Consider the following 56,671-nt stretch of genomic DNA (forward strand, 5'->3'; position numbering starts at 1 on the left):
AAGACGACATACGAGATTATTTCTCCGGAGACCATCGGCCTCAAGGAAAGCAAGCTCGTGCTCGGCAAGCACTCGGGCCGCCATGCGTTCCGCGAGAAACTGATCGATCTGGGCTACACGCTCAGCGAAGAGCAGGTCAATGCCGCCTTCGCCAAGTTTAAGGATGTCGCGGACAAGAAGAAAGAAGTGTCGGATGAAGACATTCGCGCCATGATCGAGGAGAAGCTGATCGACACGCCGGAAATGTTCAAGCTGGAGACCGTCTATGTGGAGTACGGCAACCAATCCGTACCCTCGGCGAAGGTTCGCCTCGTTACGATCGACGGGAAGGTGCTGGAAGAGGAAGCGAGCGGCAACGGCTCCGTCGACGCCATCTATATGGCGATTGACAAGGCGTCACGGGAAGACGTTGAACTTACCGATTACTCCATCAAATCGGTTACGCACGGCAAGGACGCTCTCGGCGAAGTCCATGTCGTCCTGACGCAGGACGACATGCCCGCACTGGGACGCGGCGTCAGCACCGATATTCTCGAGGCAAGCGCCCGCGCTTACGTGGATGCGCTCAACCGCCTCATCGATAAGCGCAAGCTGGGCGGCAGCAGCCGCCACGACAAGATTGGGCTGATCTAATATTTTTTCATGGTTGGTTTCGGCCCATCCGGCCCAAACGGCTTTGCCGATGACCTCTTAATAGGGGTCATCTTTTTTTGAAAATAAACCGAAAAAGTTGGAGAAACAGAGCGAATATACAACTAGCAACCCCAAAAATGAGCACTAACTGAATACCAGACATAAAATGATGGATTGGTTTGATGATAACAAATATCATCCCTAGCAAGACCCCAACAAAAAAATACTGTGCGATTTGTTTAAATTTGTTAGTATTCTGGATATTTTTATCTATATAGAAAGAAATGGGGGTTCCGATAAAAAAATAAATGCAAAACAATAATAATGAACCGTTGAGAAATTTAGTGGAGAATGAATAATATAATACCCCTTCACTATTATTATGATTAATTATTGTGAAAATAAAAGAAAGTACGAGAGCCGACACAAGTGAAGCCATGATTCGAATCAATGTTATTCCTCCCTGTAATTGAATGTTTTTCAATCATTCTTAGAGGTTCAACCATTGAACATCCCAATAGCAATTTCTAGAGGAAACTGTGTTGAGAATAGAGATTGGTTTGCTATTCCTGCTCTGTTAATAAGTCTTGTGATCGTATTTCTGGTTATCCGCTCCGTTCCTCCCTTCGTCGACTCCTCTCCCATATTACGCTGTGTCTAACCCCTTATATTCCTTGGGTTCAACCTCTCGAGGTGTAGACGCTGTCTTTGCTCCTTTACTGGGATGTTGCCCTTGATCATACGGCTCCTTTAAGTGTGATTTCACACCGTAACCGTAACATTTTCTCACATAGGAAATTCGGCTAGTGGAAATCAGGAGTATCCACTAGGTCGATCCCCGAGTTGAAGTCCATTTTTTCACTGCTGCCGCTGAATCTCCTTCGTCACAAGTTTCGTTAGCCGTAATGAGTAATAACGAACACAAATTATAATCGCAATCCGCTTTCGCAATAATTGACGGAGCGGGGACATGGATTTTTGTTCATGAAGGGGGTTACTCCTGTAATTTGTTGAAAACCTATACTTATTGTAAGGCGCTTTTTATTATACAAGGAATATAGAAGTACTTTAGTCCAGTTTATAACAAACGCCTGTAGACATCAAAAGGTGTCAACAGGCGTTTGTTCTTTAATTTGTTACTTTAAAAGATCTTGCTAAAGTACTTGGTGCTCCCAAATACTCGAATCCCTCATGAGGATGATTGAATATCGTAACAGTTCTATCATTACTAAGTCGAACATATAGTTCATGAGAGGGAGCTCGGTCATGAACTCCTTCAAAACTGTAGGAACCTCCTTTTTGTGTAATAACTCTCATTTGATAATCTATTTCCGCCCCTTGAACAGCGTATGGATTTCCGGATTTGTGGAAAACGGTAATATCAACTTTACTTGTAGATGTACTGTTTATAATCCGATTAATATATGCACCCGAGTCTCTCTTTGAGCCTACCAATTTTTTATTTTCATCATAAGCATAAGTTGTGGAAACATCTTTAAAGAAAGCTTCAGAAGCTACTGTTGAGTCGGTATAGAAAATGCTGTCTCCTACAGTTTTAGTTCTGTATGCTTCTGAGGTAGAACTGAATCCTCTATTATCTCCTTTAAAATATTTTATGTTTTCACCCCATGTTTTGAAATTATACCAAGGATCTTCAGCCCATTCCATTGGGATAAATGTTTTATAAGTCCATTTAAACGAATTATTGATTGCGGCAAGTTGTAATTCAGGAATAACAATAGAGGCGTCAACAACTTTAACAATACTGTAAGGTTTTTTTGCAAGGGTATTTAACTCATTTTCGCTAAGTTTTTTTCCATTGCTTTCATAAAAAGCTTGTAACTCTTGCTTCTCGTTATTGGTTAAAGGGACTTCAAATTGAATTTCATAAATGTTGTAGGTATTAATCATTTTTGAATCATCTATGAAAATGGTTGATTGGACTTCACCTATAAATTGGTTGTCTTTATATACTTGGTACTTGTTAACCCCAGGTACATCTTTCCATGTAAGTACAACTTTGTCTCCTGTTACAATGGCATCAGCAGATAAGCTTATGTTTTCACCAAAACTCATAGTTTCAAAACCACTATTTTCTGTTTCTGTTGAAAAATAATAAACAGTCTCTTCGGATCCCGAATTATTCAATAAGTTAACTTTGTAACGATATAATGTATTAGATTCCAGATTATCTAGTACGATTTTTTGATCGAAACCTTCATATACTACTTTACGGTCTTGGTCTAAGTCCTCTACAACGGTCTTGCCCTCATGGTTAAGTGTATTTATCTCGATCGCATTTTTAAAACTTTTAATCTGGAGGACTGCTTCATTCTTTGCAGAGACAAATGATGGGCTAGAACAAACCATAACAAGGAATAGAACTAGAAAAAATAAATTCCTTTTCATTACTAATCACCTCCCTTTGTGGATAATTTTTCTTTATAATCAGAATATAATTATATTTTCAAAAAAAGTCAATATAATGTAATTTCCCTGGGCTGTTGGTATACAGCAAAAGCAGCGGTCGTAACATTATCTAAAATGAATCCCGATTCATTAGCAGATGTATATTCTTGCATGTTATGAAATTCTCCTTCCACAGTGGAAAACAAAGGAGAATGTCTTCCAAATAGTAGACATATTTCTGTGAAAGAGATAGTTTGCACTGTATATAGAGTTTTTTTGCGCGATATCAGCACTATATATAGAAAGTTGCCTCGCTAGAAGAAGAACCCCTTCATGTCCACCTTTATATGGAGAATTGTGTTTTTTTCCACTCTGGAAGTACAAAAACATTGCGTTTCCCCTTGGTCATCCAAGTGGCGGGATAGCCCAATTCGTCCCGATGGTGTATATTGGAATACAATATGTTTTTCCAATACTGGGTGAAAGGTATACGCAATGAAATATATGTTTGAGACGAAGCCAAGCGGCTATGAAGATTTTGCCAGCGGAAGGGTGCTGTATAATGCGCGGGGGACGACGGCTTTTCCGGTAAGGCTCGCCAGCGAGATTATGCAGAGATGCTTCCTGCATCTGGAGGGCAAAGGGCATGATGAGCCGTATTCTGTCTATGATCCGTGCTGCGGCGGCGCGTATATGCTTACGGTCGTCGGGCTGCTGCACGGCCATCGAATGAAGCGGATCGTCGCCTCCGATGTGAACTCGGAGGTGCTCGGCATCGCCGAGAAGAATCTGTCCCTGCTGTCCGCGGACGGGATGAGCAGGCGCAAGGAGGAGCTGGCGCAGCTGCTGGAGCAATACAATAAGCCCTCTCATCGCGAGGCGCTGGACAGTGTCGAGAAGCTGGCCTCGCTCATACCGCAATCCTACATAGAAGAAACTTGCTCATTTCATCATGATATTACGGCAAATGGAGACGCGGATATGGCGCCACAAGCAGGCGGAATCGATATTGTTCTTACCGATCTCCCCTATGGGGAGCTTGTTCATTGGCACACCGAGTGCGGCAATCCGTTGAACCGTTTTTTTGAAAATATGTATGAACGGCTGGAGCCGGGGCGTTCCGTCATGGCCGTCATTGCGGACAAGCGCCAGAAGCTGCGGCATAATCAGGGAAGCGGCAGGTCGCCATTTTTGAACCGATAGGAGAATAATACAGAGTATAGGGCAGCTTAGTCTGTCCTTTTTTGGTTTCGTCCGCCTGAGAACATGCCTCCTCAAGAACATGATCATATTTCCGGTCTCGCCATCTTGGGACCCGCAGGTGCGCGTCGCGAAGGACAAAGCCGGATACAGCAGGATGAAGCAATTGTAAGCGCCTGCATTTATTTTCGCAGGACAATTTTCTCGGCGGATGCCTCTGAATAGGATAAAGCAATATGAGATTTTGGAGGTATCGCTATGACAGAGCGGTCAGTTCCTTTCATTGGGGAACGCTTTCCTGAAGTGACGGTTCAGACTACGTTCGGAGAGTTATCGCTGCCAGGTGCTTTTCAGGGACGATGGTTTATTCTGTTCAGCCATCCCGGGGACTTCACGCCGGTGTGCACGACGGAATTTATTGCTTTTGAACAGTTGCATCCGGAGTTCCGAAAATAAAAATACCGAGCTGATCGGTTTGTCGGTGGAGCAGGTATTTTCTCATATCAAATGGATCGAATGGATTCGTCAGTGCTTCGGCGTGACATTACGTTCCCGATTATCGCGGATGGACTGGGCAACTTAGCGAAGAAATTAGGAATGATTCATCCTGCCTTAGGCACACATACAGTACGCAGTGTATTTATTGTCGACCCGAGGGGCATCATCCGGCTGATGCTGACTTACCCTGACGGTAGGGCGCAATGTTTATGAAATCTTACGGGCCGTGCAAGCCTTGCAAGCCGTGGATGCCAATCAAGCAGCCACACCTGTGAATTGGCCGAATAATGAGATTATCGGCAGTCAGTTGATCCTGCCTGCGGCACGAACCGTGCAGGAAGCCGCCGAGCGAACGAAAATGTCACAAGCCGGCCAATTGAAATGTTATGATTGGTGGTTCTGTATGAAGCAGGGATAGCCGCATTCGGCTTCGAACGGACCGATTAGCTGGATTCTAACCCAAACGGTCTCCAGGGGGCGGGGATTGATTTTCGGGAGGAAAGTCTAATTGGCTATTTGGGCTGAGAAAGTTCCAGATTAACTTCAACTGAGGTGTCAGGGGAACCGGAGCCCGGGGCGATCTCGCTTCCGGGTTTTGTTGCGCCCGTTTGCTGGAGCATGAGAGAGGAATCCTGCAATAATGCAGTATTTTCGCACTAGCCTTTCATAGAACCTGACATGAAAAAAACTTCATGCCCCTGATATGGGACGAGCGGTCAGTATTTATAAATATTTACATCTGCTTTTTTTGAAAGAGCAAAAAGTCGATCTCCCACTAAACCATAGGGACATGTTACCAGCAAATGTATATATGCCATTTTTATCTACTTCACTACCACTTTAACAGTCTTATACTGCTTTGGATGTTTTCGCGACCGACCACCCTTTCGTTTCTTTCGCCTACCCTTCGAGTGCTTGGTCGGTTTGCGGTGCAGCGCCAACAGAAATTGGTCCCACGCCTTGTTCATGTAGGCCCGAAGCAGCTTTAGAAATGACCATAGCGTTTGAGTGGTGTCGGCCTCCTTACGGACCAACATGACTAAACCATACGCGATCATGGCTAAAAAAATCTGATTCCATACTGCCTCTGGATGTGAACTGTACAAATGGACTAAGCTGATATGCTGCTTCATCCACTTAAAGAACAATTCAATCTTCCAACGGCACCGGTAGATCTCGCAGATTTGATCCGCGGACTTATCCCAGACATTCGTAAGCCGGGATCAGGTTGAGCCAATCCGGCAGCGGAGCCGGGACATGCCCCCTCTGCTGGCCCGTGTCATTACGAAGGATTGGCCATGAACGCCCGCAAGCGCCCTGCTGAATCCGTTCCGGATCGCGCTCTATGCGGAGCATCTCAAATGGGCGCTGAAGGAGAGGCTGCAAGGTCACCGCCTTCCGGATCAGGCGGCGGACCAAGAATCGATGTCCCGGGGCGGGAGCTAGAGTGCAGCGGATACTTATGAAGCGATAACAGGAAGAGCCGGGGTGGACGCCCGGGCTCTTCCCCTATCAGCATATCAGCCCGATTCCGGCAGTGAATGCGGACGTACTGTGGAGACCGCACCTGACTTGAGCGACTTCCAGTTTATTATTCGTAGGCGGCTGAAGCCGGGAGGCCAGGGCATCCCTGTTCGGGGCGAATGAATTTCATCAGACGGTATTTATTCGACTCGTACATGCGCACGTTTTTGGAGCTGTAATACAGCTGGGATTCCCGCAGCGGATGCGAAGACAGCAATATAATATTAGCTTCGCTCATGCTGGAGTTCGGAATCGGCACCTTCACCTCCTGCCGGTTGCCGTTACGGCGGCGACCGTTACGAGAACGGACTGAATCTGGTAGGCGAAGATTTGATTGAAAATATCGGGAAAATCATCCGCGCTGTCGGTAATGAACGATATTCCGCCCGTCTGCTTGGCGATCCGCTCCAGCTCTTCCTTGTTGACTGAGCGGTCATGGTTCAGGCCGATCGTGTAGATGGGATAGCCTTGCGATTGGACTTGCTTCACGTCCCGGTTGGAATCCTCCACCGTTCTTCCCCGGGAAGCATAGCCGAAATCAGTGCCGCCATCGGACAGCAGGATGAGGAACGGAACGCCGCTTTTCTGAGGTTATGAACCCAGATTCCTAAGCCGACCTAGGTTTTTGAGCCGGTAAAGTATTGCACGGCTGGCACTAACATTTCGTTGTCGCACGGATTGCCTTTATATAATTCGTATTCGGTGACGAACCCGCTTTCCGTTTCATCGATCCGGGCGTATCCGAATTCGGCCGTCTTGGAAAGAGCTTTCCCTTCTTCATTGGTCTTGCTTCCGGATTAAAGAAACTGATGATTCGGTCGGGAATGATTCGATTACCTGCTACCACTTGCTTCGCCTGATTCACCAGTTTTTTGGTTAAGTCAATGGCATCGCCAAGCTAAATTTGCGCGGCGGGACAAGGGTTATGTGCTGATAATTCGAATCTCCCGTATATTACGCATGTTTCCATATTCAAATAAGCCCATAAATTGTTAAATAAGAACAAATAAACTTCATAATTCCTTTATACTTTCGCGCAAACCTTTTTAAAATTCGTTTTGCACAATGAAAATAGAGGGATGGAGGTTTTATTTGTGGGGGATGTTGTAATTTTTACGGACAGAGAGAGAAAAATTCCTTATACGGAAATTAATCGTTTCTATTCGGTTGTTTATTACGAAGAGCCGCATGCGGATATCCGGTTTAAGGCCGTACTTTGCTGCATCATCGATTATAAGGACCCCAAACGGGCTATTTATGCCTCCAATATCATCCGCGCTTCGATGCCGGAGGTTGCGCTGCTCATCATCACAGAAATAGGAGCCGCGTTAAACGATAATGATCTCATCCGTATTCGCGGAGTTGGAAGAATAAGTATGATCCAATGGAAGGAGAATTACCGGAGCAAGCTGCTGCTGGAAATTCAGCGACTCTTTCATCCGGAGTTCCTCTCGGAAGGTCCGCATACCGCTTTTATCCTCTCTGTTTACAATGAAGAAGAGCGTTTTAAGCATGTGCGCCGCTTTTGCGAACGCCTGCAGGCCTTTATTCGTACCCATATTATTGAGGGCTCCATTTATTTGATCGACGACGGCAGCGAGGATCGGACTTTGGAAATGCTTGAAGGGATAGAACGGGAGACGAACCTGACGGTAGGCAGGATAAACGAAGATGTCATTCCGCTTGTGAACGCCAGAAAATTGGGGAGGAATACCCGTAAAGCCGGCACTTATCTTGAAGGGATGCGCACCATTGAAGCCGATTATTTTGTGTTTGTGGACGCCGACGACTCTTTTTCTATCGAGGATATTGCTCGGATGATCAATATTGTCAAAATGGGATACTATGACATCATCATCGGCACGAAAGACAACTCCGCGAAGAACCGGTCGTGGTTGAGGTTTTGGATCAGCCTGTGCAAGCGCATCGTGTCCAAGCCCTTTTTGCCCGAAGGGGTCATAGACTCGCAGACCGGTCTGAAGGTGATGAGTGCCGTTGCTGTGAGACGGATGTTCCCCCATTTAAAAGAAGAATTCGGACTGGCCGTTGATCTGGAAATGATGTTCATCGCCAAGAAGCTGAAGCTTAGGGTGCTACAACTGCCTGTCGAGTGCATTGACCGCGACGGTTCGCACATCGTCGTGTGGCGGGATTCCGTTCGGTTTGTGCGTTCGCTGGTGGATATATGGCGTCTTGATCGGCGGATCAAGTAACTATGATGTGGCAGTGGCGATCGCTCGTTTTTCCGTTGTTTAATGTACTGCTGAATGCGTTCAATTTCTTCTTTCACATTGCCGCAAGCTGGTATTTGACGGAGGAACAGTATGGGCAGGCCAACGCTTTGCTGGCCTTGTTTGCGCTGCTGTCCGTACTCGGCTTATCCGTACAACTGGTGGCAGCCAAGCTTGTCTCGCAAAACTCCCATAACACGCAAAACGGGGATGGCCGCGAGTTTCCGGGCGGGGCGCTTGTTCCGGCTCTGACTGCCGCCGCTGTTTTTGTTGTGCTGGCAGCCGCCCACCCGCTGTTCGCCCGCTTTCTCCAAGTGGACGGCGGAGCGTTAGTCCTGCTGTACGTTGTTGTGTCCATACATATTATGGTTAGTTTGTTCAGAGGGATCATGCAGGGGCGAGAGCAGATGCTGGCGCTTAACGTCAATTTTTACATCGAGGTTGCGGGCAAGCTTACCGTCTTCTTCGTTTGTGTCCGGTTAGGTCTGCAATTATGGCATGTGATGCTGGCGCTTGCTATAGGCATGCTTCTGGCTTTTGCGCATGGCTTGATTGTGGGTGGAGCAAAACCCGGCCTCCTGCGCGGTTCGCTTCGCGGAAAGCTGTTCAAGAGTTTGGGCCGTGAATGGTTGGACACGCTGATCATGAATGTGTTCGTTCTGTTCTTCACTTCGATTGATATGCTCGCGGTGCAGCACTATTTGGCGGCGGATGCCGGCATCTACGCGATTGCGCTCAAGTACAGTCAACTCGTATATTTTGTGGCATTCAGCGTGATTACGGCATTTGTGCCCAAACTTGGAGCAAAGGGGGGAGATAGGGCCGCACTGAGGAAGCTGATTCTGATATTCGGGGGATTTATGCTGGGCTGCGCGGGTTTTGTTTATGCTGGATCCGCCTGGTTGTTTCCGAAGTCCATCCCTCTATTGTTCGGTCCGGATTATCAGGTGGCAGAGCATTATCTTCCGCTCGGAGGCATGGTGTACTGGCTGCTTTCGGTCGTGCTGTTTTTTGCGCACCTGCATGTGCTGACAGGGCGCAGACGCTTTATGCTGTGGCTTGCGGCCGGGGCGTCGGTGCTGCTCCTATGGTTCGGTATCCGGCATCGTACGCCGGAAGATTTTCAGCTTGCGCAGCTTGCCGTATACGGGTTGTTTGCGGCCGGATTTACCGTGGACGCGGCGCTGGGCTTTAAACGGATAGAGAGAGGGTTAGGCATGAGAAATATCCGCAGTAATTCCGGGGAAACCGTCATTTTGCTGCTGTCGTGGCGGGATGTCTTCTCCCCGAAAAGCGGCGGGGCGGAAATATTCACGCATGAAATGCTAAAGCGCTCTGCTAATCGGAGCTTGCGTTTTATTCATTTCTCGCCGTATTTCCCCGGCGCCAAAAAGCGGGAGGAGGCCGATGGAGTAACTTACCTGAGAGCCGGCAATACGTTTAGCGTGATCGTTCATGCGATGTTGTACTATTGGCGTCACCGTAAAACCATCGATTTTGTGGTCAATCAATGCAATACCCACCAGTTTTTCACCCGATTTTGGGTGACGGAGTCTAAGCGCATCTTTTTTATCCATCAGTTGACGAGGGAAATCTGGCTGCAAAATCTGGGGCCGCTCGGAGCCATCGGTTATGTGCTGGAGCCGCTGCTGCTCCGCTTGGCCAGGAAGGACCGTGCGATTACGGTTTCCCCCTCGACCCGCAACGATTTGGTGAAGTTGGGCTTTCATCCGGGCCGCATCCAGGTCATTCCCGAGGGGATCGAGTTTGAGCATTGGCCGGAGCAGCGCTTTCTGGTCAAGCAGCAGCGGCCTACGTTTCTGTATGTGGGGAGGTTTGTCAATTATAAAGGCATCGATCTAGCGATGCTTGCTTTCGGGGAATTAAAACGGGTCTATCCCGATGCGGTCTTGTGGATTGCCGGAAAAACCAATAAAGCGTATGTGGAAAAGGAATTGCTGCCGATTATGAAACGGTACGGCTTGCGGAGCTTAGAGACGGACCGCCATCAGGGAACCGCGCAGGATACGGACGTTTTCTTTCATGGCTTTGTCTCGCAGGAGAAGAAGCTGGAGCTGATGAGCCGTGCCCATGCGCTTGTCTTTCCTTCGCTTCGCGAGGGATGGGGACTGACCGTTACGGAGGCTGCGGCGGTAGGCACGCCAAGTATCGTGAGCAACACGGCCGGACTTGTGGATGCGACGGATTTTGGCAAATGCGGCTATTTGACGATCCATGGAGATGTGCACGGTTTGGCGTCGCAAATGCAAAGAGTCATCGAAAACCCCGATGAGTATGAAGCGATACGCCGGCGGGCGCATCAATACTCGCTCCAATTTCATTTCGACAATACCGGAGCCGTGTTCGGCAAATGGATGGACAGCTTGACGAAAGGAGCACGCCATCATGAAGAAAGTAGGCATCGTATTTACGACATATAATAACGGCTTCAGCGTTGAGGTGTGTCTGGACAGCTGTTTGAAGCAAAATTACCCCTGCCTGGAAATCATTATTGCGGATGACGGCTCCACGGATGATACGGTCGCGACGATCAGAAGCAAGGCGCTCGCCAGTCCATATCCCGTTACGCTGCTCGAGCTGCCGCACGGCGAACGCGGCGTTGCGCGGGTCAAGGCGGTGGAAGCGGCACAGCAGGCGGGAGTGGAGTATTTGCTCGTGATCGATTCCGATATGATTCTGGACGATCATTTGGTCCGCCGCGGCATCGAATATTTCACAGCTCATCCGCAGGTGGGCGCGCTTGTGGTGCCTGAACAGGCGTTTACGCATGCCGACAATTTTTTTTCCAAAGTCAAAGTATTTGAACGGAATGTCATCAACAACGCCGGGGAAGAGCTGGGGAAGCGGTCCATCGAGGCGGCGCGCTTCTGGAGGATGGAAGCTTTCCTTCATGTCGGGGGCTTTAACGCGGAGCAGATTTCGTTTGAAGAGATCCAGCCTACACTGCGCTACATCGAGATGGGCGGGATTGTCCGGCGCGCGACGTTCAGTAGAATATATCACGATGAGAAAAAAGTACTGCTGCGCGAGCTGCTCAGCAAAAAAGCCTATTATTTCTCAGTGATGGACCGAACGCTGACCTCGGAGCGGGAGGGCTTCCGAAAAGCGCTGGAGCGCTGGTATTTTTTCCGTCCGGTACTGTACAGCCGGGCTAACCTGCTGAAGTATATTAAGCATCCGATTTTGACCGTCGCCATGTTGTATATGTATCTATGCCTTAGCCTTATCGGAGCCGCAGCTTTGTTGAAATCACGGCTGTTCAGCAAGTAGCTGCCGCGGATAGAGGAGGACAGCCCATGAGGCGCTGGATTTACGTGTACCGCTACGACCTGATCGCAATCGGCACGATATTGCTGTTCGTACTGCTATTTCTGGCTCCCATTTACAGCCCGGGGCAAATCGTGTTCAGCGATTTGGCCTTTGGCGATCGTTCGGACCGTTACATGGAGGAAATTATTGGCGTTTGGAATGAACGCTGGTCTACATCAACCATGCTCAACGCGCCGAGGATGCTGTACATTTTGCCGTTTTATTTATTGTCCCTTGCCTTCGGGGGGAGCGGCGAGGTTCTGCTCAAGTCATTTATCACCTGTCTGCTGCTGGTCTCGGCGCTATCGATGTACCTGTTTACAAAAAGGCTGGCCGATGTGTATTATCCCGATGACTATACGCCTGTCCGCATGATGGCGTTGCTTCCGGGGGCTTTGTTTTACGCGCTCAACCCTTGGGTTGTTTTTCGCATTCAGCATATTTATTTATTGTGCGGGTACAGCTTGTTCCCGCTTGTGCTCCTATTTTTCTTCCGCGCATTTGATCCGAAATTTCAGATGCGGCGGATCAAAAATGACGATTTTCGCAGGCTGCACCGCCGCAATGTTGACTTGTTTCTGCTTGCCACTGTTTTTACCGTTAGCGCGGCGGCGATCCACTACTTTTTTTACGGTCTGATCTACTTGGGGATGTTCGCGGTTTTACTGGCAATCAAGCTGGGCTGGGTTTACCGCAAGAGCGGGTGGTCCGAACTAAGGGCGTTGTACCGGAACTTTCTGCTCAAAGGAGCCCTTTTCGGCCTCTTTTTCACGCTGCTAAGCTTCTACTGGCTGTCCTTATATGTCGGCAGCATCTTGATGGATGCACAGGTGTCCCAGAACAACATCAATGTGGTGGATACGCTGTCCCTGTTCAGCAGGAATAGCAGCCTGGTCAATGTGCTTTACTTCACCAGCTACTGGTGGCCGATGTTTCCGCTGGATCGCTTGCCGGTCTCCTTTTACGTTGGCGGCGGCGTCCTGCTGGCGTTGATTGCATTAAGCATGCTGACGGATTCACGCCGGTTTTCGATAATTTTAATTTTTACGTTGCTGACGTTTTTTTTCGTGATCGTGGCGACGGGGGTAAAAATCCCGCTGTTTGCGAATGCGTTTGTCCTGCTGGTTACCAAGACGCCAATCATCGGTAATATTTTTCGCGACCCTAACAAAATTGTGGGACTTATCGCCGTCAATTTCAGCGTATTGCTGTCCTTTGGCGTTATTCGGGCGTTGGAGTGGCTGAAGCCGCCGGGCTGCTCCCGTGTTGTGAAAGCGGCGGGGGTGTTTTTTGTTCTGGGCTGCTTGTGGGTCTATAATAATCCGCTTCGAGAAGAGTTCATTAAGGGCTACTATAAGCCGGTCAAGGTTCCTGAGGAGTACAGCGAACTGGACGCAAAGCTGACTGACTCCAAACGGCCGGGGAGCAAAGTGCTTTATTTCCCCATCGCCGACAATATGATTCAGAGTTATAACGGCGTGGCTACACCGGTGTGGAATAAAGGAAATACCTCCATGGAAAAAGCGACCGGCGACTTTCAGGTATATTCCTCGTCCGAGAACACCTTGTTTCACCATGAGGGGAATGCGCCGAGCATCACGTATTATCTCAATTTTCTCCAATATTTGCTCGATAATGGTCTCAGTTCCAAGTTGGGTGAGCTGTTCGTTCCATTCGGAATCAACCAGCTTGTTTATCATCAAGAATATGCCGGACAGGAAGAGCGGCAGGCGTTCAACAAAGAGCTGCTAAATATACAGGAGGGGCTGAACAATACGTACAATAATCGCTATTTCTCATTGTATCAGCTTGATAACAAGCTGCCCTACATGTATGTCGTCCCGCGCAAGGTGGTTACACCTTACGGCTTCGGCCGCATGGAAAGCTACAGTCATCAACCCAGCTTCGGCTTCTCCGATTTCGCGGTGCTGTTCACGGGCTTAACCCCCTCGCTGCCGATATTAGAGACCGTGAGCAAAGGGGATTATCTGGAGGCGGCTTCCTTTGATGATCTGCTGTTGTCCCAGCTTCCCGATAAATATTACCTGCGCCCGTTCGATGCCATCGAAGACGGGAACGCTTATCTGAAATGGTCGAAAACGCTGGTTTCCAACAATGAATGGCTGTGGTATTTGGCCTCTCAAAATATCGGCAATTATCCCTTTGATATGGACCTGAACGCCGGTACTGCCGTTACCTTTGCAACCAGCAAACTGGATGTCGCTCCTTATATGATGGACCGGGTCAAAGGGAAGACGGTTCTCGATCTTAACGGCATGCTGAGCCAGCAGAAATTTTTTACCGCCGATAACCCGGAACTGTTCAAGATACAGGCCGCCCCCTCAAGTCCAACGAATCGGTTGCCCGAGCTGTACGGAGAGATTATGAAAGGAGAACCGAAGAACATCTGGCAGGTCGCAAAATCGGGCTTGCTGGAGGCAAAGGAAAACAATCCGTATAAATTTTCCATCACGGCTTCAGGCAAGGGAACGAACAAATTGCATTTCAAGGCCCGTTTTTACGACGAAAACATGAATGAGCTCGGGATTAATTATATCGTAGCTCCTACGATGGAAAATGACTTTGACGGGGCCCGTTTTTACGGGGAATTTATAACCCCGTTAGGCACCAAACAGATGCGGGTCGACCTGCTGACCATGCAGCGACCGGAGCAGAATACCTATTGGTTGATTCATGATATTGATTTGGCCGATTTGGCGGCATATAAGAAACCAAACACCTTTGTTATGCATAAAACCTTTGAAAAACAGCAGCTATCGCGGATCTACGCACGGGTGCTGGTTAATAAAGCGGGCGGGAGCATTCGTGTGACGCTGCCTGACGGCACTGTCGACGTGCCGACCAAAGATGACAGCGTCAACCAGTTTCAATGGGTGGATCTGGGGCGGCATCTGATACCGGAGGGGGAGGTGGATGTCTCAGTCACCAATATCGCGGGATTTAATGCCGTCAATATGTTGGCGGTCGTTCCCGATGAGAAGCGGGAGGAGTTGGAGCTCCCCGTCAAGCAAGCGATTGAACAGGCCAACCTGTTTTTGGTGCTGGAGGCGGAGAACGACTTTACGGGTTCCGGGAACATCCAGAGCGACCGGTCTTACCCGAAATTGAGCATGGGACGCGGAATCAGCTACCAGAACGGGGAGCTGCGCAGAACCGTGGAAATTTTGCGGGACGGCGATTATTCGGCGGCGCTGCTTGCCAATTTGCCGTCCGGTTACCACGGCGGGTTGACTGTAACATTTACTAATCAGGCGACCGGAGAAATGATCAAACGGACCATACAAGCGTCGGAGCAAAGGGAAAGCCAGGCAGCGGATACAGTGATCGAGGTCGACCATTTGCAGGAGACATTCTCCAAAAAGCTGCTTCGGCTGCCTGCGGTTTTGGCGGATTACGGACGTCATGAAATCCGGAATTTGCACTTGGTTAAGGGAAGCTATACGTTGTCGATCGGCTTCAACAGTTCCGTACCGTCGCTAAGCTCGCTATCGGATTTTAAGCTGCCGGTACTCGAGCCTGACAAAGCGGCGGCCGCGCCGGTGGATTCAGAGGAGCAGTGCGTTCGTCTCGCTTTGGGGCGATCTGAGCTGCAAACATCTGAGGACCAGCTTGAAATCCGATATGCCCCCACCGATTCATGCGGTTGGTACACTTATGCCTCAGACATGATGCCTGCGGAAGCGGGCGGAGAGTATTTGGTGAGATTCGACGCAGTATCGGAGAACGCTCCCGACCGGCATTTGAAAGTGGTGTTTTTTAACGATAAAGCTGAAATTATTGAAGCTTCCTATATTGATGAAGTCGAAGAGAGTAGCAAAAACAAGTGGAACCATTATGAGCAGATCGTGAAAGCGCCCCAAGGAACGGTACAGATGCGGATTCAAGTTTTGGCGAGGGGAGATCGTCAGGAACAGGGTTATTTTCGGATGAAAAATTATTCGGTCATCCCGTATAAGCACATGATCATGCTCGATCAATTCATCCTTTACGAAGGAGACGGCAGCGGCCCCTTTTTCACCTCCCAGCCGCATACGCCCAAGGTGACGGTTCAGCGTGGAGATTCGATGACCCGTAATTTTACGCTATACAATCCGGAGAATAAGAAGGTGCTGATCAATGAAAGCGAATCGCCGAATCCGCTGTGGGAGCTTGAACTAAACGGGGAGAAACAGAGAGCCCGGATCGCAATTAACGGTGTGACGACCGGGTTCATTACGACCGGGAGCGGAAGCGGCAAGATCGTCATTATTCTCCGCCGCTTCTACCAGGTAGGCATCGTATTGCTTGTGTTAAGTCTGTTGATTGGTACGGTATGTATTTTTGCGCCGGACAAACTGTTCTCCAATAAGGGTTATAAACAGGGCAAAAAGAGGAAAAGGAGGTTTTTTCAAAAAACTCTATAAAACGTACTTGTACCCGGCACCCCATACGGTCAGGATGTAACGCGGATTTTTGGGATCGGGTTCAATTTTTTTGCGCAGGTTTGAAATATGTACATCGATGGTGCGGTCCAAGTAGGCGCGTTCACTGCCCTTGATCCTGTCGAGCAGTTCATTGCGGGTGAAGACCTTTCCGGGAGAGCTGTCCAACTGCCTCATGATTTCAAACTCGATGTTAGTTACCTCTATCTCTTCGCCTTCCACAAATAAACTGCGTCTGTACTCGTTTACGGTGAGATCGCCCTTTTTAGCCGGAAAGTGCGAGGTGGTTGGAGATTCCCGGGCGTCATGCGATCTTCTAAGCAGAGCCTTGATCCTGGCGTCCAGTTCTTTTAGGCTGAAAGGCTTGCACAGAAAATCATCCGCCCCGTTTTCGAGCGCGCGAATACGTTCGTCGAGCAGGGTGTTCGCCGAAATCATCAGAACCGGCGCGGAAGTATGGGCATGAAACGCCCGAACCAGTTCATTGCCATCCATCTCGGGCAGCATCAGGTCGCTGACAATAATGTCAGGTTCATATTGTTTCAGCATTTGCATCGCTTCCTGGGAATGGTAGAAGCTTGTAACCTGGTACCCGTTCTCTTCGAGGAAGAGAGAGAGCATGTCGGTTAAATTTTTCTCATCATCAATAAGCAGTACTTTGTTACTCATAATGTCACCCTTCTATCCGAGAGCGTATCTTGTGTAAATAGATAAATAGCAAAAAGGAAGACCTTTTTTTGACTCCGAAGCAATTTAACGATATCACGGATTTAGCGCCAGGATTAAATAAGCATTGTTATATTGTATTTCGAAAATATGAAAGTCCCATTCCCCATGTGGACACAAATGTATAGAAGCTTATAATGAGGGTATAGAAATTCCAAAATTTGATTGAAGGATTAAGGGATGAATGGGGAAGTAACACCATATGGTTTATACGGAAAGTGCTGCTGAGAACGGAAAGATTTTGGGATTAGGATTAAATCAGAAGGCTTTGGCAAATCTGTTCACAAGCCTATTTAAGCAAAATTGAAAGTGGCAGGGACGTTCCATCTAGCGCCATTTTAAATAGGTTATCGACAAAATTGAGGGGTAGATTTGGAGTACTTATTTGATGACAGCGAAACGGCAAGAGAGCGTAAAATATCTTGTGTAAATAGATAAATAGCAAAATGGAAGACCTTTTCTTGTAGAATCAAGTCACCACAACACAATTTACAGAAAAGAGGTCTTCCCTATGAATCATTTTACATCAGATTTAGTCCAAGCTCTAGTCAGGAAACAAGCTCCTATCCTAAGAAATATTAATTTGATTTAATAATTTAGAATGTATGCTCTAGTAATCAACTTACAAGGTGGGGAAAAGATGCGTCTTATACTATTATCAGGCGGCGCGGGGAAGCGTTTGTGGCCTTTGTCGAACACGAACCGCCCCAAGCAATTTTTGCCTGTTTTGCGGCATGAAGGAATACCGGAAAGCATGCTGCAGCGGGTTTGCCGTCAGCTTTCCGACGCGGGTCTGGCGGAGGCGCTGTTGTTTTCAGCCGGCCTCGGACAGAAGGAACTGATTCAAGGGCAGGTTGGCAATCTGGCGCCGATCTTGGAGGAGCCGGAGCGAAGGGACACCTTTCCGGCGATTAGTTTGGCCTCCGCCTACTTACATAGCAAGGAGGGCTGTCATCCTGACGAAATGGTAGGGGTTATGCCGGTAGACGGCTATGCGGATGATTCCTTTTTTCAAGCCTTGAGCAAACTGCCCGGCGTGCTGGAACGCTCGGGTGCCGATATGGCGCTTTTGGGCGTTGCTCCCGACTCGCCTTCCGAAAAATTCGGTTATATTGTGCTGCAGCACCCGGCCGAGAGGGACGGAAGCTGCAGGGTTCATACTTTTGCAGAGAAACCTTCTGCGCTTCAAGCTCAAAAGCTGATTGACGAGGGGGCGTTATGGAACTGCGGCGTGTTCGTATTTCGGCTTGGATTTATGCTTGGCGAGTTGAGGAAACGGGGCCTGCCGGCGAATTACGATGAACTGCTCGACATGTACAAGCTGCTTCCAAGTAAAAGTTTCGACATCGAGGTGGTAGAACGAACGAATCACCTTGTAGCCGCTCCCTATCAAGGCCGATGGAAAGATATAGGCACATGGAATTCGCTTTCGGAAGAAATGGAGGAACTGGTTAGCGGGACCGGTTATGTCTGTCCCGTTTCATTTGGCTCTCGTATTATCAATGAACTGGACATACCCGTAAGCGTATGGAAAGTGCCCAACATTGTCGTGGCAGCCGGACCTGACGGTATTCTGGTCACCGACCGGGAAGCGTCAACCGGCATTAAAGATATGGTGGATCAAATAGAAATCTCCCCCCGATTTAAAGAAACCTGGTGGGGAAGGCAAACGGTGTTGACATCCAGGCAAGAGAGCGAAATAGAATCGGTTACCAGCCGGATTGTGATTTCCGAAGGCCGTTTTATCGGCTACCATGAACATGTGCTGCGCAAAGAAATATGGACCGTTATTGCCGGAGCTGGCGAAGCATGTATTGACGGCCAAATGCTTCCCGTGAAAGCGGGGACGGTCGTTATCGTTGAACCCGGAACGAAGCACTCCCTTATGGCGCACAGCGACCTGGAACTGATAGAATCGCAATTCGGCACGAAAATACTCGAAGACAGCGACATTATTCATTATGCTGCTCCCTGGAGCACGGAGGGGGGGGGCACTAGCAAAACCAATGGGGTTGAGTTGAAACCGATGAGAGAAAAATGATTGAAGAACGACAAGACATTGGTACATATGATTTGGAATCATTACAGGAAGGTATCATTAAATGTGATACTATGGGAGTGATTGTTTTTATGAACCGCAGGCTGGAAGAGTTGTTTGGCCTGGGGGATATGACAGAACGGGAAATTACTGCTTTTACAAAGGCGATTGATGCTTACATTCAGGAGGAGGACCATAAACTCACAAAGAGAATACAGGCGTTTCGAGGAGGAGATTTGTCTTGGAATCATGCCGAGTTCCTGTATACCCGCAGTAATGAGCGCTTATTCTCATTTTATCTTAATCCGGTTTCCGATTCCGCGCAAACGATGTGCTACGGATATTTACTGGTATTCCGGGAATGCGCCGAAGAGGAGAGAGCCAATAAGCTGAGAACCGAGATGATCAGCGTTGCCTCCCATGAATTAAGGACACCTCTAACCACGCTGCTGGGCTATGTGGAAATGTTGATGCAATACGACATTTCCGTACAGAACAGGAAGCGTTACATGGAAGTCATCTCTGCGGAAGGGAACCGGTTGTCCAATCTGCTTGAAGTTTTTTTGGATAGTGAGCAACTGGAATCGGGGATCCTTACCTATCACAAAACTTATGTATCATTGGTAGAACTCATTCAGGAAGTATCCGAACGATGGAATTTGAAATCTTCGCATCTCATTAACGTACGTTCTGAGGTTGATGACGCATTTATCTACGCGGACCGAATCAGAATAACTCAAGTCTTTGACAATTTAATCAACAATGCGATTAAATATACTCCCAGCAATGAAATCATACTCATCCGGATTGCGGAAGAAGGAGGTTGTTATGTCATCGATGTGAGAGATTATGGAATCGGAATTCCCAAAGAGATGCATGGTAAGCTGTTCGATAAATTTTTTCGAGTTAGCAATTCCAAATCCCATCAAATTACGGGCAGCGGCCTAGGGCTATATATCGCTAAAAAAATTGTGACTGACCATGGAGGGAACATTTCACTAACCTCATATTTGGGACGAGGAAGTACATTCCACTTGCGTATGCCGAAGCCTGCTAATTTGGAATAAGTCCCTCTTGAGTTTGTTCCATTGCCGTGATTATACATATTCATTGAATAAAATATCGTAGATGATTTTACTTAAAACATCGTATCACGATTCCATTTGAAATCCTTTGCTGGGTCAAGTCATTGAGACAGTTCCGATTTCCGTCCCGGAACGCTTCCGCTTCGATCATGGGTGTCAATTTGCCTTGCGCGACCACCCGTCCCAGCAATTTCAGATCCTCCACCGGTGAATGCCGGCTAATTTCCTCCCGAGAAAGAAGCTGTACAAGATTCGCCCGCCCGGAATTACCAGACTCTTCATATCAACGGTAGAGCGTGAGTCGAGGAGGAAAATTCGAGCGAAACGCATACCGGCAAAGATGCGGTATATCGTTTCCTCATTCATGCCGGCTTTGCTTGGCGTCGCTTTCTGCCGCTACTCGGCACGGCCACCGTGCAGAAGGTCACGGTCTTACCTCTGCGGATCGGGACTCCGTCTTCATCATTGACGATTCAATGTTCGAACGCAATCGAAGCAAGGCGGTCGAGTTGCTCGCCCGGTTCAAGGATCATGCCACCGGCGCTTATTATAATGCGTTTCGCATACTCACCATGGGATGGTCCGACGGGCATGCCTTCTTGCCGGTGGACTACGCGTTGCTCAGTTCAAGCAATTCTGCCATCAACGGCTTGAACGAGAACATCGACAAACGGACACACGGCTACAAGCGTCGTCAGGAAGCGCTCCAGTCGCTCCGCAGGTGATCGCGTCCATGTTGGATCGCGCTTTGGCAGCCGGAGTCACCGCATCCTACGTCTTGATGGACTGTTGGTTCACGCATGCGCCGTTCATTGGCGAAGTCGCTGCCCGTGGGCTGAACGTGATCGGGATGGTCAAAAATGGCAATGAGCGTTTTGTGTTTTCCCGATACCTTCATTCTGCTGGCTTGGCAGCATCGGCAAAGCACAGACGCTCGCTCCTTCGGCGGCGTGTTATATTTCCTGTGCGACGAAGTCGGTACGCTCGATTGGGTGGTTGCCTTGCAAACGTGTATGTTTTTATTCATATTATGGGATATCAATGAATTGGTTTTTTGTCGGAGAAATAAAGCATACCAAACGAATGCCGTGGCCCCGGCCTTGTGTGTATGCCGCCTCGTCCCTACGTCATGCCCGCTATTTGTGGTAAAATAATGACATATCATGCACGCCATAGTTAGGGAGATGAAGTGAGATGGAACAACAATCTCAAGTCCGTTTGACGGCCTTATCGAGCAAAGGGGGCTGCGGCTGCAAAATCGGTCCGGCCGATCTGTCCCAAGTGCTGCGCCAGCTGCCGAAGACAGAGAAGCACCCGGATCTTCTGGTCGGATTGGATACGAGCGACGACGCAGGCGTCTTCCGGCTGAACGACGATCTAGCACTCGTGCAGACCGTCGATTTTTTCACGCCGATAGTCGATGATCCGTATTCGTTCGGGCAGGTGGCTGCGGCCAATGCGCTTAGCGATATCTATGCGATGGGCGGCAAGCCGCTGACGGCGCTCAATATTGTCGCTTTCCCGATCGCGAAGCTGGACAAATCGGTGCTCGCCGATATTTTGCGGGGGGCTGGAGACAAGGTTGCCGAGGCGGGAGCGACGCTGGTGGGCGGCCACTCGATCGATGATCCCGAGCCGAAGTTCGGCATGGCGGTCACTGGCACCATCCACCCGAACCGGGTATTGACCAATGCCGGGGCTCGCCCGGGCGACAAGCTGATCTTGACGAAGCCGATCGGCGTTGGCATTATGACGACGTCGCTGAAGCGGGATCTGCTCCGGCCAGAGGAGATCGAGGTCGTCACCCGCACGATGACGACGCTGAACAAGACCGCCGCCGAGGTGATGGCGGATTTCCGCGTCCATGCCTGTACGGATGTGACCGGCTTCGGCCTGATGGGCCACAGTCTGGAGATGGCCAAGGGCAGTGGTGCCGGGCTTCATATCTACGCGGAGCAGGTGCCTGTTCTGCCGCGCGTCCGCGAGCTCGCGGAGAGCGGAGCGGTTCCCGGCGGAACGAAGAACAACTTCCGCCATGTGCAGGACAGCGTCCGGTTCGATGAGCGGCTGGACGAGATCGCACAGTGGATTCTGTGCGATGCCGTCACCTCCGGAGGGCTGCTGCTCTCTGTCGATGCAGAGGATGCGGAACCGCTCGTGGCCGCTATGCGGGAGCGGGGCGTCGCAGCGGCGTGTATCGGCGAAGTCGTCGCCGAGCACGCGAATGAGATTCGCGTCACCGGCGCGGAAGCCGGCTCAACCCGTTAAAGGCTGGCCGTACAGCATCGCGGCCCGGCATAGCTGCTGCGAATTGATCTGCTGATGCCCGGCATGCCAGACGACCCGCCCTTGGCGGACGAGCAGAATCTGGGGAGACACATGCGGAATTCCGAGCTCTCGCGCCACGCGATCGGACAAATGCTTCTCCTCGACGACACGGATGACGCTGATCGCGAAGCGGGAGGCAAGCTGCGGATAGCGGTTCACGAAATGATTGATTCCGACATGCGCGACCTTGCTCGACCCGCACTGGGAGCTGTGCTTATATAATAGCAGCGGCTTCTTGGCGGATAACTGGAGCATGCGGGTAAGCTGCTCATCAGATTGAATGATCGGGAGTCCTGACATCGGGGCTTCTCCTCCTTGTTCCGGTCTTCGGATGACATACGGGCCATTGCTCCGCACTGGCTTGGTTCTGGTTCTAGCCCGGGCGGAAGCGCCATACAATGGAACTGATCCGCGCAGCGTTGCATCCGAGGGGGTAGTCTGATTCGTGTGGGACATATCATGGATGACACTGATATTGCTCATATTGGCGAGTTACCGTTTGACCCGTCTGATTGTGTTCGATGAGATTCTGTCCTTCGTGCGCCGTCCCTTCGTCGAGGAACGGTTCAAGACGGATGAATCCGGCATGATGTACGCCGTCGTCGATGAGAAGGGCGGCCGCTTCCATGCGTTCATGCGCAAGCTGCTGACGTGCTACTGGTGCGTCGGCATTTGGTCGGCGGCTTTTTTGGTTGCGACTTATTTGCTCCTTCCGAACCTTATGTTCCCGCTTGTGCTTCTACTGGCTATTGCGGGAGCGGCCGGCATCATTGAATCTTATGTCAAAGGGTGAGTCTTCGGCTCGCCCTTTTGCCTATCGTTCTATGCACCGCCGGACCGGACTCAAGTCGACCGGATCAACGACAGCATCGCATCTAGGCGATCGGCGAAGGTATGCCCTGCTAGCGTCCGCCGGTAGGCTCGATCGGCAATCTCGTTCCGCGCGGGGCGGTCATGCAGATAGCGGTGGATGAGCTCGGCGCATTCCTTGGGCGAATCGAAGCAGACGATCTCCTCTTCCGGCCGATAGAACAAGGGCAGGTCAGGCCGATAATCGGTTAGCTGAAAGGCCCGGCAGGCTGCAATGTCGAAGGTCCGGTTATTGATGCTGTGTCCGGGCGCGCCGCTCCGGTTCTTGTCGAGGAGCGGGTCGTCCTCGCTCCGGTGAAGGTTGAGCACGATGCTCGCGCCATTGAAATATCGGGGCGTCTCCGAGAAGTTCACCCATTTCCCCCGTATGCTCGGCACGCAGCCGGAAGACCAATCCACCGAATCCCAGAAATGGCCGATCAACTGCACCCGCACGTTCCGCTCGACATAGCGGAGCATTTCCTTCATAAATGCGAGCCGGTTCTCGTACCCTGTACCCAAAAAACATACATCATGATGATACGTCGGATGCACCACATACGGGCGGAAAATATCCGTATCGGTCCCAAGCGGCAGGTGATGGACCTGAGCGCAGCCGCTGCGCGCATAGTAAGGAACGCAGCCCGAATCGATCGTGAATACATCATCGTATTCCCGGGCAACGGGCAGGGCATTATCGATGGCATACGGATCATCCACGAACCATGCTCCCGTCCGGATTCCCATTGACCTCACCGAACGGATTATCTCGGTTGGAAGGAACGATTTCGGTCCGACCATCGTCAGCACATAATCCGGCGCAGCGCAGCGGATGTCGGGAAGCAACTGGGAATACGGCGTCCGGTTGGACAGAAAAAAAGAGACCTCCTGAAAACGCTGCGTCAAGGCCTTGATAAGCGCATTATCCAATATATCAATCGGCCTCCGATAGCCGGATGCGATGTAATATAGCTTCATAGGCCCTCCTTGCTTGACGGCATGGAAGCCGGAAAATATGAGTAAAAAAGGGGGTGGTTGAGCCCACCACCCCAAGCGAACGGCATTCGATTATTAAGGGAACGGATAAGGTGCACCTGGGAAGACGTCAGGGCATTGTTGAGGGAAAGTGACAACGCAAGGACTTTCAGGAATCGGGATTTCGGCGCGCGGCTGGCACAATTCGGCTTCTACCATCATTTTGACCGTCGCCTTCACTTGAATGCTCTGGCAAATGACGATATCCACGTTCACGAACATGTTATTGACGATATCCAGCACGTCGATCGTCGTCGCTTCCGGAACGATATGGCAGTCGATGGTGGTTCCAGGCGGGGCGCACAGCAGAACCTTTTCGAAGCGGATGAAGTCCTTCGTGAACCGGCAATGGACGACGTTAGGCGTTACCCCCGTGTTGATAATTGTCACTTCATACGTGCCGAACTTCCGCAGCACTACCCGCTGCAGCGTAACCGGTCTGCCGCCTATCGTAACCACCACATTTTCACGGGTGGATCCGACTTTTTCTTCGCAATTCACGTTAAGAACTCTGGCCTCAATACGAAACGAAAGGGGCAGAGGCAAGCAACTAGAATCTACCGTGGATTCATCAACAATTTGGGTCGTTTTCAGTACCCAGTCGAATATTTTGGGAACCTCTATACATTCCAGAGAGGGTAAAGGCAAATATTCGGGGGGCGTCTGTTGCCCTTGAACCAACTTGCTCTCCATGTATGTTCCAGGCCTCCTTTTTAGATTTCAAATTCAATTACAGTCTATGGAGGCACCTATAAAAAGGTGACGAAACCCCAGTGTTTTTTTTGGAGGAATGCGGATGGAGAACGTGCACTATTTCCATGATCTGAGCGGCTCGCATTGGGTTGGCATTACAAGCGGCGGAGCGTTGGAGCATATCCTGTACCCGGTGGAAGGGAAGCCGCTCCGGAACCTCATGTCCGCCCCTTACCCGGTTCGCCGCTTAAGCTTGCTTTTCTCGGAAGAGCATTACGATATGCTGGCGGAGACGGAAAGAGGACTGTACTATGCCAAGTACCATCCGCTAACCGGAATGCGCCGGGAAGTCCGTGTCGACAGCCGGGCCGTCAGTTCCTTTCCATATCTGTTCCGGCATCGTTCCGCCCTCCGCATGGTCAGTGTCGTGACGGGAGAGGATCAGAACCGGTGCCTTATCCGGATTCGGGCGGAAGGAGCAGGGGAGGACATTGAGATTCCTTTCCCTGATTCCGGTTCATTGAACATGCATGTGAGGGAAGCGGCTTATGCCGTCAACGGGGAAGGCAGGCTTTATGGTCTGTATCATCTGCTGCAAGATGAGGGAGGATTGCAAACGCTGGATCTTCTTGAGATGGAGCCGGATTCGGAAGAAGCGGTGTGGCGGAGGCTCTTCGCTTCCCGTCAGCCGGATCAACGATGGCGAATCTGCCTGTCGCTCGATCGAGGCGGCCGCCCTCATGCGGCTTGGTCCATCCGGAGCGGTACGGCGGCCAAGTGCTATTACGCCAATGATCGGACCGACGTTCAATCCTGCTCGCCGCTGAAGATTTATTTTGAGGGAAATGTGCCGCAGCCTTATTTTCTGTGGATGGGAGAGCAGGTTTTCCTGCTCTATATTATGGAAGGCAATCGACTCAGTTGCGCTCGCTCGCCGAATATGGGTGAGGATTGGTCCGGCTTCACCGAGATCCGCCTGGCGCCGGAGGCGAAGCTGCGCCTCGTGCAAGGAATGGAGCGGGGACAGGGCAATGCCGCTCCGCTGCCATTATTGGGAACGGGATACCCTCATCTGCGTTCCATTGCCGGCTACGATTTATTTCCGCTGCTGCAGCGGGAACTTCGGCTGACAGACGGGGAGTCATTGTCCTGGATGCCTATGCATTTGAGGGAGATGTTCGATTGGATGATGCTCCGGGCAGACGGTGCCGCGCACTCGGTACGCCGTTTGGAGACGAATGTGGCGAACCAGCGGCTTCGTGTGGAGGAACTGCTCGCTTGTTACGAACGGCTGCAGGAGAAGGAGCGGTCCATGCTGGCCGAAATTAATGAGCTGCAAAACTGGGCAGGAGCGGAACCGATCTCACTGACTTTCATATGATAGAAGGACCAGTGTGCCCGGAAAGCGAGGAGGACGATATGGACATTCAGATTAATGCGAAGCCGCTGTGCACGATAGCCGACGAGTTTCTGCCCGATGTGTATCAACTGCTGGGGAAGCATTCTTTTACTTTCCATCTGGATAAAAGCAAGCAAATCTTGAACGTGGTCAATCCGCTGCATAAATACCAAATCGTGCTGGAAAACAAGGTAGGGAGTGTGGCGTCCCCGCTGCTTCAGTTGATGCGAGATTCGTTGAAGCATGCCGGCTTCCATGTGTGGATTATCGACAAGGAGCAAGATCGCGAACGCTGCTCCGAGGAATGGGACAGCGGCAAGCAGAGCATATGGCTGACACTGCAGCCGCCCGACGGGGAGAGAAAGGAAATCGTCGTCTATTATTTCCTGCATCAGATGAAGGCAAGCCGGCAGTTCGCCAACCTGTTAGTCCAGAACATTGCCAGATATAGCGATATCCCGATTCAGGGAGTCAGCTTTCATTGGAAGAGCGGACTGAGTTATATTTTGCCCCAGCCGGGCCAGAAGTTGACTCTGGCAGGACTTGCTTCTGGCGGCTTCGACAGCATGGGTGAAGAGGAGCGGCAGCAGCTGACCGATGGCGTTGTCGGTGCGGCAACGATTTTTTTAGGCAAGAAACCGCTTATGGAGCTGATTAAGCAGCTGCGGCTATTGGAGGGGCGCCAGATAGAGGCAGGATATCATCTGCCTCGGCCTGCGGCTTCCGAAGCGGCAGCGGGCTCTCGGATGCCCGAGTCATATGATGAAGCTCTGGCGGTGAACGGGAAGGCGGGAGCCGAAGGGGCAGAGCGGGTCCTCCCTGAACCGGCAGAGGAACGGAAAGAAGCGTTGAAGCTGGAGACAACAAAGCTGGAGACAACAAAGCTGGAGCCAATCCGGGTGCAGCTCTCGGAAGCGGAGAAGTCGCAGGAGAACGGACGGGAGCCGCTCCGGAAGGAACGGGCAGAGGAGCAGGAGGAGCCCGGAACGGAGTACATTCAAGTAAATCTGGCGGAAGTGCAGCAGACGGAAGCGGCGCCCGAGACGGTTCACCAGGATCCTGCGGACACACTGGAGCCGGCAGCGGCAGTGCCGGACAAGGAGCCGGCTGCAGGTGAAGATCCTGTAGCGGCCGCCCTGCTCGCCGCGGACGGTAACCCGGCGAACGAGGGGGCACAAGTGCGGGAAGCGACGCCGGCGGGAGCTTCTATTCCGGCTGAAGCGGCTCAATCCGAACAAGAGGAGCCGCCGGGTTCTATAGGGGAGGATGCAGTGAGCGGGGAGCGTGACCAACCTGCGGATGAGGAAGCGAAGCCCCGCACGACCAATTACTCCATGTTCTTATGGCTGCAGTCCCACTCCGGCAACCGGGTGCACCGCGATCGGGAACGAAGACAGCCGCCCCAGCCGTCTTTTTTCAGCTATGTAAGCCAACTGAACCACGCGCAGCAGTCCACAGACAAGCGGACCAAGCCGGAGCCACTTCATATACTCGCCATGGACAGGGAAAGGAGCCGTAAGCCGTAACATGGATGCGATCCACATGACGGCGCAAGCCTATCGCGATATGGTAGGCCATTGCATCAAGGAAAAGCCCCTGGAAGCCTGCGGGCTGTTGTCCGGCCGCAATGGCATCGCCGCACGATGCTGGCGAATCCGCAATGCGGAGCAGAGCCCGGTCGCATTCACGATGGACGGAGAGGAGTTGACGAGGGCTCTGCACGGTATGGAGAGCCTTGGCGAACAGCTGCTGGGCATGTATCATTCTCATCCGAGCGGCTCTCCCTACCCGTCCCCCTTCGATGCAGAGCATGCAGCCTTCTCTTGCTCGTATCTCATCATCTCGCTGAGGCGGATGCGTCCGCGCGTCCGCAGCTTCCGCTTTGCAGAAGGGACAATCAGGGAAGAGCAGATTTTGCTTGTCAGCCTATAAGAGATTGTTGCATGGATGAACGATGGCTGTGTCGTGCGTGACATCGGCACGGCTATTTGCCATGTACGGATTGATAGACCTCGGCCGCGAAAGCGAACCCGCTCATATGAGGATCGCTTGAGGGAGAAGAACCGGCTTGCTCGAAGGAGAAGAGAAATTGGACATCAAGGCCTATGAGAGCCGCATCGAACTGGATCGGGATGCTGTAGCAGCGTATGAGCTGCGTTGCCTTGCCGCTGCGGCGATCGGCAGTCAGGGAACAGAACAGGGACGTGGACGACTGACCTCCGATAAGGAGGGGAACGGGGGCATCCAGCATATTGAGCTTTTCGATATTACAGAGATCGATCCGGAAATAGGTACGGGTCGGGTCGTATATGCAGCAGCGGATAAAAATAGGATCTGGGACTTCCAACTGGATCGGATAGGTCTGGGCCGCGAAGCCTTTGGTTTCGTTCCGCTTGGGCCCGGCAGGCGGCGCGATCAGTTCGGGCATCGGCCCCGACAGGAAGTCGCTGTATTTGTCGATGAGGGACGCGAGAACGTGTTCTTGCCAAGCCAGCTTGGCCGTATGGACAACGTTGGGGGCGCCTCCGGACAAGAGCTGTGCCGCCGCCGCGGTACTGTCGGCTGCCGAGATGACGCTGCGCTCATGGCTTACGATCCGCTGAATCGGAATCAATGGCATGACGGTCTCCTCCTTCAAAAGAGGTCGCCATGCCCGCAAGTGCGAGCATGGCGGAAAACATGCGGCCAAACCTGGAATGGAAAATGAGCAGTTGAATTGCTTAGATAAGGTTCTGGTAAATATCGGCGGCGAAGGCGAGGCCGGCGGTATTGATAGCGCCATTCGTCAAGTAGTTCGTCACCTGGAACGAGAAGACGAAGCGAACGCCGATATTGACAGCGACTAGTCCAAGAGAAGCCGGAATCGAATAGAAGCGGACATTTTGCCAGTTATACGGATTGGCGACATCTGTCGTAATTCCGGTTACCGGATTGAGTGAACCCGCATTCAAATCGACGTCCAGCCCCGGCACAGGGATCAGATTGATGCCGAGAGAGGAGAAGGCTTGAATATGCGCCGTAACTGCGTTGTCGGCAAATACAGTCAACGCAAGCAAGAAGTCGTTGATTACCCCGATCTGTAACGGAATCGTAACCGACACGGCAGCGAAGCCATGCGTCTCGCCTGGAATAAAGGTTGGCTGCGTCCAGACGAATTGCGGATTCGGCGCGGCTGCGAACGACGTATTGTCATTATCGAATTTGGCGAGCTGAGGCCATATAAGCGGTGCGTTCCCGACATTGACGACATTGGGTGCCGCTCCTGCCAAGAGACTGTTCACTGCCGTGACCCGATCCGCAGCGGACACGACATTCGTTGTGCTGCTTGTAAGCCGTTGGATAGGAATGAGTGGCATTGGGAAAACCTCCTTCATCATGTGTTCGAAGGACGGTGGGATGTCCTCCTACTTTACTAATTTATGAAGGAGGGAAAAGCTTGGCTTGGATGAATTTACTAGATTCATTCACACAATCTTGCAGGGCGCGGCGGGTTCGAGAGAAGGAAAATGCAGCAGTTGCACCGGATTAGACATCTGTGATGTTAACATTTTACACCAGTATGTAAGCGTGGATAGAAGATTTTCTTTCTATTAGGCTGCGCGGTCATATCGGCTGTGGCCCCATACCATCCTGGGCAGGAAGAGGCTATCCTTATGGGTATCCAGGAGGCCATAGGCAAGCGGTTGGCACAATTAACAGGATCTGAAGGGAATGGAAAAACCGAAGCAGCGGGATTATGAAGGATATGGGGCAGAGGGATCGATCCGAAGAGTGATGAACGCGGGGATCATGAATGGCCGTAATAGAGGATTCGCGCCGAACGAGCCGATTACATGGGCAGAGATTGCCGTGGCGGGCAGATCGGATATTGAAGCAGCTAGGGGACAAAGCCTAATTTTCTCTAAATGGGTCCAAGCCAAGTCAAAACCCGGCTTATTTCATATGATATGAGTACCTAGAAGAGAGGAGGTTGGCATATGAGCGGTGTTGTTGGAGGTATTGGAGGCTTCTCATGTGGATTCGGAGGCTTTACTTCTATTGGTGTAATCCTGGTTCTGTTTATTTTGCTTGTAATTATTTCTCGTGGATTTATCTACTAAGATTCACATGGTTGTATCCTGCGCTCATGGTTCACGTTCATCGCATGCCCTGCCACTTCAGCAGGGCTCTTTTTCTGCAAATTCAAACATATACGGCAAAGGCCCTGGATTAGTCCTATTCCAAGAAGGATAATATCTCATATACGAAGAACAACGAGATCGAACTGTGGCCAAACTCAATCCGCTCATCACACAAGGCAGTCGTAAGAAAGAAGACGAGTTTCTATTCAATAAAGATGCTGGTACGTATGTACAGCTGGTCATATGGCACTCCGAAAGGCACGTCAAGGTAAGAAAGGTGCTGGCACCAACCAGACGGACACCTACTATTTTGACGTAGAGAAATGCAAGCGTTGTCCATTCAAGAAAGGTTGTTATAAAGAGGGAGCCAAAAGTAAAACTTACTCCGTGAGCATGAAGTCCAAGGAACACACGGAACAAATGGCGTTCCAAGAAACGGAGTCTTTCAAAGCGAAATCTAAGGAACGCTACAAGATTGAAGCGAAGAACAGTGAGCTTAAACACAGGCACGGGTATGATGTCGCCACATCCTCGGGTTTGCTTGGCATGCAAATGCAGGGGGCAATGGCCATATTCGTAGTGAATCTAAAGCGGATATTAAAGTTAACGGATTAACCATACCGGACAGTACAGCGATTTAAGAATCGAAAAAGGAGGCATCCGCTCCAAATTAACTCGGGCCGATGCCTCCTTTTTAATTATTCATGCTTCAGAACTGAAAACCCAGTGAGTCTTCAGTGGCCTCAATTATTCCGAGGCTTTTTTCTTACGGATATAACACGGAGTGGAGAAAGGGTGGGCGCCCCATAAAATGAGTAATTAGCGTCTTCTACGGCGTCTGCACTCTACCAATACTCTTTGACCCCGATGCAGAATAACAGTGATTGCTCTACGATGACGTCTCATTCAAGCCACCTCCTTTCTTAATATTACAATATGAGAGAATGCTTTAATTGCTTGTGCTAAAGCTGTAGGGAAACTATCATGAAAGTTTCGCCGCGATGAAGAAGAGTTCCGCTGGCATAGTGCTCACGGGCTCCTTTTTTTGTTGCATTACGAACTTGTATTTGCATACGGGAAACCTGTTTACGACGCGTCTTGAGCGCATGCCAATGATCCGCAGACGATATGTCGTCTGCGGATCATGGCATCATCGCTGCGTCCGGGTGCTATAGGCCAGAGGCGGCAACGATATGATGAATGGCATCATTCAATTGATGGTCCTTCACGGATTCGTCAGGAACGATGATTCCGAGGCCGAATTGACTGCGGGCCCGGTGGAGCCGGAGGCGAAGCTTCGTATCCCGAAGGAAGTCCTCTACGGCAGTCAAGACGCCATTTCTCTCCCCGTACTCGTATTCCGCATTATGCACGGATGAATTATGGCCCCCTTCGACCAATTCATTGACCCCCGGCAGTATGCCTTTGCGGGCGCTCGGCTTCCGGTAAGCTTCGGGTATCGACTCCGGAAAATAATACATGTCTCTTCTTCCGTAAGGCCATTCCAAATCATGCAAAAACACGATTGGGTAGCGGCCGTGTCCTTCCAATGCCTTCAGTTCATGGTAGACGGTGTACCAATTATGATCCCCGTCCAGCAGCGCCGCGTCGCAAGCCCCCACCTGCGGCAGCACGTTCAGACTGAGATCGGGAAGCATGACAAAGGCGCTCCCGAACTGCTGCTGCAGAGCGGCGACATCGAACAGAGGCGAAGGATCGACGGCGATGAGCCGGCCTTGCGGAACCGACTGGACATAGGTAAGAAGATTCAACGTATTCCACCCTTGGGCGCAGCCGACCTCGACAACAGCCGCGGGCCGGGCAAGCTCCAGAACCGGGCGAATAATCGCGTTCCAAAAATGGATCAATCTCGCTCTCCCTCCATCGTTATCGGGCTGAATATAGCTGGACAAACTCTTCTACTCGATTCGAGAGCATCAGCGGCCAAGCGGCTTGAATCTGCTCCATCGGCCAGTCCCACCAGGCGATGCGCAGCAAGCCGTCAATGATATGCGAAGGGAAGCGGTACCGGATGACGCGCGCCGGGTTGCCGCCGGCAATCGCATACGGCGGGATATCCTTGGATACGGTGCTGCGGGCCGCTATGACGGCCCCGTGGCCGATCGTTACGCCCGACAGCACATAGGAGTCCATTCCAATCCAGACGTCATGGCCGATAACCACGTTGCCTTTGGTCTTCGGATGCCCTGTATAAGGGGAGGCCGCCGGAAAAATCGGATTAAACGGGTAGGTCGTGACCCAGTCGACATTGTGCTCCCCTCCCAGCAAAATCGTAATCCGGGCGGCAAAGGAGCAGAACTTGCCGATGGTCAGGGTGGCTCCTTCCCCCCAGGAGAACACATCGGGGTCCCCGTAGCTCCAATCCCCGATAGCGTATGCGGAATAGGCCGGGTTTTGGTTCATAAAGACGCTCATTTCTGAATCTCCCCCCTCTTCCGGCCTGGATCGGCTTGAATCGCCGTGAATCAGGTTATGCGGATCCGCTGCGCATGGCGAAGGTTAATGCTGGTGGTAGCTGTTCTCTCTCCACATGGCCAAGGCATGGAGGAGCTGCGTCACGCCCGGCTCCGGCACCGCGCTTCCCTTGATGCCGATGCCGATGACCGTATGCGGGAACAAGGCTTCCCCGGCATAATCCGTAATGACGGTATCGAACGGCTTCAAAATGCTGGCGAAGCCTTGCGGGGTGAAGCGCCAATAATCGGCAGGGTAATCATGTATCCCGAAATTCATCACCGAGCTGATGATGACGATGCCGTTCGGCTTCAGGATGCGGTGAATCTCGGTCAGCGCAAGACGCGGATCCTCGACATGCTCCAGCGTATCGAGCGAGAGCACCATCCCGGCCGTCTCGTCAGGGAGCGCGATTTGATGGAGATCGAGGATGAGATCGACCCCGGTGCCCGGCCGCATATCGCAGCCGACATACGTTTTGCCCGGGAAAAACGGGCGTAAGTCCGCAAATCCAACCTGCCCTTCCACCTGGTAGGAACCGAATTCATAAATCGGCTCTTCGCACGGCAAAATCTGTGCGCAGATGCCTACCAAATTTTTAATAATTTGTCTCATGATGCCCTCCTTTTCGACTAGCCCGAGGCGGCAAATCACCCCGGGACAGCAGCTGCTTCATTACTCTATGCAAGCGCGGAGGCAAGTTCTCTAGACGTTCGCACATAAATGCGGATCACTCAGAAGCTGCAGTGGATAGAAATCGGGTTAAGCACCGGGAAATGCGACTCCCCGGCTTCCAGGAGTCCATGGATGGCAAGCGGGCCGTCCCGCAGCCTCTCAATGGCGCACGAGACATGGAAGTCCGGCATTTCCAGCCAGACGCCCGGAGGCATCGTCAGCGGTTCGATGGATTGAATGATGTACTCCCCGGTAGCCTTGCCGTTAGCGAACCATTCATCCTCGGTGAATGACCAGCCCGATTTCCGGCCGTCCTTCCCGTAGACGCTGAAGGCGGGAATGAGCTGGGGAGAGAGAATTTTGCCGCTGATGTCGCAGGAACGGGCGGGGGTGACGGAGAGGATGATGCGAGGCTGTTCGATAGGCTCCGATCCGGCGTTGCGGAAGAGCATCGTGACGAAGACGGACACGCGTTCCGCCTCCGTGTCGAAGTCGATGACGGATTGGAACAGGCATTCTGCCGCCTGGACGGCAGCTTGCGGTTCGGTCATGCGAAGCACCTCACTTTATACGTAAGTTCATGATTGAAGCATGGGGAGGCGGGTGCCGCCTAGTTCGATGGCGGCTTGCCGGCCGCCGGCTGCAAAGACGGTTCGGAAGCGGCGGTGCGGCGGTGGGGCGTCTGAAAGGGCGGGCGTGAATGGGCGGCATACAGAGTAGAACGGAAGGAAGCTTCGACGGGGGCCTTCCCCCTCTGTCCATGTTGCCCCTCCGCAGATATCCGCCGATTGTTGTGCCGAAGCCGGTTAGCTTGCCGGATGGAACGGCGAATCCGAAGTTCCTCCTCCAAGATGGAGAGGCGCCGTTCCAGATCGGCAATCCGGGATTGAACCATTTGCTGACACTGCTCTAACTCCTTCCGCTCCTCCTCCAAGGGCGTGATGCGGCCGGAGAGCCGCTCGACGGAGGCGAGGGCCTGCTTCGCGAAATGAATGCTGGAGCGGAAGTCCCGATCGGCCCGGTAGGCGTCGAGCTCCATCCCGCTCAAGCGGATCGCTTCCCGAATGGAGGGGCCATCGGCAATCCATTGCGGTTCCGGCCCGCCGGAGCTTGTTCCGGTGACAGAGCACCAGAGAACCGGATGGGCGGAGGCGCTTGAAGACAGCGGTCCCCAGGTGCTCGTGGCCAGATCATAATCAATGCGGCAGATCATATCCTCGGCCGCCCAACTGAAGCGGAGCCGTTCATAATCGGCGCCGCAGGAGATGACGGAAGCGGGAGCGGCAGGAATGGCGATCGCTTCTTCGGCGATTGCTTGCCAGCATCCGTCCATTTCGGATTCATAGATGGCGAACGCGAGTTGACCAGCTAGGAGCCGGACGAGGAGACATCGGGGACGCTCCGGTGCGGGAACGGCGCTGGCAGGTAGACGAGCGAGGCGCGAGGGGACGCCGGCGTCTGTCGGAGGAAGATTCATTCCTTCTCCGGCCGCACTCCACGTACCGGACGAGGAGTCGTAATTCCAGCGGCATAGAAGAAACCTGCCCCGTCTCATCAGCAGGCCGCAGGCTGACAGGGAGCGTTCGCTCGTCAGCCACTGCATGGCAATGACGCGATCCGCTTCCGCCATCACGGCAGGCTCGTGCCAGTGGATTCCCGTGAGCGCCGCATGCTCGACGTGTGAAGCATACTGCAGCAAGAGGTGGAGCCGGTTCGCGCAGCAGGCCAGCTTCAAGCCGGCAAGCCCGGCGTATTCCCCGGGCAGCTTGCTTGTACGAGGCTCCTCCTGATCGGGATGGATCCGGGCGTGCACCAGCTGCTGATGGCGGTTGAGATATACAAGATGGACGTAGTCCTGATCGTCCTGACATACATCATACATGCCAGCAGCCTCGGTCAGCCGCAGCTCCGCCGTCCGGCCGCACCGGCTGTGCTCCAGCACTTCAATGACCAGTCCGTCTCCGTCCTGACGAATGACGGACATATGGCTGCCGTTCGCTACCCAATAGCGAAGCTCCATTCGAGTTCCCCTCCCTGTTCTGACCGTGTTGCCTTCTCTTCATCCTATTCAGCGGAAGAGAGAATTAGCTCACCGGGCCGCAAGGCGGACTTGGCTCCTCCAGGATCCTTCAGGTGATGCGTGAGCCAAGGTCATACGCACAGGCAAAGGGAAGAATGTGCTAATACACTAATCCCAGTATTATCCGCAAGTGCTGGAGGGATTCTTATTGATACTGATCCAAAGGCTCTACTTGTTGTTCCGATTGGAAGGCGAGCAATTCATCGCAGAATTATATAGCCAGCTTCTGAATAAGGAACCGGAATCGAACGGCATCAGGCACTTCACCCGGCTGCTTCAAGCCGGACATAGCAAGCTGTCGATCGTGGTGAGCTTCCTTCGCAGCAGCGAGATGAAGAAGAAAATGGCGCAGGGCGGAGCGGCCTGCGATGAACGTGCGGCCCTGTGTCACACCATCTCCAGCCTGATCTTGAACAGGGGAGAGGCCGAATTCATCCGCGATCTGTACGTGGAGCTGCTCTGCCGCGACGTCGAGGACGAGGCGTTACTGCATTATCAATATAAACTGCGCCACGGAAGAAGCCGCATGTCCGTCCTGCTTGGGATACTTACCTCTCCAGAGTGCCAGGGCCTGCTCGCGCAGCCGGAGCTCCCGCGCTTGAACGGCCCGATTGAGCTCGGCAGCTTCCAGCTGACTCCCGAGGAAGAGAGCGGGACGAAGCCCCCGGCGCAGCCGGCTCCGCCGCTGCAGCGCAAGGTTTCGATTGTCATCTTGACGTGGAACGGATTGGAGCATACGAAGAGGTGCCTCGCTTCATTGGAGGAAACGGCCCGTCACGAACGCATTGAGATCGTGGTGTTCGATAATGGCAGCACCGATGGCACGCTACCTTATCTGCAGAGCTTCCCCTGGATTCGAGTGATTGAGCATGGCGCTAACATTGGATTTACGGCAGGCAATAACCTGGCCATGGCCCATTGCGATCCCGGCAGCGATATTCTGATGCTGAACAACGATATCGTGGCGGAGGAGCCTCAGTGGGTGGAACGGCTGCAGGAGACGGCCTATTCGGATCCGGATATTGGCATTGTCGGCTGCCGGCTGCGCGGTGACGACGGACTGGTGCAGCACGCAGGCACCTTTATTTTCGCGGAGACCTGCTGGGGGCAGCAGATCGGCGGGCTGGAGACGGATATCCGCCAATATGCGTCTGCGCGGGAGGTTCAAGGGGTCGTCTTCGCTTGTGCTTACGTGAAGCGGAGCCTAATAGAGGAGCTAGGCGGTCTGGATACCGATTATTTCGCTTATTTTGAGGATACCGATTATTGTCTTCGGGCACTGGAGCGAGGCTACCGGGTCGTCTGCGACGGCCGGGTAACGTTGACCCACTCCCAGAATACGACGACAAAGGTGAATCAAGTCGATTTCTCCGGGTTGTTCGAGCAATCACGTATGATCTTTCGGGACAAATGGCAGGCTCGGCTCGAAGGAAGCTATGAGAAAAGGCTGAATTGGCATTCGATCGTGAATGCGCCAACCGGTTATGCGACATCATCCAAAAATTTGATGATCGCGCTTGATGAGAAACGGATTAAAATGCATTACCGTTATGTGTACGGCCCGGGGACCCCGCATGCCGCGGAAGAGCCTCCGATGAGCGACGATTACCGGATCAATATTTTTCGCATGCGCCATGCCGATCCAAATGCGCCGGAGGTCGTCTATGGACAAGGGGATGTCTTCTACAAAAATGAGGGGAAGTACAAAATCGGCTACACGATGCTGGAGGTGGACGGAGTTCCAGAGGAATGGGTCCATCAATGCAACCGCATGGATGAGATATGGGTGCCGTCCCAGTTCAATGTCGATACGTTCCGCCACAGCGGGGTAAGGGTGCCGATCCGCATTATGCCGCTTGGCGTGGACCCGAACTATTTCCATCCCCGCATCCGCTCCGCCCGCTTCTCCGATCGGTTCACGTTTCTGTCGGTATTCGAGTGGGGCGAACGCAAAAATCCGGAGGATATGCTGCGCACCTTCGCCAACGTATTCGCCCATGACGATGTCCTGCTCGTATGCAAAATCATGAACGCCGACCCGACGATCAACGTGTTGGCCGAAATCCGCAAGCTGAATCTCAAGCATGTCGAATCGAAGATAATGATTTTATACAATCAGAAGCTCCCGTCGTATTTGCTGGGGAGCCTGTACCGGTCCGCGGATTGCTTCCTATTGCCGACCCGGGGGGAAGGATGGGGCATGCCGATACTGGAGGCGATGGCATGCGGCTTGCCAGTCATTGCCACTGACTGGAGCGCGCAGCGCGACTTCCTGAACGAGCGGACGGGATATCCGATCCGGGTCAAGCAGCTTGTGCCGGCGGTTGCCAAATGCCCGTACTATACCAATTTCCGCTGGGCCGACCCGGACTATGAGCATCTGGCGTATGTAATGAGACATGTATACGAGAACCGGGAAGCAGCCCGGGAGCGCGGACGGAACGCCGCGCAGGAAGTGATGTCCCGCTGGACGTGGTCGCATGCCGCGCAGCATATTGCCGACCGCATACAATTGATATGAATGGAGAGTGACGGCAATGCGTTACATCGTTGGCATTCCGTATGTCAACCGTCTTGATCTGCTGAACCAGGCGGTTGCCAGCATTCGCCCCTATTGGCCGCATACTTACGTGCTGGATAATTCGGCAGATTCCGAGCTGAAGGGCCATGCCGGCTTGAACGAGCTGGTGAACATCATCCATCCGCCCGTCCCGCTGACCTTCACCCAGTCCATGAACTGGTTCCAGCGAATTGCCGCTGAGCAGGGGGCAGATGCGGTCATGTATATGCATACGGATGCCGAGGCGCATCCGGGAACCCCTGAAGCCTTCCTTCGCGTCTTGACGGAGCTGAAGCAGAGCGGACGGAAGTGGGGGCTGGCCTTGACGAATTTCGATGCACTGGCAGCCTACAATATGGAGGCGGTGCGCGCGGCGGGGCCGTGGGATACGGTGTTCAGCAGTTATTTCGCGGACATCGACTACCACCGCAGGCTCCGTCTGGCAGGATATGAGGAGATTTTCACGGAGCTGCCGGTAGATCATCATGAGAGCTCTTCACGCAAATCGGATCCCCGCCTCAATTTTCTTATCGATTCGACCTGGCCGCTCTATGAGCGATATTACGAGCTGAAATGGGGAGGACGGATGGCACAGGAGACCTACTCGGTTCCATTCAATCTGGCACCGTAACATTCCACGTTTGATCACGAAGTGATGCAGGAAGGAACCCGGCATTGAATCTTGCATTCACTCTTGAAAAGCGTATGCTTCCGAGACTTTTTGAACACATACGAAAAGGAGGCAAGAGCAATGCGCTTGACTGACATCAAGCGAACGTATCAGGCGGTCTACAGCCTGGGCTCGAACTGTTATCCGGCGCAGCGGCTGGAGCGGTATGGCCTGCGGCCCTACAGCGGGGTCATCGACTGGATGTACTCCAATTCGATCCCTGGGCTCTGTCTGCTGCTGCGCAACCGGTTCGCGGGATTCATGTACTCCGACCATATCGAAGTGGACGGAACGGAGTTCAATGGACATAACTATTCCTTGCTGGATCGCATCTACGGGGTGCAGTCGGTTCACGATTTTCTCGTCGCGGATCAACTGGAGGGCATTGTCCGTAAATATCCGGAATTTCAGGAGACGCTGCAACGGAGAATTGCCCGCTTCCTTCGCAATAGCGAGCAGGCTGAGTGGGTTTTCTTTTTCCGGCTGCATGCCTCCCATGAGGAGGCGGCGGCATTGGAAGCGGCGTTGGCTTCGATCGTCCGGCACCAATTCCGCCTGCTCGTCGTCAATCCGGGGGCTGATCACCGAATCGTGGAGCTCGATTGGCCATTGGCCCATACCTGTGCGGTGGAGGCACCGATTGCTTGGGATGCGGACAGCGATCGGGCGTGGAACGAATTATTCGCCGGCATCCGCTACGAGGCCATGCCGGGATGAGAACTGTTGCAGGTCCGGCTGTCATGCCGGCCTCATCATCCGTTAACATGCGGAGCAAGCGCAAAAATCGCCAGCTTACAGGGAAGCTGGCGATTTTGCATGCTGCCGCAAGCATCATACCTGCTGCGGCAGCCTGGCGTGGAACGCATTCAACAGATTGTTCATTACGCGGGGCCAATTGTAATGCTTGGCAGTCTCGAACCCGTTGGCGACGAGGAATTGGGACAATTCCGGGTTGGACAGCACCTTGACGATGCCCTGGGCCACTCCATCGGCGTCGCCCTTGTTGACAAGGATGCAGTTCCATCCGTCCTTGCAAAATTCCTCATTGCCCTCCGCTCTCGTCGTGACAACGGGCGCTCCGCAGGCCATCGCCTCCAAAATCGGGAGCCCGAAGCCCTCGTGGTAGGAGGTCTGTACGAAGACGCCGCAGTTGGCATACAGGTAGGCCAAATGTTGATCCTGAGGGTTCGAGAAATGATGATGCGGTATGCCTGAAATGCCAGGAGGCTCGACGCCGAACGTGACGAAGGAAGCATGGGGCAGTTGGCGGCATGCCGCCGTCACGGCCTGCACGGTGACATCGAAGCCCTTCAAATGCTGGCTGCGGCGGCTGCAGGCAAGAATGCGCTGCGGATCGTGATCATGGGTACGGTTCGGCTTGTAGACATTGAAATCAACGGCTATCGAAATATTGGTTGCCTGTTGATGGAACCGTTCCAGCAGCTCTCGGGTCGTCCAATCGGCAATCGTCAGCATATGGACCGGGACTCTGTAGGTTTGGCGGACCCGCTCCTGCATATCCGGCCAATTCGGATAATAACTTTCTTCGATATCCTGGACGAGGTAGAACGGGATGCCGCGCCCGCCTCTGCGCCGATCGCAGCTGTGCCAGACGACGGACATCGTCTTCCACCACGTTGCTATCTTGATGCAGTCCATCCATTTCAAGGTGTGCAGCATCATCCGGTAATTCGGGAAGCGGCGCACGGGGATTTGCAGCGGGAACCAGGAAGGCTGGCCGTCCAGCGCGAACAGATGAACCTTCACGCCCATCTCATGCAGCCGGTTCACCTGCTCCAGCACATTGCGAATGCCGCCGGACAAGCCGGTAAGCTCCAGTACATAGACAACTTCAAGCGGCGCGCTCATTGGATGTGATTACCTCCCCATTTGGCCCAGAACTTTTTGCGGGCCTCCATTTCTTTGACTCGCCAATACCGGTTTTTATTCGCTCGCGTCGTCCCGCGCGTAAATCCTTCATAATGCAGGGCGCAGGCCGTTCCGCTGTAAATGACGCGGAAGCCGTGCTGTCTGGCGCGGTAACAGAAGTCGACATCTTCGTAGGCGATGAAGAACTCCTCCGAGAAGAGGCCGATCCGGTCTAACACTTCCCGTCGGATCAGCATCAGGGCGCCTGTAACGGAAGCCGCGTCCTCCACCGCTTGCGCGGGAGGGTAATCGGCGGGCTGGAAGCGATAACGGTGATCGAAATTCCTTTTCGGCCCCTGGATGACGCCGCCATGCTGAATCGTCATATTCGGATACAGCAGCCGCGCGCCGACGATACCAACCTCCGGAGAGAGCTGCATCGCCGCCAGCATATGCTGCAGCCAGCCCGGCTCGTGGAAGATGATATCATTGTTCGCGATCAGCACATAGTCCCCGTCAGCGTGCTGCAAGCCCAGGTTCACGGTCCGGCTGAAGCCTTCGTTAGTCTGCTTGGGAATGAAACGAACGTTCATCGAGGCGGCCCAGGCGGCCAAATCCTCCTGGATCGGAGGCGGGCTGCCGTCATCGACGACAATAATCTCATATTCTTCATAGGCCGTGTTGATGAAGCTGTTGACGCAATGCTTGACCAGATCCGTATGATGGATCGTCGGAATAATGAGACTTATCATACAGGTGAATTCTCCTTTTACCGGCTGTCTATTTCCTGCAGTCGCTGCAGCATGCGCAGGGCGCTGGCCTCCCATGTATACATTCCGATGACGGTATGGCGGCCAAGGGCGGCCTTAGCTGCGGCTTCTTGCCGATGGGTATGGACGTGGCGCATCAGCTGGCGAAGGTGGGCGACGCTGGGCAAGGCCCACAGCAGCCGGGATTGCGACGGCAGGAACGGGGTGAACCGCTCCACATCGATCAGATAGCCGTTCTGATCGTTGACGAAGTCGAGGTGGGCCGACCAGCGGGTTGTGATGACGGGCCGACCGGCAGCCATCGCTTCCATCACGGTCATGCTCCAGCCCTCTCCCCGTGTCGGCAGAACGTAGCTGTCCGCGCAAGTATACAGCCGGGCCAGATCTTCCTCGGACCAGGAGTGGACCGTGGATAACAGGATGACCGATTCGTTCGCCCGCCCCGTCAATTGCGAGGCGAGGTTATTGACATAGGCGTGCTGCCGGCCGATCTCCTCAGCCGTCGAGGCGCGCGTCTTAATGATCAGGCAGACGTCCTCGGACGGGGAGAACTCCGCCAGGAATGCGCGCAGTAGAAAATCAATGCCCTTGCGCTCGTCGAAGGAGCAGACCGACAGGAAAGCATACTCCCGTCTGCCGGGAACCGGGAGCGGAGGCGCGCCCGGGTGATATACATCCGGATCGGTGCCGTAGGGCATGACTCTCAGCTTATGGGCCGGCACGCCTGATTGAATGAAGGTGTCGCGATTGAAGGTGGACGGCACCCATACTTCATCCATCATGGAGCAGCGGCGCGCCCAGGTGAAGGACAGGCGGTTGCATTCGAACATCGTCATGCCGATGGAATACCGGGCCGGATCCCGGTAAAAGGCATGAGCCGGATAATGGAACAGCACCGTATGGCGAGGCGCCAACGGTCGATGCATCAATGTCGTCAATTCAGCCGCGATGTCAGGCGCCATAGGCGTATGGACGACTTCAGGATGGACGGGGGAGAATTTGGGATATATCCCCCGGCGGATGAATTGAAGCAGCAGTTGCCGGTTTGCTTTAGCATATCCCGTCGGCTCGAATAGGGTACCTATATTGTGGATGGCAGTCTCTCCACTCATCTGCTTCCCTCCTTGGGATGGAGGATGGAATTTAAAGATAGCCCTGGAGATCCTGCTCCTCCAGACGGGCGACCAACGACTTGATATCTTGAGTCCGGTCTTTGCGGCAGACGAGGACAACATCATCGGTCGCGACAATGATCAGATTTTCGGTCCCGATTGTCGTTATTAGCTGTCCCGGCTTGCCGTGAATAATGCAGCCGTTCGTATCGATGCCATGATGAAGGCCGTGAACGATGTTCCGGGACAAATCTCGCGGCTCGGCCCGCTCCAGCGCGTTCCAATTGCCTAGATCGTCCCATCCGTATTGAACGGGAATCATATAAATAGAATTGCATTTCTCGATGACTCCGTAATCGATCGACTGGTTCTCGATCTGGCTGTAGAGCGAATGGAGCGCGCATTCATCCGGCGAAGGCTCCATCAGCACTTCCTTCATTCTCATCAATATATGGTACAGCTTCGGCAGATGCTGCTCCAGCAGGTGCATGACGGTGGAGGCCTTCCAGATGAAGATGCCGGTGTTCCAATAGTGCCTGCCGTCGGCAAAGATGCGCCCGGCCAGCGGCAGCGGCGGCTTCTCGATGAATTGCTCTACCGCTGTCACCCGCATGCCGGACATCGGCTTAGCATCTTCCCCGAGCGCTACCCGGATATAGCCATAGCCCGTCTCCGGGCGGGTTGGCCGCACGCCCAGCGTGACGACACAGGCTTCATTCGCGGCACGTTCGACTCCCGTCTGAAGCGCGGCATGGAACGCTTCCGGATCTGATACATAATGATCTGACGGCAGTGTGATGAGGACGGGGTCCTCGTCTTGCAGCAGCATATGGAGTGCGGCCAAGCCGATGCAGGCGGCCGTGTCCTTGGCCATCGGCTCCTCGATAATATGCTCCGGCGGAAAGTCAGGAAGCTGCTCCCGAATCAGAGGAACATATTCCGCGAGCGACACGATATGGATATGTTCAAGCGGCACACGTTGCAGCATGCGCTGCAATGTATCGGCTAGCATGGATTGCGGGTGAAGGATGGGCAAAAATTGCTTCGGCCGGGTGGAACGGCTAAAGGGCCAGAAGCGGGTGCCTTTCCCTCCTGCCATAATCAAGGCTTTTACCGTTGTAATGAGAACCACCTCCTGGGAACGGACTTGAGATTGACCTGATATCAGAGAGAATTATTACTACATATGTCCCGGAAGGGAAAAAGGGCACGGCGAACGTCCGGCGGATAAGGGTGCCGCTGCCGTATGAGATCAGGCATGGCTGTCTATGATAAAATAAGGTAGAGTAGATTAAGAGCATCCTTATGTGTGCAGGCGAAGTACGAGACAGACAACTAGAGGTGAAATCATGCAAGATATATCATTGGAGCAATGCCTGGAGAAGCGCGCCGCGGGAGCGACGCTGGTTGATGTTCGTTCTCCGGGGGAGTATGCGGAATTCACCCTGCCGGGGAGCATCAATATTCCGTTGTTCACGGATGAGGAGCGGGCCGAGATCGGCACGATTTATAAGCAGGTAAGCGTAGAAGCTGCCAAGGAACGCGGCCTGGCCATCGCTTCGGCCAAGCTGCCCGCGCTATACGCGCAGTTCCGCGAATTGAAGGGCCCGGTCGTCATTTATTGCTGGCGCGGCGGAATGCGGAGCCGCACGATGGCTACCGTGATGTCGCTGATGGGGCTGAAGACGTTCCGGCTTCTCGGCGGCATCCGTTCTTACCGCCGTTGGGTACAGTCAACGCTTGCCGAGTATAAGTTGCAAGCCCCGTGCATCGTGCTTGCCGGCCATACCGGGACAGGCAAGACGCAGCTCCTGCAGCGGCTGCGGGAGGACGGATATCCCGTGCTGGACCTGGAGGGCTTGGCAGGGCACCGCGGTTCGATCTTCGGACATATCGGACTGGAGCCGAGCAACCAGAAGAAATTCGAGGCGCTGCTGCTCGATGAACTGCTGAAGCTGGACGCGGAGAAGCGGCCTTATTTGCTGATCGAAGGGGAGAGCCGCCGAATCGGCAAGGTCGTGCTGCCGGAATTTCTGGTGCAAGCGAAGCGCGCCGGCACTGTATTCACCGTGCGCATGCCGGTTCAGGAGCGTGTCCGCAATCTGATGGCCGACTATCAGCCGGAGCAGCATGCGGAGAAGGTGAAGGAATCGTTCGAGCAGATTCGCCGCCGCATGCATACGCCCGCTGCGCGCGAGGTGGAGTCCGCGCTGGAAGACGGCCGCTATGACGACGTAGCGACGCTGCTGCTGGAGTATTATTATGATCCGCGCTATGAGCATGCGGCGCTCCAGTACGACCGGGAGCCTATCGTCATCGATGCGGCGGATGTCAATGAAGCCTATGCGAAGGTGGTGCCGCTGCTGCGCGGATGGAATGTTCCGCAGGCACGATCCGTCTAAGCGGAAGCTGGCTGGATAAGCACGGCCGGGAGGAGAAGGGGAGCTAGCATACGCAAGCGGGCTGCATGCGCGGTTCCCCTGGTCTGCGGCCTGTCCCGAAGCCTAGCTGCGTCCTGTGATAGGATAGCTGCAGACCGCATAAGTCATATCGTTTCAGCTGAACCGGGCGCTACATGCACATTTCCTCAATTATCGGCATTAACGTCTGGCCTGGCCTGTCGAGTAGGTTGGGATAAGAAAAATACAAACGGACAGTAAACGGTGTACTTGTACCGGAGCAGATGAGCGACGGGAAGGAGCGTAAGTATCATCATAGTAGAAGATAAAGACCTTGCTTGATAGCTGGAGGGGGGGAAGAAAGAAAGTAAAACGGCGAGGTATGCCCCCGCCGTTTCTAACGAATAAATTGTAACGTATATAAATAACGTATGTTTAATTAACGAATAAGAAAGTTATGGATAAATTATATTATCACTGGTTTTCGGTGTCAACATAAATTTTATGGAGTCTGTACAGCAGTGTATACAGGCGCAATTCTAACTTTGCCAGCCTGAGAGAGTATAATTGATTTTTTGGCCTCTCCGTTGGAAAGATGTTTCGTACCTGTTGTGATCAATTTTTTAATTTCTAATCGTTCAAGCAGCTCGCTTGCTTGTTTCGTCGGCAAGCCAAAAGACTTTGCAAATTGCTCTTTTAGGTACTTGGCGCCTAAATACCGTTCAGTTTCCTTATATTGAGCATGCCAAGAATTTATTATCAATAATGCATTATCAATATGTCCTTCTACTTCATATATCTTTACATCGACGTTTAAGAATTTCAATAAATCCTCACTGTAATGGGGATAGGTGGTTATATCGACGTGCTTTGGAGCAGAATCTGAGGTGTAATAAAGCTCTACGCGGATACCTTTGTAAACTAGTCTACTTATTACAGGAATCATATCGCTGTCAGCTGTTACAATAACGTAACATGTAGTATTGGGATCTTTGTATGTGTGTTCTATAGCGTCTATACAAAGTTCAATATCTGAAGAATTTTTTCTTTGATCTACATCTTTTCCATTGGAATAAACATGTCGAATTTGTACCCGCTTTTTCTGAAGACTAGTTAAATCAGTTTTTATCTTCTCAAAATCTGCATATGCTCTAAAGGTTCTTACTTTATCTTTCCCGTATCTATTCCATAGTTGGTCAAATAAATTCTTTTCTGGTTCTAGGTGATTAGGATTATGTGAATGATTTTGAGTCAGACTCCAGTACACGTTATCATAATCCACGAATATAGCTACATTGTCCATCTTGCTTTTACTATGCATAGCTTTAAATGTATTTACTGTGGATTTTCCAATTAAATCACCAAGTAAATTAATAGCAGTTGGACCGTCTAATGAATCACCTTTCTGTGAAGATATATCAATATCTACATCAACAACTTCTTCAACTTCGATTTCAACTCCGGTTCCCTGTCCTTTTGTTTCCTTACTTGAAGTTTGTTGAATTGACATGTTACCCCCTCCTAATTACCTAATTTTATAAAAATACTGTTTAATTCGACATTTTACAATAAAATCCTCTTCACACATAAATAAATACTTTTTTGAAAAATAAAGATATTATAAAAAATAAACCCAAAATCACACTATCTCCTGGATTAAGTACATAAAATTACCGAATCAATCTACATATTTGCACAACACTCTACACCGAAATGTAAAGTACCCCCTTGATACTTTCCTCTTTGCAACCCTCTCGCCAAACTAAACGTACCGCCTAGACCTGTCTTGCCGTCATGGGTCGCAGCCTCTATAGGTTTCTCCTATCAAAACAATAGATTTTATATCTTGGTCAATCTTCGGGGTAAATGTTACATCTTTCGGCCTAAAAAAAAGCCCTTTAGGCTCTCATCAACTAACTCCTGCGTCCACCCAATATAGTCCAGCGTGTCGGATTGCTCCCGGTGGTTAAAAATCATCATCAAGGTAACCACATCTTTATACATGCGGTAATGGTGGTAACCAAAAGTTTTCCGCATGGAATGTGTCCCGACATGGTGGAGGCCGACTGACTCACCAGCTTCCCGGAGGATCCTATAGGCTGCATGCCGGGTGATGGGCAACCGGGGCCAACGGTTGGATGCGAATAGGTAATCATCATGATGCATCCCTTTTATGTACTCATCTATCACCGGGCGTAGATGCTCATTAATAAAAAATCGACGAACTTTTCCGGTTTTCAATTCACGCGTAACCATGTGCTCACCTCTACGGACATCCCGGACGGTGAGCCAAAGCAAATCCGAAATACGAAGACCGGAGTTAATACCAAGCAGGAACATAAACTCATTCCGGGGATTTCGCGCCAAGCGTTCCTGAATCTGCCCCAGCTTCTCTAAGTCGCGAATCGGCTGAATATCATAACCGACGACCGGGCCGTTAGGAGTTTCACGCACCCGGGTCGGTCGCTTACCTTTTTTTGAGTAGTACATGCTATCATCCTTGCAAAATATAATTTTTTAGCTTTTTCTCCACTAAGTCTATTTCTTCTATCTCTTTCTTATATTGCTCTTTTAGTTCCGGGATTTCTAAAAATATCTGAATATATTCACGTCTAGAGCGTAATGCATCCATCAGGATCCTTATATCTGCAGCGTTGAAAACTATTTCTTCGTTTTTCATAGAATTAATATCCGTCAACATCATCTTCCTCCTCAATCTCAAATTGCCCAAACTCAATATGTATCAGCAATTCTTCCACAAAACGAATCACTTCTGGATGAAACTCACCTTCCAAACTATTATCACGTAACCATTGTTCCAATTTTGCTCTTGATATCATGCTATCTACTCCTGTTCTTCTATCAACTTTTTTGATTCCTGAGCGCGTCTTAGCTGCACTTCGTAATAACGGCGAATTGTTTCAGTAGGAGCTTTTGGTATCGAGTCGTAATAAAGAATGTCAATATACTTGTTTAAGGCATCAATCAGAGTGTATTTCATGTCAGACGGCAAACGCAGCATTCTAAAACCTCCTACGTGCTAGGGGATACGTTTTTTGGTTTTTGCACCCCCCCTGTTAGTAGGGTGGGGGGGTCGGCGCTTTCCGCGCCACTTCAACGTTTTTCGCTCTTCTACAACATCAAAACTTTGACCATTACTGACCTTTATTTTCACCAAATAATGACCTTGCCCATTTCATAAAAAGAACCGTAGGACAAATAATCAAAGGCGCCATCAAAAAAGCCACTAATACAAGTAGACTAACCGCGCCAAGAGATGCAATAAAGTCTTCCATTCCAAACTACTCCTTTCGCTTTGCCTCCGGCGGTCAAAGGGGCACCCCCTTTGAAATCCCTCTGCCCTATCCGGGAGTCGGGACAACAACGGGGTTGTTGTCAGGGCTTCTAGGGTTACTCGCTCGGCAGATACGGACAAGGGGCAAGCCTTCGGTCTGGCGACCCCTTGTCCTATACCTGACGCGCATCATATCGCACACGAACAAACGTTCATTTACGCTCCATATATCTATCCTTCCAATACTTTTGACACCGGGAACAATACGATGGATTTCCTTCTTTCGGGACGTCCATATCGCCGCCACACTGCGGACATTTTCCCTCTCTCTTTCTTTCCTGGACAACAATACGGCGATAGTTTGTATACCGACAACGGGAACTGCAATAGATTTGCCTGCGATCTATCGGCTGAAATGGTTTATGACATATTGGACAATCTCTCATATTCACGCCTCTACTACAAAAGTCGTTGGGCCTTCTATGTCACTTTCAGTGCCATAAATCAAAATAATATTTTCATGGAGCCATGCGGGCTTTTTCATATGATACGAATACATCCATTCCAACTTCAGTTGGATAGCACCTTGGCCTAACATCGCCCCTTTGTTATAAGAAACATGTACAGTGATAGGGTAGCGATACGGCACATACTCGGTATCCGCTTTATCAATCATCCTTTTAAAATTTCTTTTAATTGCATCAATCAAATTTTCTCCAACGATAGTAAAACGATTACTAACATGATGACGGCCCCTGATATGTACTTGGTATTCCATTTTATTTCCACCTTTCGCCTCATCCGGCTTGTCCGGCTTGTCGGTCATTTTTTTAACTCTACAATACAACCCGGCTAACAACGGCCAACCTTCAACTGTTTTCGCCGTCAAAATATACTCATAACCAACATGCACATAGGAATCACCTTCACGATACACTTCGACATGGTACGTATCATCCAGGACGACATATGTATTATCTTCAAGGCATACAGATACTTCGCCATCCTCTACAATTAGCGTACCAATCGTAAAACCACCTGCAATGTCGGCTGTTTGTCGAATGCTCGTGAAGATGTCCATGTTTCTCAACTCCTTTCCTTATGTCTTATATAGATTATACCATATTATCTATAGATTATCTATAGAAACATGGTTTATTTTCTATAGATTTTATTGTACACTATATACAAAGGAGAGACGTTAAATGAGAAAACAAATGCAAGTATATAGCTCAGTAAAAAACATTGTTCAAGACCTCAAATCCGAACTGGAACTAAAAAACGAAAGCGAAGTCATTGCCTATCTATATTGCATTTACAAACAGCGTTACAAGTCCATCACCCTGGACGAACACAAGAAGGCGACTGCCGAAATGAAAAATATCATCAATCAGTCAACTTTGTAAGCTTGCCAGAAGGTAAGCTTTTTTTTATCGAACATTATCTCGACTTCCCCGAGGCGACGGCTTCCGGCAGCTACGCTTCCGGCTCGTCCGTCGCCTCTTCTCTCCATCTAACATGATGAAGAAAACGAAAGTAATCCGCATAACTCTTAAATTCTTTCCTTTGAATAAGGTTGTCTATTTCTTCCCAATCATCTGATGGTAAGGTAATGGATACAGGCTTCTTCACACCCAACGAAGGACGGCCAGCACCTACACGCGCACCGCCACGACCTGTATTTTTATTTTTGGTTTTCTTTTTCTTATCGGATTCCAATAAATCATTTTGTTTAAGGTTTTCTTTTTCTTTCTCTTCTTTGATTTCCTTTTTGATTTCCGTTTCTTTTTTCAATGTAGATTCAACCAAATCAAAACGATCAACCACAGCTTGAGCACGTAATTTAAAATTTTCAGGCTTCAAATTACGTACCATTCCTTTTTTTAGCTTCTTAATTTCTGCAATCATAGAATCATATTCCGCATTCAAATCACTGCCGAATTCAGTTTGATTCCAACGCTCGACACAAACTAAGAAAATATCTTGTATCTTCTGCAGCAACACACCATCGTATTTCATACCTATCGAACTCCTTTGATTTAGATTTCCTATTTCTATTGTATCAAAGGTGTTTGATTTAGACAACCTTTTTCTAAGAAACAGAGTAATAATCATCGCTTATTTGTTTAAGCTGGTTAATTACCTTATGATATTCCTCCTTTGTCGACGGGAATTCCATAGGAACGACCATCTTATGGGTATCATATATTTGATGCCCGATCTGGAATGCTTTTTGCTTCTGAATACGCATCGTTCGTAAAAATTTTTCGCTTTGTATGTCATACATGTCGTAATAAAATGATGCTTTTGCCTTCCGAACATGACAATAGACATTCATTATTGACCGCACCCGAAAATCAATATTTGTAATACTCGGGCTCGAAAAAAATAGAGTTGCCCGAATCTTTCGGAGATAAAAAAGCATATGCGTAAGGTACTTAGCCACGTTCGTATTGCCCGATCTGCTATCCAAATCGGTGTGGGCCTCATCAAGACAGATAATACTGCTAGGCTGCTGTGCCACATCCAGAAACTGTTCGAAGTTAGTAAAAAGCTTTGAATGCTTAAGTCCATAATTCGAGTACAACGTGCAGCCTGTCTTTTGCCTATAGTGCTGCGCAAAGAGTGACATGCCAAACGTCTTACCGGATCCTAACGGGCCATCAAATCCCATGAGGTACATACTACTTCACTCCTTTTTCAATGCCCATCGGCACACCTGCCGCATTGGCCGGGTTGGCGTTGGCCTTGAGGAGATTTCCGAGTTTAGCGTTACCCTTGATACGATCCGCAAGGGTAAGCTTGTCAGTCATTTTGAAATACCTTGTATATGGCGTCATTTGCGTCCTCACGCTCTGCACATAAAGCGCGATATCACTCAATCCGGCCTCCTGAAGCATGAACATTCCTAGGGCTTGGTCTTGAGTGACCGGGACGCCATTCTTCCTTAAAAATTCGAGCACCTGAATCATTTCGTTATCGTCATTGCTCTCCAGGAGTTCTTCGATCATAACTTCCTGCGCTGTTAACTGACTCATTACCATTCACCTCACTTAAACAAAATAAGCAATGCAATCAAAATATAGGGCACGTACTTAAAAAAATCCGGCTTATCCTGAACGTTAAATTCAAACATGCGCTTTAGAGCCGTAGATTTCCGAAGTTGCCGAAGCTGCGCAGCTTCTATCCGAGCCGGCATATCGACATTGGCAACATACAATATGTATCCGTTAGCCGTGTCGATGTGCTTGGAAACTCCACTCAAATCATACATACCTCTTTTTGTTAATACTGCTTGGTCACTAATTTCTTCCACCTGCAGCAACTCGCATGTGTGATCGTCATTAAACACGAGCATTTTATCTTTTGTAGCCATCATTAGCACCTCACTACTTGAAGAATTTCTTTTTCAAAAACAGTCCTGGAAGAACGAGCGTGAGCAAAAGCGATATACCAATTGCCGATCCAATCTCAAAAAACGTCTTGAACACGGAAGACATCTATATCACCACCACTTAATCATATCCTTAAATTTCCTAAAAAGGCCGATATTCGACATCACAAAAAATATCAAAAAGTATATAAATCCAAGCGTGCAAACGGTCGTAATAAAGGTGATCCATGCGGGCCCCAGGAATGCAAAATGTCCGAGATACTTCCCAAAATCGAGCGGACGAGCTACCGGAACGGAGAGCGACCGAAGCGAATCGGATATAGACCCTAAAAAAGTGACAACAGGCGAAAATATGGTATCAATCAGATTCCGCATGGGTACCTCCTAGCAATGAGAAGACACGAACAATGAACAGCAGCCACACGATCGCAAGTAATCCATACGGTACAACATCGAGAAAACCAATAGGGCCGAGAACCATATCCTTTACAACGTCTATACCATCCCCTGACGCGCCTGGATAGTTTACAGGCGTCTTGCTCATGTCTATCCACAAAAGGCCCTTAATTGTCCTAAAAAAGCCGAGAAAGAGCGCGCCGATAAACTGAAACAGCGCAATGAATATATCAATCACCAATATAACGACTTGGACAAGACTGGTCAGAAAATACCATATGCCCTCTATAAGAGCTACAAGCCATCCAAGAGGGTAGGACAGAAACTCCAGTAGCTTTTGAATGCCTGATGCTAAGACGTCAAATGCGCCGGACAGGTAGCGCATTAAAGTATCTACAAACGTCATTCAAGAAACAACCGTTTAATGCCCATGGCTATACTCATAGCAATCATGGCCGTAAAGGACATAAATAAAGTATCCGCAAAGCAATCAATCAGCGCTGATAAACCTTGCATCATCAACTGCATACTGTCCATATTTTTCACTCCATTTCAGATCCAGGATCCAAATTCCGAACGTTAATTGTTGAGCTCAACTCATCCGGAATCCAAATTCCGAACAAACATTTATGAGCTCAGCTCACACCCGGCATTAATATCCGAACAATAGGGTAGGGGAGGCCCCGGAAGAAATCCGAAAGCCTCACGCGAGCAAACCTTTGACACGATTGGCGACATAAAAGGCAAGCGGAATCGCTATGACAAACGCTAAAATACGCCATATCGAGGTAAACCATGATGATGTACCAAGAGCGACATCTTGCAACTGATAACCCAAACTGATATCAGGCATAATGCGAGAATCAGGCGTCAATTCCAACACGTTTGAAGGGGACGAATCACCGATCCGATTCACAGCTACAACAGAAAATTTGTACGTTGTACCGTTTTTGAGATCGCGTACACGGAACGACGTCGAATCTGTCTCCGCAATCATTTTACCGTCCTGGATTACCTTATACCTTTCGGCGTACTTACTTGGTGCCCAGGACAAGGTGACCGAGGCAGAAAATGGCTTGCCTGAAATCGTTGGCGGCTCAGGAACAGATGTCAAATCCTTAGTCTTAAAAACTATTTCATCTGACGAATCCGAAAGATTACCAAACTTATCAACACTCACGACATGGGCCTTATATTCCGTCAGGGATTTCAGACCCGTGAACTGATAACGAGGCTCCTTTACAAGTCCGCCAACGCGCGAACCGTTCAAGTAGACAAAGTAACCGTCCAAATCCGGGTTCGCGACTTTATCCCATGTCATCGTCGCATCGTATACATCCGCATCCACTTTTAAACCTTCGGGCACGTCCAGGACTCCATCTGTCTCATCGTCGGTCGTCTTAAACGTCTTTGTTAAGGACTGCACACGTCCGTATTTATCTATGTACTCCAATTTGTACGTGTACTCCGTGTCCATCTGTAATCCAACGTGAGCATATCCGAGACCGTTACCGTCATAAAGCTTGGCATTATCGTGATACAGCCGATATGTGGCTGCTCCAACCTGAGACCATGATAGATTTAATCGATTGTGATAAGCCTTTGATTGTAAATTTGGGGCACTCAACATATCCGCCATAGACGATGCATCGATTTCATCTGAAAACATAACACCGACATTATAGACAGCCGCAATTTTATAGCGGTACATCACATCCGGCTCTCCTCCGGTGTCAATGTACGTCTGTTCTTTAATCGGCTGCGGCGTAATTTTTACATCATTCCGATACACGTCATAGCCGACAAATCTTTCATCCTCCGTCATCGTCCAGCGCAACTCTACCGCTTTTGTCTGAGACTCGGCAGACAAACCAACAGGCCGAGGAGCTTCTACGGTTCCAAAAATATCTAACTCCGCAATCCAAGTACCCCAATTCGACAGCCCTTTCAAGCCGATACTCTTAACTGATTTAACAGTGACATCCTGAAAGCCGTTATTTACAGCACGGATCGATTTCAATAAAGTCCCTGATTCATCGTAAAAATATATATTAGGCGTATTTCCTGAACTGCCACCGGCTACCGAATACACTTTTTCCACGTCCGCCGTACCCGGTAACTCAAAAATAAAAACACGACCATCCAAGCCCATAGTAATCGATGTATTCGTATCATTGTCGGTCAATTGATAAAAAACCTGTCCTGTGTTTATATCTGTCAATGGCTTGCCATCAAGCAAACCACCGGGCGCGGCAGATACAGCACCAGCAAATAGCATGAACATCAACAACGACAAGCAGATTACCTTTTTCAAAGTTTTTCACCTCCTCACGGATATTCTGACGACTTCCAGCGCAGCTTGTATTCCTCATCCTGCATCTGCAAAGGGTTATCTTGCACCATTTCCGGATCGGGCGTCAGAACTTCGTCAAGCTGCATATCCGGTTCCCTTCGCATATCTGGCTCCTTCTTCATGTCCTCATCCCGTTTCATCACCGGATCCGGTGTGATAGGGGAGTCCTGGTGCAGACGCACGCCATCATGTTCCCAGTTCTTCGGCTCCGGGGCCGCGGGCATTGCATCCGGCGTGGCCGCATCGCCAGCATCCCGAAAATAGGTCTGTTGATTTTGGTACGGTCGATCCATGACATCACCCGGATCATAAAGGTCAGGCTTTACGATCGGCTTGGGTAACTGATACTCACGAGTCGGCGTCAGCTGCCGGATGATTTCGCGTAGGCTGCCGTTAGCCTGCTGCAATTGGTCATTTGTAACAAGCAAATCGCCATGAATCAATTGCAAATCGTCATGAATAGGCTGCGTGTTGTCCCGAATCTCTTCCAGGACAGGCTTCAGGTCTTCAATACATTTGCAAATCGCATCGGCTACCGAATCGCCGCCAGTGCCGAGCCATGGCGTATTTACGTCCGATTCGCCAACCGGATTCCCGTCACGGTCACGGCCAATGATGGTATAGCTACCGTCACCCGGTAGGTCATATTCGGTATCTGTTGTGCTGCCAATTTTTTGACCATCCTTGTAAATGTCGTAGCTTTCAGCGCCCGGAACACCTGTCCATGTGACCTTTGGCAGACCGCTGCCGGGTGATGGATCCGTACATGCCGGCATTGTCACTTCTGCCCCCAGGTCATCACGAGGATACGGATCGGGATAGCTCTCGCATGTCGGGCTCTGTATCTGGCCCGTGCTCAAGTCATCCACCGTAGAAATGACGGAGCCGGACGAATCCAGAAACTGAAGCTGATAACGACCATTACACGTCAGGTAAAGCGTGCCACCGACTTCATCTATAGGCCATTCACGATCATACTGCGCGCCTGAACTTGCTGTGAAATGCAATCTGACCTGTTTTGCATTCGTCGGCAACCCCCAAAAATCTAAGCGGTATTGGTCACGCCAATCGGTGTAATAGTATTTGAACTTATCAAACGGCTTGCCGCCCGGGTCAGTACCGGGACCGGGACCAGAACCGGGGCCAGTAGTACCATCGGATCCATCTCCGGGATTGGTAGGCGTACCTTCGAGATAATACCGGGTTTCCATGTGCAACACGTCTCCAGCCCATCTCACGGCGCCATAAGCCTCGACCTCTCCGTCAGTTTCCAATTCGCACCGATACGATTTTTGCTTTGGATCCGCCTTAAGGTGGCCTGTGGCAACGGTGACATTTTTCCATTCACCGCCGACCTCACATCTAACCTTGTAATGGGTCGTGTTATTAGCCTTATAGGCGTTAATACCTTGCGTAGCCTCGGGAAAAGTGATGCTCGTCGCTCCGCTTTTTGTCGTAAAGGGAAACGTCCCAGAAGCTCCGGCCGGGGCATGGGCATAATAATAATCGTCCATATACACATCATTCGCGGCATGGGCCATCGTCAATGGCAAAAAAAACAGCAACGGCAGCAATATCAAGATTCTTTTCATAAATCAAGTTCAAGCACGGCCTGTGCTGTAGACAAAGCATCATTTTTTATTAGCACAATAAAAAAACAGACTAACAAAAAACCAATCGCAAGTATGGCTGCGGCTCGAATACTCCTCTGGAGATTCTTACGTAAATACTCCTCTACAGCTTGTTTATCAGGAAATGAAATAAATTGAGCGATATCATGTCTAATGCACATAATTCGGTTCATCTCTAATCCGATTGCAAGAGCGAGTGCACTACCGATACATAACCAAACCATCATACGATCATCTCCGATCGGGTCAAACTACAGAAAAGAGGGACACTATAATAAGGCCCCTCAAATTCCGCGCACGTGCATATAAACCTTTCGCAAGAGCCATGTTCCAAACAGAGTGCCGAACAAGACGACAAGCACCGTTCCAAGGTGATACCAATTGTTCGCGAGATTCGCAAACAAGTCGGTTACGGGTGGCCCGTCTGGTATCTTCGGCATCTTATCACTGT

At 50.9% G+C, this 56,671-nt stretch carries 54 protein-coding genes and 5 pseudogenes; 24 read left to right on the plus strand and 35 right to left on the minus strand.

All coding sequences use genetic code 11. From position 1 onward, the window contains the following. Positions 1-633 (plus strand): alpha-isopropylmalate synthase regulatory domain-containing protein (locus tag DQX05_RS13465; RefSeq protein WP_310735667.1); only part of this gene is annotated, 633 nt, incomplete at its 5' end. A 1,128-nt stretch (positions 634-1,761) separates the two neighbouring features. Here the strand turns inward: DQX05_RS13465 and DQX05_RS13475 are convergent. After that, a complete protein-coding gene (locus DQX05_RS13475; RefSeq protein WP_119794129.1) occupies positions 1,762-3,042 on the minus strand; it encodes a DUF3238 domain-containing protein in 1,281 nt (426 codons plus the stop codon). 495 nt (positions 3,043-3,537) lie between these two features. On the opposite strand from DQX05_RS13475, the gene DQX05_RS13480 reads away from it, so the two are divergent. From DQX05_RS13480 to DQX05_RS32050, 3 genes and pseudogenes are all read left to right on the plus strand, one after another. Beyond that, positions 3,538-4,245, plus strand: a complete 708-nt coding sequence (locus DQX05_RS13480; protein ID WP_259391976.1) for a hypothetical protein — start codon at positions 3,538-3,540, stop codon at positions 4,243-4,245. Positions 4,246-4,500: 255 nt separating this feature from the next. Further along, positions 4,501-4,953 (plus strand): annotated as a pseudogene (locus tag DQX05_RS13485) (redoxin domain-containing protein). 58 nt (positions 4,954-5,011) lie between these two features. Further along, positions 5,012-5,158 (plus strand): peroxiredoxin, encoded by a 147-nt coding sequence (locus DQX05_RS32050; protein WP_259391977.1) that lies wholly within the window; start codon positions 5,012-5,014, stop codon positions 5,156-5,158. A 406-nt stretch (positions 5,159-5,564) separates the two neighbouring features. Here DQX05_RS32050 and DQX05_RS33145 read toward each other — a convergent pair whose 3' ends face one another. The 3 genes and pseudogenes from DQX05_RS33145 to DQX05_RS13505 all read right to left on the minus strand — a co-directional run. After that, positions 5,565-5,924 (minus strand): transposase, encoded by a 360-nt coding sequence (locus tag DQX05_RS33145; protein ID WP_119794130.1) that lies wholly within the window; start codon positions 5,922-5,924, stop codon positions 5,565-5,567. A 443-nt stretch (positions 5,925-6,367) separates the two neighbouring features. Beyond that, positions 6,368-6,837: pseudogene (locus tag DQX05_RS13500) on the minus strand (vWA domain-containing protein); the annotation flags it as partial. 68 nt (positions 6,838-6,905) lie between these two features. Further along, positions 6,906-7,162 (minus strand): annotated as a pseudogene (locus DQX05_RS13505) (ISNCY family transposase); the annotation flags it as partial. Between the two features lie 181 nt (positions 7,163-7,343). Here DQX05_RS13505 and DQX05_RS13510 point away from each other — a divergent pair. From DQX05_RS13510 to DQX05_RS13530, 4 genes are read left to right on the plus strand one after another with little or no spacing between them, the layout of a single operon-like run. After that, positions 7,344-8,477, plus strand: coding sequence for a glycosyltransferase family 2 protein (locus tag DQX05_RS13510; RefSeq protein ID WP_119794132.1), 1,134 nt, complete (start codon positions 7,344-7,346; stop codon positions 8,475-8,477). Between the two features lie 2 nt (positions 8,478-8,479). Further along, positions 8,480-10,936 carry a glycosyltransferase gene (locus DQX05_RS32845; RefSeq protein ID WP_310735668.1) on the plus strand — a complete coding sequence of 819 codons (2,457 nt, stop codon included), beginning with the start codon at positions 8,480-8,482 and terminating at the stop codon, positions 10,934-10,936. Beyond that, the gene (locus tag DQX05_RS13525) at positions 10,902-11,786 is read left to right on the plus strand and encodes a glycosyltransferase family A protein (protein ID WP_119794133.1); all 885 of its coding nucleotides are present in this window, start codon (positions 10,902-10,904) and stop codon (positions 11,784-11,786) included. Before DQX05_RS32845 ends, DQX05_RS13525 begins: the two co-directional genes overlap by 35 nt. Positions 11,787-11,812: 26 nt before the next feature. Then, positions 11,813-16,249 carry a hypothetical protein gene (locus tag DQX05_RS13530; protein ID WP_259391978.1) on the plus strand — a complete coding sequence of 1,479 codons (4,437 nt, stop codon included), beginning with the start codon at positions 11,813-11,815 and terminating at the stop codon, positions 16,247-16,249. Here the strand turns inward: DQX05_RS13530 and DQX05_RS13535 are convergent. Next, positions 16,244-16,936, minus strand: a complete 693-nt coding sequence (locus DQX05_RS13535) for a response regulator transcription factor (RefSeq protein WP_119794134.1) — start codon at positions 16,934-16,936, stop codon at positions 16,244-16,246. The genes DQX05_RS13530 and DQX05_RS13535 overlap by 6 nt on opposite strands. A gap of 697 nt (positions 16,937-17,633) precedes the next feature. On the opposite strand from DQX05_RS13535, the gene DQX05_RS13540 reads away from it, so the two are divergent. The 4 genes and pseudogenes from DQX05_RS13540 to selD all read left to right on the plus strand — a co-directional run bounded on the left by DQX05_RS13540 (position 17,634) and on the right by selD (position 22,384). Further along, on the plus strand, positions 17,634-19,034 hold the full coding sequence (locus tag DQX05_RS13540; RefSeq protein ID WP_119794135.1) for a sugar phosphate nucleotidyltransferase: 1,401 nt from the start codon (positions 17,634-17,636) through the stop codon (positions 19,032-19,034). Further along, positions 19,031-20,098, plus strand: a complete 1,068-nt coding sequence (locus tag DQX05_RS13545; RefSeq protein WP_119794136.1) for an ATP-binding protein — start codon at positions 19,031-19,033, stop codon at positions 20,096-20,098. Before DQX05_RS13540 ends, DQX05_RS13545 begins: the two co-directional genes overlap by 4 nt. 324 nt (positions 20,099-20,422) lie before the next feature. Then, positions 20,423-21,123: pseudogene (locus DQX05_RS33420) on the plus strand (transposase); the annotation flags it as partial. 187 nt (positions 21,124-21,310) lie between these two features. Next, the gene (gene selD, locus DQX05_RS13555) at positions 21,311-22,384 is read left to right on the plus strand and encodes a selenide, water dikinase SelD (RefSeq protein WP_119794137.1); all 1,074 of its coding nucleotides are present in this window, start codon (positions 21,311-21,313) and stop codon (positions 22,382-22,384) included. Here selD and ytxJ read toward each other — a convergent pair. Beyond that, positions 22,373-22,744 (minus strand): bacillithiol system redox-active protein YtxJ, encoded by a 372-nt coding sequence (gene ytxJ, locus DQX05_RS13560; RefSeq protein ID WP_119794138.1) that lies wholly within the window; start codon positions 22,742-22,744, stop codon positions 22,373-22,375. The genes selD and ytxJ overlap by 12 nt on opposite strands. Positions 22,745-22,889: 145 nt before the next feature. Between ytxJ and DQX05_RS13565 the strand changes: the two genes are divergently transcribed. After that, positions 22,890-23,237, plus strand: a complete 348-nt coding sequence (locus DQX05_RS13565; protein ID WP_119794139.1) for a DUF1360 domain-containing protein — start codon at positions 22,890-22,892, stop codon at positions 23,235-23,237. Positions 23,238-23,287: 50 nt separating this feature from the next. On the opposite strand, the gene DQX05_RS13570 is transcribed toward DQX05_RS13565, so the two are convergent. Together DQX05_RS13570 and DQX05_RS13575 are read right to left on the minus strand one after the other, a co-directional pair. Continuing rightward, entirely contained in the window at positions 23,288-24,271 is a 984-nt protein-coding gene (locus DQX05_RS13570; protein WP_119794140.1) for a CgeB family protein, read from the minus strand. A gap of 93 nt (positions 24,272-24,364) precedes the next feature. Continuing rightward, complete coding sequence (locus DQX05_RS13575) at positions 24,365-25,021, minus strand: BMQ_0737 family morphogenetic spore coat protein (RefSeq protein WP_119794141.1); 657 nt, start codon at positions 25,019-25,021, stop codon at positions 24,365-24,367. A 103-nt stretch (positions 25,022-25,124) separates the two neighbouring features. On the opposite strand from DQX05_RS13575, the gene DQX05_RS13580 reads away from it, so the two are divergent. Genes DQX05_RS13580 through DQX05_RS13590 form a run of 3 tightly spaced genes read left to right on the plus strand, consistent with a single transcriptional unit; the run spans position 25,125 to position 28,352 of the window. After that, positions 25,125-26,402, plus strand: a complete 1,278-nt coding sequence (locus DQX05_RS13580; RefSeq protein WP_119794142.1) for a carboxylesterase — start codon at positions 25,125-25,127, stop codon at positions 26,400-26,402. Positions 26,403-26,440: 38 nt separating this feature from the next. After that, complete coding sequence (locus DQX05_RS13585) at positions 26,441-27,946, plus strand: cytosine deaminase (RefSeq protein WP_119794143.1); 1,506 nt, start codon at positions 26,441-26,443, stop codon at positions 27,944-27,946. A gap of 1 nt (position 27,947) precedes the next feature. After that, on the plus strand, positions 27,948-28,352 hold the full coding sequence (locus tag DQX05_RS13590; protein ID WP_119794144.1) for a M67 family metallopeptidase: 405 nt from the start codon (positions 27,948-27,950) through the stop codon (positions 28,350-28,352). Positions 28,353-28,404: 52 nt separating this feature from the next. Here the strand turns inward: DQX05_RS13590 and DQX05_RS13595 are convergent, their stop codons facing one another. Further along, positions 28,405-29,040, minus strand: coding sequence for a histones H3 and H4 (locus DQX05_RS13595; RefSeq protein WP_119794145.1), 636 nt, complete (start codon positions 29,038-29,040; stop codon positions 28,405-28,407). A gap of 100 nt (positions 29,041-29,140) precedes the next feature. Then, entirely contained in the window at positions 29,141-29,776 is a 636-nt protein-coding gene (locus tag DQX05_RS13600; RefSeq protein WP_119794146.1) for a hypothetical protein, read from the minus strand. Positions 29,777-30,131: 355 nt separating this feature from the next. Between DQX05_RS13600 and DQX05_RS30725 the strand changes: the two genes are divergently transcribed. The 3 genes and pseudogenes from DQX05_RS30725 to DQX05_RS13610 form a co-directional block, all read left to right on the plus strand. Further along, positions 30,132-30,371, plus strand: coding sequence for an S-layer homology domain-containing protein (locus DQX05_RS30725; protein ID WP_182914738.1), 240 nt, complete (start codon positions 30,132-30,134; stop codon positions 30,369-30,371). A gap of 26 nt (positions 30,372-30,397) precedes the next feature. After that, entirely contained in the window at positions 30,398-30,520 is a 123-nt protein-coding gene (locus DQX05_RS31410; RefSeq protein WP_220483177.1) for a YjcZ family sporulation protein, read from the plus strand. Positions 30,521-30,633: 113 nt separating this feature from the next. Further along, positions 30,634-31,156: pseudogene (locus DQX05_RS13610) on the plus strand (transposase); the annotation flags it as partial. Between the two features lie 554 nt (positions 31,157-31,710). Here the strand turns inward: DQX05_RS13610 and DQX05_RS13615 are convergent. From DQX05_RS13615 to DQX05_RS13635, 5 genes are all read right to left on the minus strand, one after another. Next, positions 31,711-32,409, minus strand: coding sequence for a class I SAM-dependent methyltransferase (locus tag DQX05_RS13615; RefSeq protein ID WP_119794147.1), 699 nt, complete (start codon positions 32,407-32,409; stop codon positions 31,711-31,713). 19 nt (positions 32,410-32,428) lie between these two features. Next, entirely contained in the window at positions 32,429-32,977 is a 549-nt protein-coding gene (locus DQX05_RS13620) for a CatB-related O-acetyltransferase (RefSeq protein WP_119794148.1), read from the minus strand. An 84-nt stretch (positions 32,978-33,061) separates the two neighbouring features. Then, positions 33,062-33,631 (minus strand): class I SAM-dependent methyltransferase, encoded by a 570-nt coding sequence (locus DQX05_RS13625; RefSeq protein ID WP_119794149.1) that lies wholly within the window; start codon positions 33,629-33,631, stop codon positions 33,062-33,064. Positions 33,632-33,750: 119 nt separating this feature from the next. Next, positions 33,751-34,242, minus strand: coding sequence for a D-Tyr-tRNAtyr deacylase (locus DQX05_RS13630; protein WP_119794150.1), 492 nt, complete (start codon positions 34,240-34,242; stop codon positions 33,751-33,753). A gap of 59 nt (positions 34,243-34,301) precedes the next feature. Then, positions 34,302-35,711: a transcriptional regulator gene (locus DQX05_RS13635; protein WP_119794151.1), complete on the minus strand. Its 1,410-nt coding sequence runs from the start codon at positions 35,709-35,711 to the stop codon at positions 34,302-34,304. Positions 35,712-35,919: 208 nt separating this feature from the next. Here DQX05_RS13635 and DQX05_RS13640 point away from each other — a divergent pair, with 208 nt between their 5' ends. From DQX05_RS13640 to DQX05_RS13650, 3 genes are all read left to right on the plus strand, one after another. Next, positions 35,920-38,292 carry a DUF4214 domain-containing protein gene (locus tag DQX05_RS13640; protein WP_119794152.1) on the plus strand — a complete coding sequence of 791 codons (2,373 nt, stop codon included), beginning with the start codon at positions 35,920-35,922 and terminating at the stop codon, positions 38,290-38,292. Positions 38,293-38,308: 16 nt separating this feature from the next. Next, complete coding sequence (locus DQX05_RS13645) at positions 38,309-38,962, plus strand: glycosyltransferase family 2 protein (protein ID WP_119794153.1); 654 nt, start codon at positions 38,309-38,311, stop codon at positions 38,960-38,962. A gap of 120 nt (positions 38,963-39,082) precedes the next feature. Then, positions 39,083-39,718 carry a DUF1796 family putative cysteine peptidase gene (locus DQX05_RS13650; RefSeq protein ID WP_119794154.1) on the plus strand — a complete coding sequence of 212 codons (636 nt, stop codon included), beginning with the start codon at positions 39,083-39,085 and terminating at the stop codon, positions 39,716-39,718. 114 nt (positions 39,719-39,832) lie between these two features. On the opposite strand, the gene DQX05_RS13655 is transcribed toward DQX05_RS13650, so the two are convergent. The 4 genes from DQX05_RS13655 to DQX05_RS13670 are packed head-to-tail and all read right to left on the minus strand — an operon-like array spanning position 39,833 to position 43,851. Further along, entirely contained in the window at positions 39,833-40,870 is a 1,038-nt protein-coding gene (locus tag DQX05_RS13655) for a glycosyltransferase family 4 protein (protein ID WP_119794155.1), read from the minus strand. Beyond that, positions 40,867-41,622 (minus strand): glycosyltransferase family 2 protein, encoded by a 756-nt coding sequence (locus DQX05_RS13660; RefSeq protein WP_119794156.1) that lies wholly within the window; start codon positions 41,620-41,622, stop codon positions 40,867-40,869. Before DQX05_RS13660 ends, DQX05_RS13655 begins: the two co-directional genes overlap by 4 nt. A 17-nt stretch (positions 41,623-41,639) precedes the next feature. Beyond that, complete coding sequence (locus DQX05_RS13665; protein WP_119794157.1) at positions 41,640-42,752, minus strand: glycosyltransferase family 4 protein; 1,113 nt, start codon at positions 42,750-42,752, stop codon at positions 41,640-41,642. Positions 42,753-42,783: 31 nt separating this feature from the next. After that, positions 42,784-43,851: a mannose-1-phosphate guanylyltransferase gene (locus DQX05_RS13670; RefSeq protein ID WP_119794158.1), complete on the minus strand. Its 1,068-nt coding sequence runs from the start codon at positions 43,849-43,851 to the stop codon at positions 42,784-42,786. Positions 43,852-44,101: 250 nt separating this feature from the next. Between DQX05_RS13670 and mnmH the strand changes: the two genes are divergently transcribed. Then, positions 44,102-45,154 carry a tRNA 2-selenouridine(34) synthase MnmH gene (mnmH, locus tag DQX05_RS13675; RefSeq protein WP_119794159.1) on the plus strand — a complete coding sequence of 351 codons (1,053 nt, stop codon included), beginning with the start codon at positions 44,102-44,104 and terminating at the stop codon, positions 45,152-45,154. 499 nt (positions 45,155-45,653) lie between these two features. On the opposite strand, the gene DQX05_RS13680 is transcribed toward mnmH, so the two are convergent. From DQX05_RS13680 to DQX05_RS13695, 7 genes are all read right to left on the minus strand, one after another. After that, complete coding sequence (locus DQX05_RS13680) at positions 45,654-46,661, minus strand: NYN domain-containing protein (RefSeq protein WP_119794160.1); 1,008 nt, start codon at positions 46,659-46,661, stop codon at positions 45,654-45,656. A gap of 359 nt (positions 46,662-47,020) precedes the next feature. After that, positions 47,021-47,641, minus strand: coding sequence for a site-specific integrase (locus DQX05_RS13685; RefSeq protein ID WP_119794161.1), 621 nt, complete (start codon positions 47,639-47,641; stop codon positions 47,021-47,023). A gap of 4 nt (positions 47,642-47,645) precedes the next feature. Further along, positions 47,646-47,852: a hypothetical protein gene (locus DQX05_RS13690; protein ID WP_119794162.1), complete on the minus strand. Its 207-nt coding sequence runs from the start codon at positions 47,850-47,852 to the stop codon at positions 47,646-47,648. Continuing rightward, complete coding sequence (locus DQX05_RS30730) at positions 47,836-47,991, minus strand: hypothetical protein (protein WP_182914739.1); 156 nt, start codon at positions 47,989-47,991, stop codon at positions 47,836-47,838. The genes DQX05_RS13690 and DQX05_RS30730 overlap by 17 nt, the downstream gene beginning before the upstream one ends. 5 nt (positions 47,992-47,996) lie before the next feature. Further along, complete coding sequence (locus DQX05_RS30735; protein ID WP_182914740.1) at positions 47,997-48,173, minus strand: hypothetical protein; 177 nt, start codon at positions 48,171-48,173, stop codon at positions 47,997-47,999. A gap of 133 nt (positions 48,174-48,306) precedes the next feature. Further along, positions 48,307-48,447, minus strand: coding sequence for a hypothetical protein (locus DQX05_RS30740; protein WP_182914741.1), 141 nt, complete (start codon positions 48,445-48,447; stop codon positions 48,307-48,309). Between the two features lie 447 nt (positions 48,448-48,894). Next, entirely contained in the window at positions 48,895-49,527 is a 633-nt protein-coding gene (locus tag DQX05_RS13695; RefSeq protein WP_119794163.1) for a hypothetical protein, read from the minus strand. A gap of 124 nt (positions 49,528-49,651) precedes the next feature. On the opposite strand from DQX05_RS13695, the gene DQX05_RS13700 reads away from it, so the two are divergent. Continuing rightward, on the plus strand, positions 49,652-49,852 hold the full coding sequence (locus tag DQX05_RS13700; protein ID WP_119794164.1) for a hypothetical protein: 201 nt from the start codon (positions 49,652-49,654) through the stop codon (positions 49,850-49,852). A gap of 70 nt (positions 49,853-49,922) precedes the next feature. Here DQX05_RS13700 and DQX05_RS13705 read toward each other — a convergent pair whose 3' ends face one another. From DQX05_RS13705 to DQX05_RS13745, 9 genes are all read right to left on the minus strand, one after another. Further along, entirely contained in the window at positions 49,923-50,465 is a 543-nt protein-coding gene (locus DQX05_RS13705) for a hypothetical protein (RefSeq protein ID WP_119794165.1), read from the minus strand. A gap of 73 nt (positions 50,466-50,538) precedes the next feature. Continuing rightward, positions 50,539-51,129, minus strand: coding sequence for a hypothetical protein (locus DQX05_RS13710; protein ID WP_259391979.1), 591 nt, complete (start codon positions 51,127-51,129; stop codon positions 50,539-50,541). A gap of 1 nt (position 51,130) precedes the next feature. After that, positions 51,131-51,484, minus strand: coding sequence for a hypothetical protein (locus tag DQX05_RS13715; RefSeq protein WP_119794166.1), 354 nt, complete (start codon positions 51,482-51,484; stop codon positions 51,131-51,133). Between the two features lie 11 nt (positions 51,485-51,495). Continuing rightward, on the minus strand, positions 51,496-51,825 hold the full coding sequence (locus DQX05_RS13720) for a hypothetical protein (protein ID WP_147385184.1): 330 nt from the start codon (positions 51,823-51,825) through the stop codon (positions 51,496-51,498). Positions 51,826-52,198: 373 nt separating this feature from the next. After that, positions 52,199-52,642, minus strand: a complete 444-nt coding sequence (locus DQX05_RS13730; protein WP_119794169.1) for a hypothetical protein — start codon at positions 52,640-52,642, stop codon at positions 52,199-52,201. After that, on the minus strand, positions 52,639-52,773 hold the full coding sequence (locus DQX05_RS32055) for a hypothetical protein (RefSeq protein WP_259391980.1): 135 nt from the start codon (positions 52,771-52,773) through the stop codon (positions 52,639-52,641). The genes DQX05_RS13730 and DQX05_RS32055 overlap by 4 nt, the downstream gene beginning before the upstream one ends. A 166-nt stretch (positions 52,774-52,939) precedes the next feature. After that, the gene (locus tag DQX05_RS13735) at positions 52,940-54,550 is read right to left on the minus strand and encodes a fibronectin type III domain-containing protein (RefSeq protein ID WP_119794170.1); all 1,611 of its coding nucleotides are present in this window, start codon (positions 54,548-54,550) and stop codon (positions 52,940-52,942) included. Positions 54,551-54,564: 14 nt separating this feature from the next. Continuing rightward, positions 54,565-56,181, minus strand: a complete 1,617-nt coding sequence (locus DQX05_RS13740) for a hypothetical protein (protein WP_119794171.1) — start codon at positions 56,179-56,181, stop codon at positions 54,565-54,567. After that, a complete protein-coding gene (locus tag DQX05_RS13745) occupies positions 56,178-56,447 on the minus strand; it encodes a hypothetical protein (RefSeq protein WP_119794172.1) in 270 nt (89 codons plus the stop codon). Before DQX05_RS13745 ends, DQX05_RS13740 begins: the two co-directional genes overlap by 4 nt. Positions 56,448-56,671 lie beyond the last annotated feature (224 nt).

Origin of the sequence: Paenibacillus thiaminolyticus, from assembly GCF_003591545.1 — a bacterium.
In the GTDB taxonomy this organism is placed as follows: domain Bacteria; phylum Bacillota; class Bacilli; order Paenibacillales; family Paenibacillaceae; genus Paenibacillus_B; species Paenibacillus_B thiaminolyticus_A.

Excerpts from the sequence above, each read along its gene's own strand:
- DQX05_RS13475 (WP_119794129.1), bottom strand. The coding sequence starts at position 3,042 with ATGAAAAGGAATTTATTTTTTCTAGTTCTATTCCTTGTTATGGTTTGT.
- DQX05_RS13480 (WP_259391976.1), top strand. The coding sequence starts at position 3,538 with ATGAAATATATGTTTGAGACGAAGCCAAGCGGCTATGAAGATTTTGCC.
- DQX05_RS13510 (WP_119794132.1), top strand. The coding sequence starts at position 7,344 with ATGGAGGTTTTATTTGTGGGGGATGTTGTAATTTTTACGGACAGAGAG.
- DQX05_RS32845 (WP_310735668.1), top strand. The coding sequence starts at position 8,480 with ATGATGTGGCAGTGGCGATCGCTCGTTTTTCCGTTGTTTAATGTACTG.
- DQX05_RS13525 (WP_119794133.1), top strand. The coding sequence starts at position 10,902 with ATGAAGAAAGTAGGCATCGTATTTACGACATATAATAACGGCTTCAGC.
- DQX05_RS13530 (WP_259391978.1), top strand. The coding sequence starts at position 11,813 with ATGAGGCGCTGGATTTACGTGTACCGCTACGACCTGATCGCAATCGGC.
- DQX05_RS13535 (WP_119794134.1), bottom strand. The coding sequence starts at position 16,936 with ATGAGTAACAAAGTACTGCTTATTGATGATGAGAAAAATTTAACCGAC.
- DQX05_RS13540 (WP_119794135.1), top strand. The coding sequence starts at position 17,634 with ATGCGTCTTATACTATTATCAGGCGGCGCGGGGAAGCGTTTGTGGCCT.
- DQX05_RS13545 (WP_119794136.1), top strand. The coding sequence starts at position 19,031 with ATGATTGAAGAACGACAAGACATTGGTACATATGATTTGGAATCATTA.
- selD (WP_119794137.1), top strand. The coding sequence starts at position 21,311 with ATGGAACAACAATCTCAAGTCCGTTTGACGGCCTTATCGAGCAAAGGG.
- ytxJ (WP_119794138.1), bottom strand. The coding sequence starts at position 22,744 with ATGTCAGGACTCCCGATCATTCAATCTGATGAGCAGCTTACCCGCATG.
- DQX05_RS13570 (WP_119794140.1), bottom strand. The coding sequence starts at position 24,271 with ATGAAGCTATATTACATCGCATCCGGCTATCGGAGGCCGATTGATATA.
- DQX05_RS13575 (WP_119794141.1), bottom strand. The coding sequence starts at position 25,021 with ATGGAGAGCAAGTTGGTTCAAGGGCAACAGACGCCCCCCGAATATTTG.
- DQX05_RS13580 (WP_119794142.1), top strand. The coding sequence starts at position 25,125 with ATGGAGAACGTGCACTATTTCCATGATCTGAGCGGCTCGCATTGGGTT.
- DQX05_RS13585 (WP_119794143.1), top strand. The coding sequence starts at position 26,441 with ATGGACATTCAGATTAATGCGAAGCCGCTGTGCACGATAGCCGACGAG.
- DQX05_RS13590 (WP_119794144.1), top strand. The coding sequence starts at position 27,948 with ATGGATGCGATCCACATGACGGCGCAAGCCTATCGCGATATGGTAGGC.
- DQX05_RS13595 (WP_119794145.1), bottom strand. The coding sequence starts at position 29,040 with ATGCCATTGATTCCGATTCAGCGGATCGTAAGCCATGAGCGCAGCGTC.
- DQX05_RS13600 (WP_119794146.1), bottom strand. The coding sequence starts at position 29,776 with ATGCCACTCATTCCTATCCAACGGCTTACAAGCAGCACAACGAATGTC.
- DQX05_RS30725 (WP_182914738.1), top strand. The coding sequence starts at position 30,132 with ATGGAAAAACCGAAGCAGCGGGATTATGAAGGATATGGGGCAGAGGGA.
- DQX05_RS31410 (WP_220483177.1), top strand. The coding sequence starts at position 30,398 with ATGAGCGGTGTTGTTGGAGGTATTGGAGGCTTCTCATGTGGATTCGGA.
- DQX05_RS13620 (WP_119794148.1), bottom strand. The coding sequence starts at position 32,977 with ATGAGCGTCTTTATGAACCAAAACCCGGCCTATTCCGCATACGCTATC.
- DQX05_RS13625 (WP_119794149.1), bottom strand. The coding sequence starts at position 33,631 with ATGAGACAAATTATTAAAAATTTGGTAGGCATCTGCGCACAGATTTTG.
- DQX05_RS13630 (WP_119794150.1), bottom strand. The coding sequence starts at position 34,242 with ATGACCGAACCGCAAGCTGCCGTCCAGGCGGCAGAATGCCTGTTCCAA.
- DQX05_RS13635 (WP_119794151.1), bottom strand. The coding sequence starts at position 35,711 with ATGGAGCTTCGCTATTGGGTAGCGAACGGCAGCCATATGTCCGTCATT.
- DQX05_RS13645 (WP_119794153.1), top strand. The coding sequence starts at position 38,309 with ATGCGTTACATCGTTGGCATTCCGTATGTCAACCGTCTTGATCTGCTG.
- DQX05_RS13650 (WP_119794154.1), top strand. The coding sequence starts at position 39,083 with ATGCGCTTGACTGACATCAAGCGAACGTATCAGGCGGTCTACAGCCTG.
- DQX05_RS13655 (WP_119794155.1), bottom strand. The coding sequence starts at position 40,870 with ATGAGCGCGCCGCTTGAAGTTGTCTATGTACTGGAGCTTACCGGCTTG.
- DQX05_RS13660 (WP_119794156.1), bottom strand. The coding sequence starts at position 41,622 with ATGATAAGTCTCATTATTCCGACGATCCATCATACGGATCTGGTCAAG.
- DQX05_RS13665 (WP_119794157.1), bottom strand. The coding sequence starts at position 42,752 with ATGAGTGGAGAGACTGCCATCCACAATATAGGTACCCTATTCGAGCCG.
- DQX05_RS13670 (WP_119794158.1), bottom strand. The coding sequence starts at position 43,851 with ATGGCAGGAGGGAAAGGCACCCGCTTCTGGCCCTTTAGCCGTTCCACC.
- mnmH (WP_119794159.1), top strand. The coding sequence starts at position 44,102 with ATGCAAGATATATCATTGGAGCAATGCCTGGAGAAGCGCGCCGCGGGA.
- DQX05_RS13680 (WP_119794160.1), bottom strand. The coding sequence starts at position 46,661 with ATGTCAATTCAACAAACTTCAAGTAAGGAAACAAAAGGACAGGGAACC.
- DQX05_RS13685 (WP_119794161.1), bottom strand. The coding sequence starts at position 47,641 with ATGTACTACTCAAAAAAAGGTAAGCGACCGACCCGGGTGCGTGAAACT.
- DQX05_RS13690 (WP_119794162.1), bottom strand. The coding sequence starts at position 47,852 with ATGTTGACGGATATTAATTCTATGAAAAACGAAGAAATAGTTTTCAAC.
- DQX05_RS30730 (WP_182914739.1), bottom strand. The coding sequence starts at position 47,991 with ATGATATCAAGAGCAAAATTGGAACAATGGTTACGTGATAATAGTTTG.
- DQX05_RS30735 (WP_182914740.1), bottom strand. The coding sequence starts at position 48,173 with ATGCTGCGTTTGCCGTCTGACATGAAATACACTCTGATTGATGCCTTA.
- DQX05_RS30740 (WP_182914741.1), bottom strand. The coding sequence starts at position 48,447 with ATGGAAGACTTTATTGCATCTCTTGGCGCGGTTAGTCTACTTGTATTA.
- DQX05_RS13695 (WP_119794163.1), bottom strand. The coding sequence starts at position 49,527 with ATGGACATCTTCACGAGCATTCGACAAACAGCCGACATTGCAGGTGGT.
- DQX05_RS13700 (WP_119794164.1), top strand. The coding sequence starts at position 49,652 with ATGAGAAAACAAATGCAAGTATATAGCTCAGTAAAAAACATTGTTCAA.
- DQX05_RS13705 (WP_119794165.1), bottom strand. The coding sequence starts at position 50,465 with ATGAAATACGATGGTGTGTTGCTGCAGAAGATACAAGATATTTTCTTA.
- DQX05_RS13710 (WP_259391979.1), bottom strand. The coding sequence starts at position 51,129 with ATGTACCTCATGGGATTTGATGGCCCGTTAGGATCCGGTAAGACGTTT.
- DQX05_RS13715 (WP_119794166.1), bottom strand. The coding sequence starts at position 51,484 with ATGAGTCAGTTAACAGCGCAGGAAGTTATGATCGAAGAACTCCTGGAG.
- DQX05_RS13720 (WP_147385184.1), bottom strand. The coding sequence starts at position 51,825 with ATGATGGCTACAAAAGATAAAATGCTCGTGTTTAATGACGATCACACA.
- DQX05_RS13730 (WP_119794169.1), bottom strand. The coding sequence starts at position 52,642 with ATGACGTTTGTAGATACTTTAATGCGCTACCTGTCCGGCGCATTTGAC.
- DQX05_RS32055 (WP_259391980.1), bottom strand. The coding sequence starts at position 52,773 with ATGGACAGTATGCAGTTGATGATGCAAGGTTTATCAGCGCTGATTGAT.
- DQX05_RS13740 (WP_119794171.1), bottom strand. The coding sequence starts at position 56,181 with ATGAAAAGAATCTTGATATTGCTGCCGTTGCTGTTTTTTTTGCCATTG.
- DQX05_RS13745 (WP_119794172.1), bottom strand. The coding sequence starts at position 56,447 with ATGATGGTTTGGTTATGTATCGGTAGTGCACTCGCTCTTGCAATCGGA.